Annotated in this window: 47 protein-coding genes and 2 pseudogenes; 25 read left to right on the top strand and 24 right to left on the bottom strand. The window is 70.9% G+C overall.

The window, feature by feature from the left end; all coding sequences use genetic code 11:
* A pseudogene (locus FV229_RS27295) lies at nucleotides 1-185 on the top strand (hypothetical protein); the annotation flags it as partial.
* A 51-nt stretch (nucleotides 186-236) separates the two neighbouring features.
* Here FV229_RS27295 and FV229_RS06480 read toward each other — a convergent pair.
* From FV229_RS06480 to FV229_RS06470, 3 genes are all read right to left on the bottom strand, one after another.
* Nucleotides 237-1517, bottom strand: coding sequence for an MFS transporter (locus FV229_RS06480; protein WP_147751171.1), 1281 nt, complete (start codon nucleotides 1515-1517; stop codon nucleotides 237-239).
* Nucleotides 1518-1841: 324 nt separating this feature from the next.
* Complete coding sequence (locus FV229_RS06475) at nucleotides 1842-2756, bottom strand: manganese catalase family protein (RefSeq protein WP_147751170.1); 915 nt, start codon at nucleotides 2754-2756, stop codon at nucleotides 1842-1844.
* A 217-nt stretch (nucleotides 2757-2973) separates the two neighbouring features.
* Nucleotides 2974-4254, bottom strand: a complete 1281-nt coding sequence (locus tag FV229_RS06470; RefSeq protein WP_147751169.1) for an O-acetylhomoserine aminocarboxypropyltransferase — start codon at nucleotides 4252-4254, stop codon at nucleotides 2974-2976.
* 406 nt (nucleotides 4255-4660) lie between these two features.
* Here FV229_RS06470 and FV229_RS06465 point away from each other — a divergent pair, with 406 nt between their 5' ends.
* The 9 genes from FV229_RS06465 to FV229_RS06425 all read left to right on the top strand — a co-directional run bounded on the left by FV229_RS06465 (nucleotide 4661) and on the right by FV229_RS06425 (nucleotide 13786).
* Nucleotides 4661-5197 (top strand): SiaB family protein kinase, encoded by a 537-nt coding sequence (locus tag FV229_RS06465; protein ID WP_246688077.1) that lies wholly within the window; start codon nucleotides 4661-4663, stop codon nucleotides 5195-5197.
* A gap of 13 nt (nucleotides 5198-5210) precedes the next feature.
* Nucleotides 5211-5600, top strand: a complete 390-nt coding sequence (locus FV229_RS06460; RefSeq protein ID WP_147751167.1) for a DUF1987 domain-containing protein — start codon at nucleotides 5211-5213, stop codon at nucleotides 5598-5600.
* Complete coding sequence (locus FV229_RS06455; RefSeq protein WP_147751166.1) at nucleotides 5597-6454, top strand: GGDEF domain-containing protein; 858 nt, start codon at nucleotides 5597-5599, stop codon at nucleotides 6452-6454. Before FV229_RS06460 ends, FV229_RS06455 begins: the two co-directional genes overlap by 4 nt.
* A complete protein-coding gene (locus FV229_RS06450) occupies nucleotides 6451-8121 on the top strand; it encodes a SpoIIE family protein phosphatase (RefSeq protein WP_147751165.1) in 1671 nt (556 codons plus the stop codon). The genes FV229_RS06455 and FV229_RS06450 overlap by 4 nt, the downstream gene beginning before the upstream one ends.
* 133 nt (nucleotides 8122-8254) lie before the next feature.
* Nucleotides 8255-9886 (top strand): AarF/UbiB family protein, encoded by a 1632-nt coding sequence (locus FV229_RS06445; protein ID WP_147751164.1) that lies wholly within the window; start codon nucleotides 8255-8257, stop codon nucleotides 9884-9886.
* 312 nt (nucleotides 9887-10198) lie between these two features.
* Complete coding sequence (locus FV229_RS06440) at nucleotides 10199-11386, top strand: HWE histidine kinase domain-containing protein (protein ID WP_147751163.1); 1188 nt, start codon at nucleotides 10199-10201, stop codon at nucleotides 11384-11386.
* A gap of 89 nt (nucleotides 11387-11475) precedes the next feature.
* The gene (locus tag FV229_RS06435) at nucleotides 11476-11802 is read left to right on the top strand and encodes a YnfA family protein (protein ID WP_147751162.1); all 327 of its coding nucleotides are present in this window, start codon (nucleotides 11476-11478) and stop codon (nucleotides 11800-11802) included.
* Between the two features lie 75 nt (nucleotides 11803-11877).
* Nucleotides 11878-12264 (top strand): response regulator, encoded by a 387-nt coding sequence (locus FV229_RS06430; protein ID WP_147751161.1) that lies wholly within the window; start codon nucleotides 11878-11880, stop codon nucleotides 12262-12264.
* 229 nt (nucleotides 12265-12493) lie between these two features.
* Nucleotides 12494-13786: an aminotransferase class I/II-fold pyridoxal phosphate-dependent enzyme gene (locus FV229_RS06425; protein ID WP_147751160.1), complete on the top strand. Its 1293-nt coding sequence runs from the start codon at nucleotides 12494-12496 to the stop codon at nucleotides 13784-13786.
* A 211-nt stretch (nucleotides 13787-13997) separates the two neighbouring features.
* Here the strand turns inward: FV229_RS06425 and FV229_RS06420 are convergent, their stop codons facing one another.
* The 3 genes from FV229_RS06420 to FV229_RS06410 form a co-directional block, all read right to left on the bottom strand.
* On the bottom strand, nucleotides 13998-14276 hold the full coding sequence (locus tag FV229_RS06420; protein ID WP_147727302.1) for a DUF2312 domain-containing protein: 279 nt from the start codon (nucleotides 14274-14276) through the stop codon (nucleotides 13998-14000).
* An 88-nt stretch (nucleotides 14277-14364) separates the two neighbouring features.
* Nucleotides 14365-14673, bottom strand: a complete 309-nt coding sequence (locus FV229_RS06415; protein WP_147751159.1) for a DUF1244 domain-containing protein — start codon at nucleotides 14671-14673, stop codon at nucleotides 14365-14367.
* Nucleotides 14674-14733: 60 nt separating this feature from the next.
* Nucleotides 14734-15501, bottom strand: coding sequence for an N-formylglutamate amidohydrolase (locus tag FV229_RS06410; RefSeq protein WP_147751158.1), 768 nt, complete (start codon nucleotides 15499-15501; stop codon nucleotides 14734-14736).
* Between the two features lie 211 nt (nucleotides 15502-15712).
* On the opposite strand from FV229_RS06410, the gene FV229_RS06405 reads away from it, so the two are divergent.
* The 4 genes from FV229_RS06405 to FV229_RS06390 all read left to right on the top strand — a co-directional run bounded on the left by FV229_RS06405 (nucleotide 15713) and on the right by FV229_RS06390 (nucleotide 19318).
* Nucleotides 15713-17020: a glycerate kinase gene (locus tag FV229_RS06405; RefSeq protein ID WP_147751157.1), complete on the top strand. Its 1308-nt coding sequence runs from the start codon at nucleotides 15713-15715 to the stop codon at nucleotides 17018-17020.
* 72 nt (nucleotides 17021-17092) lie between these two features.
* Nucleotides 17093-17482 carry a DUF1036 domain-containing protein gene (locus FV229_RS06400; RefSeq protein WP_147728959.1) on the top strand — a complete coding sequence of 130 codons (390 nt, stop codon included), beginning with the start codon at nucleotides 17093-17095 and terminating at the stop codon, nucleotides 17480-17482.
* A 137-nt stretch (nucleotides 17483-17619) separates the two neighbouring features.
* Nucleotides 17620-19056 carry a pyruvate kinase gene (gene pyk, locus FV229_RS06395; protein ID WP_147751156.1) on the top strand — a complete coding sequence of 479 codons (1437 nt, stop codon included), beginning with the start codon at nucleotides 17620-17622 and terminating at the stop codon, nucleotides 19054-19056.
* 70 nt (nucleotides 19057-19126) lie between these two features.
* The gene (locus FV229_RS06390; RefSeq protein ID WP_147751155.1) at nucleotides 19127-19318 is read left to right on the top strand and encodes a DUF1737 domain-containing protein; all 192 of its coding nucleotides are present in this window, start codon (nucleotides 19127-19129) and stop codon (nucleotides 19316-19318) included.
* A 36-nt stretch (nucleotides 19319-19354) separates the two neighbouring features.
* Here FV229_RS06390 and FV229_RS06385 read toward each other — a convergent pair whose 3' ends face one another.
* The 15 genes from FV229_RS06385 to FV229_RS06315 all read right to left on the bottom strand — a co-directional run bounded on the left by FV229_RS06385 (nucleotide 19355) and on the right by FV229_RS06315 (nucleotide 33106).
* A complete protein-coding gene (locus FV229_RS06385) occupies nucleotides 19355-20371 on the bottom strand; it encodes an alpha/beta fold hydrolase (protein ID WP_246688076.1) in 1017 nt (338 codons plus the stop codon).
* A complete protein-coding gene (locus FV229_RS06380; protein WP_147751154.1) occupies nucleotides 20368-20994 on the bottom strand; it encodes a hypothetical protein in 627 nt (208 codons plus the stop codon). Before FV229_RS06380 ends, FV229_RS06385 begins: the two co-directional genes overlap by 4 nt.
* 111 nt (nucleotides 20995-21105) lie before the next feature.
* A complete protein-coding gene (gene ykgO / locus FV229_RS06375; protein ID WP_003601867.1) occupies nucleotides 21106-21231 on the bottom strand; it encodes a type B 50S ribosomal protein L36 in 126 nt (41 codons plus the stop codon).
* A 551-nt stretch (nucleotides 21232-21782) separates the two neighbouring features.
* A complete protein-coding gene (gene pufC / locus FV229_RS06370) occupies nucleotides 21783-22913 on the bottom strand; it encodes a photosynthetic reaction center cytochrome PufC (protein ID WP_147751153.1) in 1131 nt (376 codons plus the stop codon).
* Nucleotides 22910-23890, bottom strand: coding sequence for a photosynthetic reaction center subunit M (gene pufM, locus FV229_RS06365; RefSeq protein WP_147751152.1), 981 nt, complete (start codon nucleotides 23888-23890; stop codon nucleotides 22910-22912). The genes pufC and pufM overlap by 4 nt, the downstream gene beginning before the upstream one ends.
* 96 nt (nucleotides 23891-23986) lie before the next feature.
* Nucleotides 23987-24811, bottom strand: coding sequence for a photosynthetic reaction center subunit L (pufL, locus tag FV229_RS06360; protein ID WP_147751151.1), 825 nt, complete (start codon nucleotides 24809-24811; stop codon nucleotides 23987-23989).
* Between the two features lie 156 nt (nucleotides 24812-24967).
* Nucleotides 24968-25150: a light-harvesting antenna LH1, alpha subunit gene (gene pufA, locus FV229_RS06355; protein WP_147730006.1), complete on the bottom strand. Its 183-nt coding sequence runs from the start codon at nucleotides 25148-25150 to the stop codon at nucleotides 24968-24970.
* Nucleotides 25151-25161: 11 nt separating this feature from the next.
* The gene (pufB, locus tag FV229_RS06350) at nucleotides 25162-25395 is read right to left on the bottom strand and encodes a light-harvesting antenna LH1, beta subunit (protein WP_147730005.1); all 234 of its coding nucleotides are present in this window, start codon (nucleotides 25393-25395) and stop codon (nucleotides 25162-25164) included.
* Between the two features lie 161 nt (nucleotides 25396-25556).
* Nucleotides 25557-25772, bottom strand: coding sequence for a hypothetical protein (locus tag FV229_RS06345; protein ID WP_147751150.1), 216 nt, complete (start codon nucleotides 25770-25772; stop codon nucleotides 25557-25559).
* 125 nt (nucleotides 25773-25897) lie between these two features.
* On the bottom strand, nucleotides 25898-27364 hold the full coding sequence (gene bchZ / locus FV229_RS06340) for a chlorophyllide a reductase subunit Z (RefSeq protein ID WP_147751149.1): 1467 nt from the start codon (nucleotides 27362-27364) through the stop codon (nucleotides 25898-25900).
* The gene (bchY, locus tag FV229_RS06335; protein WP_147751148.1) at nucleotides 27364-28950 is read right to left on the bottom strand and encodes a chlorophyllide a reductase subunit Y; all 1587 of its coding nucleotides are present in this window, start codon (nucleotides 28948-28950) and stop codon (nucleotides 27364-27366) included. The genes bchZ and bchY overlap by 1 nt, the downstream gene beginning before the upstream one ends.
* A gap of 5 nt (nucleotides 28951-28955) precedes the next feature.
* Nucleotides 28956-29942, bottom strand: coding sequence for a chlorophyllide a reductase iron protein subunit X (locus FV229_RS06330; protein WP_147751147.1), 987 nt, complete (start codon nucleotides 29940-29942; stop codon nucleotides 28956-28958).
* Nucleotides 29939-30874, bottom strand: coding sequence for a chlorophyll synthesis pathway protein BchC (gene bchC / locus FV229_RS06325; RefSeq protein WP_147751174.1), 936 nt, complete (start codon nucleotides 30872-30874; stop codon nucleotides 29939-29941). The genes FV229_RS06330 and bchC overlap by 4 nt, the downstream gene beginning before the upstream one ends.
* A gap of 86 nt (nucleotides 30875-30960) precedes the next feature.
* Nucleotides 30961-32097: an acetylserotonin O-methyltransferase gene (locus FV229_RS06320; RefSeq protein ID WP_246688075.1), complete on the bottom strand. Its 1137-nt coding sequence runs from the start codon at nucleotides 32095-32097 to the stop codon at nucleotides 30961-30963.
* A gap of 139 nt (nucleotides 32098-32236) precedes the next feature.
* Nucleotides 32237-33106, bottom strand: a complete 870-nt coding sequence (locus FV229_RS06315; protein WP_147751145.1) for a polyprenyl synthetase family protein — start codon at nucleotides 33104-33106, stop codon at nucleotides 32237-32239.
* A 105-nt stretch (nucleotides 33107-33211) separates the two neighbouring features.
* Here FV229_RS06315 and crtD point away from each other — a divergent pair, with 105 nt between their 5' ends.
* Together crtD and FV229_RS06305 are read left to right on the top strand one after the other, a co-directional pair.
* The gene (gene crtD, locus FV229_RS06310; protein ID WP_147751144.1) at nucleotides 33212-34750 is read left to right on the top strand and encodes a 1-hydroxycarotenoid 3,4-desaturase CrtD; all 1539 of its coding nucleotides are present in this window, start codon (nucleotides 33212-33214) and stop codon (nucleotides 34748-34750) included.
* Entirely contained in the window at nucleotides 34747-35604 is an 858-nt protein-coding gene (locus FV229_RS06305) for a carotenoid 1,2-hydratase (protein WP_147751173.1), read from the top strand. Before crtD ends, FV229_RS06305 begins: the two co-directional genes overlap by 4 nt.
* Nucleotides 35605-35666: 62 nt before the next feature.
* Here FV229_RS06305 and FV229_RS06300 read toward each other — a convergent pair whose 3' ends face one another.
* On the bottom strand, nucleotides 35667-37235 hold the full coding sequence (locus FV229_RS06300) for a GMC family oxidoreductase (RefSeq protein WP_147751143.1): 1569 nt from the start codon (nucleotides 37233-37235) through the stop codon (nucleotides 35667-35669).
* Between the two features lie 242 nt (nucleotides 37236-37477).
* Between FV229_RS06300 and FV229_RS06295 the strand changes: the two genes are divergently transcribed.
* The 5 genes from FV229_RS06295 (at nucleotide 37478) to FV229_RS06275 (ending at nucleotide 41410) form a co-directional block, all read left to right on the top strand.
* Complete coding sequence (locus tag FV229_RS06295) at nucleotides 37478-37951, top strand: DoxX family protein (RefSeq protein ID WP_238272523.1); 474 nt, start codon at nucleotides 37478-37480, stop codon at nucleotides 37949-37951.
* Nucleotides 37952-37989: 38 nt separating this feature from the next.
* Nucleotides 37990-38451 (top strand): cupin domain-containing protein, encoded by a 462-nt coding sequence (locus FV229_RS06290; protein WP_147751142.1) that lies wholly within the window; start codon nucleotides 37990-37992, stop codon nucleotides 38449-38451.
* 11 nt (nucleotides 38452-38462) lie between these two features.
* Nucleotides 38463-39365 (top strand): SMP-30/gluconolactonase/LRE family protein, encoded by a 903-nt coding sequence (locus FV229_RS06285; protein WP_147751141.1) that lies wholly within the window; start codon nucleotides 38463-38465, stop codon nucleotides 39363-39365.
* Nucleotides 39362-40300, top strand: coding sequence for a VOC family protein (locus FV229_RS06280; protein WP_147751140.1), 939 nt, complete (start codon nucleotides 39362-39364; stop codon nucleotides 40298-40300). The genes FV229_RS06285 and FV229_RS06280 overlap by 4 nt, the downstream gene beginning before the upstream one ends.
* Nucleotides 40301-40414: 114 nt before the next feature.
* Nucleotides 40415-41410, top strand: a complete 996-nt coding sequence (locus FV229_RS06275; RefSeq protein WP_147751139.1) for a catalase family peroxidase — start codon at nucleotides 40415-40417, stop codon at nucleotides 41408-41410.
* A gap of 21 nt (nucleotides 41411-41431) precedes the next feature.
* Here FV229_RS06275 and FV229_RS06270 read toward each other — a convergent pair whose 3' ends face one another.
* On the bottom strand, nucleotides 41432-41818 hold the full coding sequence (locus tag FV229_RS06270) for a type II toxin-antitoxin system VapC family toxin (RefSeq protein WP_147751138.1): 387 nt from the start codon (nucleotides 41816-41818) through the stop codon (nucleotides 41432-41434).
* Entirely contained in the window at nucleotides 41815-42048 is a 234-nt protein-coding gene (locus FV229_RS06265; RefSeq protein ID WP_147751137.1) for a type II toxin-antitoxin system Phd/YefM family antitoxin, read from the bottom strand. The genes FV229_RS06270 and FV229_RS06265 overlap by 4 nt, the downstream gene beginning before the upstream one ends.
* A gap of 171 nt (nucleotides 42049-42219) precedes the next feature.
* On the opposite strand from FV229_RS06265, the gene lgt reads away from it, so the two are divergent.
* The 4 genes and pseudogenes from lgt to FV229_RS06245 all read left to right on the top strand — a co-directional run.
* The gene (gene lgt / locus FV229_RS06260; RefSeq protein WP_147751136.1) at nucleotides 42220-43125 is read left to right on the top strand and encodes a prolipoprotein diacylglyceryl transferase; all 906 of its coding nucleotides are present in this window, start codon (nucleotides 42220-42222) and stop codon (nucleotides 43123-43125) included.
* Nucleotides 43122-44192, top strand: a complete 1071-nt coding sequence (locus FV229_RS06255) for an SAM-dependent methyltransferase (protein ID WP_147751135.1) — start codon at nucleotides 43122-43124, stop codon at nucleotides 44190-44192. Before lgt ends, FV229_RS06255 begins: the two co-directional genes overlap by 4 nt.
* A gap of 97 nt (nucleotides 44193-44289) precedes the next feature.
* Nucleotides 44290-45060, top strand: coding sequence for a peptidoglycan editing factor PgeF (gene pgeF, locus FV229_RS06250; RefSeq protein ID WP_147751134.1), 771 nt, complete (start codon nucleotides 44290-44292; stop codon nucleotides 45058-45060).
* Between the two features lie 260 nt (nucleotides 45061-45320).
* Nucleotides 45321-45509 (top strand): annotated as a pseudogene (locus tag FV229_RS06245) (porin family protein); the annotation flags it as partial.

Genomic DNA, 45509 nt, shown 5'->3' with positions numbered 1-45509 from the left:
TCGAGCCGCGCGTGCCGCCGAAGGCCGAGCCCGCGCCGCCGCCGAAGGCCGCTGAGCCTGCGCCGGCCAAGTCCGCGCCGGGCAAGTCCGCGCCGAGTAAGTCCGCCGCCAACCCGTTCTCGGTGGAGGAGATCGAGGCCGAGTTCGCGCGCCTGCTCGGCCGGCCGCTGGACAAGCGGAACTGACGCGCGGCGCGCTCCTAGGGGTGGCCCCGCCGAGGCAGGGCCATCCCTCAATTACACGCCCTTGCGCAGCGTCTCCGGCATCATCAGCACCGCGAGGAAGCTGATGATCGCCGTCACGGCGAGGTAGGCGCCGACCCAGGCGATCCCGCCCCAGTCGACCAGGCGCTGGGCGATGTAGGGGGCGCCCGACGCCCCGACGATGCCGGCGAGGTTGTAGGTCACCGAGGCGCCGGTGTAGCGCACGCGGGTCGGGAACAGCTCCGGCAGCAGGGCGCCCATCGGCCCGAAGATCCAGCCCATCGTGAACAGGCTCAGGCAGAGGAAGGCGAGCACGACCGCGCCCGAGCCGGAGCCGAGCATCGGCCCGAGCAGGCCGCCGAGGCTGAACGCCACCACCATGCCGACCATCAGCACCGGCCGGCGCCCGAAGCGGTCGGCGTTGGCGCCAGAGAGCGCGATGCCGAGCGCCATGAAGCAGACGGCGATGCACTCGAACAGCAGGAAGGCGGGCCGGGTGTAGCCGAGCGCCGCCGTGCCGTAGCCGAGGGCGAAGACGGTGGAGATGTAGAACACCGCGTAGACCGCCACCATCGCTAGGGTGCCGACGACGAGGGCGTGGCCGTGGCCGGTGACCATCGCGGCGAAGGGCACGCGCTCGGGCTTGGACTGCGCCAGCGCCGCCTTGAACGCCGGCGTCTCGCTGAGCTTGAGCCGCACGTAGAGGCCGACGCCGACCAGCGCGGCCGAGGCGAGGAACGGCAGCCGCCAGCCCCAGGCCTGGAAGCTTTCCGCGCTGAGGCCGAAGCTGAGCGCCAGGAAGCTGAGGTTGGCCAGGATGAAGCCGACCGGCGCGCCGAGCTGCGGGAAGATGCCGTACCAGGCGCGCTTTCCCGGCGGCGCGTTCTCCACCGCCAGCAGCGCCGCCCCGCCCCACTCGCCGCCGAAGCCGATGCCCTGGCCGCAGCGCAGCAGGCACAACAGGGCCGGCGCCCACCAGCCGGCGGTGGCGTAGGTCGGCAGGCAGCCGATCAGCACCGTCGAGACGCCCATGATCAGGAGCGAGGCCACCAGCGTCGCCTTGCGCCCGACCCGGTCGCCGAAATGTCCGAACAGCGCCGCGCCCACCGGTCGCGCCAGGAAGGCGATCGCGAAGGTCGCGAACGCGCTGAGCTGCTGCACGCCGGGCTCGCCGGGCGGGAAGAACACCGGACCGATCACCAGCGCGGTCGCGGTGGCGTAGATGTAGAAATCGAAGAACTCGATCGCCGTGCCGACGAAGCTCGCGGCGAGGACCCGGCGGGCCGAGAGGGGGGGCGGCGTGGTCTGAAGCATGGGGGTTCGCGTTCGCACAGGGTCGGAATGCGTCCCGGTTAGTGCACCGCGCGGCGTTTGCACAGCATCCGGCGTGTCGAAACCCGATGGATGCAGGGATCGAGGGGCAACAACGTCAAGATCTGTAATCCTGCTGCCGCGACCACTTCCGCCGCCTCGAACGCGATGTAGACGACGATGAAGTCAGCGACCCGGCGGAGGTGCCGGCATTCCGCTCCCCGCCACGCCATGCCAACGCTCGCCCTCCGACGGGACCGCCGGCGGAGCCCACGAAAAAGGCCGGCGCCCCCTTCGGAGCACCGGCCTCGTCGTCTTAAGCGAGGATCAGCGGCTCTTCTTGTAGAGCTTGCTCGCGATCTCGAAGATCTCCTCCGGGGCGTAATCGGGGGCGAAGGCGCCATAATTGCCGTCGAGCTCCGGGATCTTGCCGCCTTCGGGGTGGCCGTCGACGATCTCGAGCTGGCCGGGCGGATCGCCCGGCAGCGCGACCTCGTCGTTCGACCAGACGCCGGCGGCTTCCGCGTAGTCCTTCGGGCTGAAGGTGTAGAGCCGGCGGTGGCTGCCCTCCTGCAGGTACTTCTGGCACTCCGGCACGCGGCTGAGGTCGATGTTCGGCGTCGGCAGCATCTTCTCGATCTCGACGCCGGTGATCTTCTTCAGCGCCAGCGCGTAGGCGTGGGCGTGGACCGAGCCGCGCACCAGCAGGTAGCCGCAGACCTCGCGGCCGGTCGGGTCCTTCAGGGTCTCGTAGACGCGCAACTTGTGGATGCGGGCGCCGCATTCCAGGTGGAAGTTGTGCAGCAGGTCGATGATCAGGTTCCCGGTCGTCGTGACCATGTCCATGTTCCACGACGCGGCGTTCGCGTTCATCGGCATCGCGCCGCCGCCGTTCGACAGGAAGCTGCCGGCGAGCCGGATGTCCTGCATGTCGTGGAACGGCGCCTTGGAGATGTCGACGTTCTCGGTGTCGTCGCCGGGGCCGTTGTTCAGCATCGACACGCCGGTCGAGACCAGCTCGACGTGGCCGAGTTCCTCGGCGAAGATGCTCGACACCAGGCTATAGAACGGTCGCAGCTTGCTCTTGTTGCGGAAGTTGAAGCTCTGGAACATGTAGTTCCCCAGCGTCGACATCTCGCCGTACTTGCCGCCGAGCAGTTCCTGCAGGGCTGCCGCGGCGTTCGGATCGGGTCGCTTCGGCTGCGGGAGCTCGGCCTGCAGCTTGTCGATGCGCATGAACATGGGTGGGGATCCTTATCGCCGGAGAGCCGGGACGCCCTGGTGCTACCGACCAGCGCCGACCTTGTTCCTGGATAAGGCCCGATCGCCGCCGCACCCTCTCCCGCTCGGGTCCCCGGGCGGCAGGCACGAATCGGCGCCGCCCCGCACGGAGGCGGGGCGGGCCGGCGGTCCTTCGAACGGCGTTTTTTCGCGGGCCGCGTGCCCGCCTAAAGGACGGCTACGCGGTGAGCGCGCCGTCGAGGTCGTCGATCAGGTCGGCCGGGTCTTCGAGGCCGATCGAGAGGCGGACCACCTCCGGCCCGGCGCCGGCCGCGGTCTTCTGCGCGTCGGTGAGCTGGCGGTGCGTGGTCGAGGCCGGGTGGATCACCAGCGAACGCGTGTCGCCGATGTTGGCCACGTGGGAGAACAGTTGCAGGCCGCCCACGAGCTTGACGCCCGCGTCGTAGCCGCCCTTCAGGCCGATGGTGAAGACCGAGCCGAAGCCGTGCGGCGTGTAGCGCTTGGCGAGCTCATGGTAGCGGTCGGCCTCGAGCCCCGGATAGCTCACCCACGACACCGCCGGGTGGCTCGCCAGGTGCGTGGCCACGGCCAGCGCGTTGTCGCAATGGCGCTGCATTCTGAGCGGCAGGGTCTCGATGCCGTTGAGGATCAGGAAGGCGTTGAACGGCGACAGCGCCGGGCCGAGGTCGCGCAGGCCGAGCACCCGGATGGCGATGGCGAAGCCGAAGTTGCCGAAGGTCTCGGCCAGCACCATGCCGGCATATTCCGGCCGCGGCTCGCTCATCATCGGGTAGCGCGCGTCGCCAGCCCACGGGAAGCTGCCGCCGTCGACCACGAGGCCGCCGATCGAGTTGCCGTGGCCGCCCAGGAACTTCGTCGCCGAGTGCACGACGATGTCGGCGCCGTGCTCGAACGGGCGGATCAGGTACGGCGTCGCCATGGTGTTGTCGACGATGAGCGGGATGTTGTGCCGCTTGGCGATCTCCGACAGAGCAGCGATGTCGGTGATGACGCCGCCCGGGTTGGCGATGGACTCGCAGAAGATCGCCTTGGTGCGCGGCGTGATCGCGCGCTCGAACGAGGACGGGTCGTCGGTGTCGGCCCAGACCACGCTCCAGCCAAAGTTCTTATAGCTGTGGTTGAACTGGTTGATCGAGCCGCCGTAGAGCTTGTTGGCCGCAATGAATTCGTCGCCCGGCTGCATCAGCGCGTGCATGGTCAGGAACTCGGCCGCGTGGCCCGAGGACACGGCGACCGCCGCGGTGCCGCCTTCCAGCGCCGCGATGCGCTCCTCCAGCACGGCGTTCGTCGGGTTGGTGATGCGCGAGTAGATGTTGCCGAAGGCCTGGAGCCCGAACAGCGAGGCGGCGTGGTCGACGTCGTCGAACACGAAGCTCGTGGTCTGGTAGATCGGCGTCGCCCGCGCGCCCGTGGCCGCGTCGGGGCTCGCGCCAGCGTGGATCGCCAGGGTGTTGAAGCCGGGCAGCCGGTCGCTCATCGTGTTGCCTCCTAGGCCCGCGGGCCCGTCACCGCCGTGTACGCCCGCGCGGCGCGAGGGGGCAAGGTCTCGCCGCGCCCGTGCCCACGACCTGCCTGCCTCCGGGCTGAGCAAGGCGCCTCCGGGCTGAGCAAGGCGCCTCCGGTTTGGACGGCATGATGCCTTCACAAGAGGCAATAGATGCACAGTGATCGAGCATCTACGCAAAGGCTTGCTATGCATCAGCCGATAGCGTCAGGCTTCAGGCGGCGCAATATCTACAACGAGCGATTGTTGCCATAGTCGCATAATGAATACTTTAACTGGCTATTCACGATTTCTGCCCAAGGGTTTCGACGGCGGATCGTTGGCTCGTCGTGCGCGGTCCGCCTTCGACCGGGAGGATGCTTTGCTCGCGCAGGATTTCATGGCGTTCCACGACGCCGCCAAGCGCAACGGCGTGATCCTCTCCTTCGGGGGCGACCTGTCGGAGAACGTGTTGTTCTCGCTGGGCGAGGTGCTGAAGCTGCGCATGCGCCAGGAGGAGACCGACGCCTCGGTGGCCAAGCGCGTGTTCTCGATCTTCGTCGAGCAGGCGCAGAACGTGATCCGCTACTCCGCCGACCGGGTCGCGTCGGCGACCGAGGCCGAGCAGCCCCGCGTCAGCGGCGGCATCATCGTGGTCGGCTCGGAGGGCGGGCGCTTCTTCGTCGTCTGCGGCAACGAGGTCGCCCGGGGCGACGTGCCGCGCCTGCGCGAGCGCCTGGACCACATCGTCGGGCTTTCGGCCGACGAGCTGAAGCGCTTCTACCGCGACAAGCTCCGCCAGGCCCCCGACGAGGGCAGCCTGGGCGGCAGCATCGGCCTGATCGAGATCGCCCGGCGATCGAGCGCGCCCGTCGAGTACGATTTCCAGGAGATCGGCGATGACCGAAGCCTGTTCTGCCTCAAGGCGTACATCTGAGGACGCCGGCGCCATGACCCGCATACAGATCCCGCCGACGGACCGCTCGCCGGAGGTCGACTTCGACTTCGACGGCGGCCGCCTCGCCATGCGCGGCGAGTCCTACCCCGAGGACGCGGCCGCGTTCTTCGGCCCGCTGCTGCAATCCCTGCGCGGCTACCTCGAGACGCCGAGCTTGGAGCCGATCAGCTTCGACCTCTCGCTCGCCTACTTCAATTCGTCGAGCGCGAAGGCCTTGATGAACCTGTTCATGCCCCTGGAAGACGCGGCCGCCGAAGGGCGTCCGGTCACGATCCGCTGGCACTTCGCCGAGGGCGACGACACGATCGAGGAGGCCGGCGAGGACTTCGCCGCCGACTTCGACCACGCCCGCTTCGAAATGGTGAAGGACGTCGTCGCATGACCGGCGCGCGCAGCGCCTTCGCGGCGGCCCCGGTCCCGGCCGAGGACGCGTTCAGCCTCTTCGACAACGAGGAGGCGGTGATCGCGCGGGCGGACGCGATGCAGACCCGCCTGGCCGAGATGGCCAGCGGCGTGAAGGAGCTCGCCGGCGCCTATCGCCGCGGCACCCGCGAGCAGCGCCGCCTCGTCCGGCTCAGCGACCGGATGCAGCGCGACCTGCAGCAGGCCAACGCCCGCCTGGCGGAGCAGCAGCGCGACCTCCAGAGCCTCAACGAAGCCCTGTCGAGCGAGATCGACCATCGCCGGCGCCTCGAATCCGAGCTGCGGCGGCTGGCCGACACCGACGCCCTCACCGGCGCGATGACCCGCCGCTGCTTCCTCACCCTCGGCGAGCGCGCGTGGCGGGGGAGCCAGGATTCCGGCGGCACCGCCTGCGTGCTGATGCTCGACCTCGACCGCTTCAAGGCCATCAACGACCGCTACGGACATGCGGGGGGCGACGCCGCCCTCGTCGCCTTCGCCGAGGCCTGCCGCGCGAACCTGCGCGGGATCGACCTTTTCGGGCGCATGGGCGGCGAGGAGTTCGCCGTCGTGATGGTCGACACCGGCGAGGCGTTCGCGCGCGAGGTCGCCGAACGCCTGCGCCGCGCCGTGGCCGCCCTGACGGTCTCGGTCGAGCAGGGGGCGATCCCTGTGTCGGTCAGCGTCGGGCTCGCCGCCGGCCGGCCGGACGAGTCGCTGCAGACGGCGCTGATGCGCGCGGATGCGGCGCTCTACGCCGCCAAGGCGGCCGGGCGCGACTGCGTCCGCGGCACGGAGGCCGAGGACGGGACGGGGCGCGGAGAGTCACGATGAGCGACAGCGCCAGCCCCGCCGTCCCGCTTCGGCGCCGGTCCCTGCGCGGGTTGGGGCCGCTCAGCCGCGACGACCTCGCCGCCAACCTCGGCTTCGCGGACGTGGCCGCGGAAGAGGGCGTCGCCGACATCATGCGGCCGGGCGCCCTGCGCGGCGCCGCCCGCGGGCGCAACCTCGACAGCGTCGCCTACACCCTGTTCCTGCGCATCTACCCGGTGATCGCCGTGGTGGTGCTCCTGACCCAGGCGGCCATCGCCTGGGTGAACTACAACGACCAGTATCGGCTCTACACCGAGCGCGCCGAGGTGATGGCGACGCTGGTCGCCGCCAGCATCGCGCAGCCCGGCTGGAACCGCGATCCCGCCCGATCCCGCGCCGCCCTCGACGCACTGACCCGCGACCCCGCCTTCCGCTACGCCGCCCTGCACGACGCGTCGGGCCGGACCGTGGTCGCGGCCGGGCAGATGCCGCGCACGCGCCCGTGGGAGCTGGCGCACGTCTCCGCCGACCTCGTGCCCGCGGGCGGCACCCGGGCGGAGGGCAGCCTCACGGTCGTGCTCTCCACCGCGGCCCTCCGCGCCAGCGCCGAGAAGCAGGCGATGCTTTCGCTGGCGATCAGCCTGCTGCTGATGCTGACCTTCGTGGCGACGCTGCACAGGACGGTGCGGCGGCACGTGATCGCCCGCCTGAAGCGCCTGCTCGTCGCCATGCGCGAGGTCGAGCACAAGCGCTGGGCCACCGTCGCGATGGACGGCGAATTCCGCCCGCGCAACGAGATCGACGTGATCACCCAGGCTTTCAACAACATGGTGGAGGGCCTGCGGTCCGGCGACGAGGCCAAGCAGCTGCTGCGGGACCTCGCAGCCGCCCACGGCAAGCTCGAGCAGGCCAACCGCCTCGTGATCGAGAGCATCGGCTACGCCCGCCGCATCCAGTCCTCGGTCCTGCCCGACCACGCCGCCCTCGACCGGGCCGGCATCGAGGTCGCGGTCCTGTGGGAGCCGCTCCACCTCGTCGGCGGCGACTACTTCTGGCTCGAGGAGGTCGACGGGTTGAGCTTCGTCGTGGTCGCCGACTGCACCGGCCACGGCGTGCCCGGCGCCTTCCTCACGCTGATCGTGGCCACCGCTCTCGACCGCCTGCTGCACGAGCGCGGCCTGCGCTCGCCTGCCGCGATCCTGGCCGGCCTCGACACGATGGTGCGGGCGCAGCTGCGCCAGGACGGCCGCGGCTCGGAGTCGGACGACGGCCTCGATTGCGGCATCTGCGTCTGGGACCGGGATGCGCGCACCCTCCTGTTCGCGGGCGCCGGCCTGTCGCTCACCGTGATCCGCGACGGCGTCGCCGAGCGCATCCGCGGGGAGAAGCGCGGCCTCGGCTATCCCCGCACCGGGCGCGAGGTGCTGCCGGAGCGCGACGTCTCCGTGCCGGTCGCGGGCGCGACCTTCTACCTGATGACCGACGGCATCACCGACCAGATGGGGCGGCCCGATCCCGCGCGCCCCGCCCGCCTGATCGGCCAGAAGGCGGTGACCGGGCGGCTCGCCGCCCACGCCGCCCTCCCCCTGGCGCAGCAGGTCGCGGCCCTGGAGGCCGAGCTGGCGGCCTATCGCGGGCCGGAGGTCCGGCGCGACGACATGACCCTGATCGCCTTCCGGCCGCGCTGACAGGCAAGCTAACGGGACCGCGCCCGATCGCATCGCGGCGGGACCGACCTTAAAGCGGAGCCGACCCTAAAAAAGACCCGATGCTCGTGCTGTCCCGGCGGCTTCCCGCCTTCGCACGGATCGACCCGCCCTTATGCTGAAAACCGCCTTCGTTGCTGCGCGCGACCGTCAGCGGCTGTCGGAGATCGCCTCGATCCTGATCGGCTTCGGCGTCAACAAGGTCGTGGACCGGCTCGGGCTGCGCTACATCCCGATCCTTCCGCGCCGCAAGCCGAAGATCGACGTCACCCGCCTGTCCGAGCCCGAGCGCCTGCGCCGGGCGATCGAGGCTTTGGGGCCGACCTTCATCAAGTTCGGGCAGGTGCTCGCGAGCCGCCCCGACCTGCTCTCGCCGATGTGGACCGAGGAGCTGGCCAAGCTCCACAGCCAAGTCTCGCCGGTCTCGTGGGAGACGATCCGCCCGCAGCTCGAGGCCGACCTCGGGGCGCCGCCGCAGGAGATCTTCGCCGAGTTCGACACCGACGCGATCGCCTCGGCCTCGATCGCCCAGGTCTACCGGGCCAAGCTGCATTCGGGCGAGGACGTCATCGTCAAGGTGCTGCGCCCGGGCCTGCGCAAGATCATCGACGCGGACCTGCGCCTGATGGCGCACGGCGCCCGCATCGTCGAGACCGAGTGGCCGGACATGGCCCGCTACCAACCGGGCGAGCAGATGCGCCACCTCGCCGCCGGCCTGAACGGCGAGCTCGACCTCTTGAACGAGGCGCGCAACTGCGAGTTGCTCGCCTCGCTGTTCTCCGACCGCGACGACATCGTCTTCCCGAAGATCCACTGGGAATGGTGCTCCGAGCGGGTGCTGGTGCAGGAGTTCATCCACGGCATCCCCCCGAACGACGAGGCGCGGCTCGCCGCCGCCGGCGTCGACAAGAAGCTGCTCGCCCAGAAGGGCACCGACGCGTTCCTGAAGATGGCGCTGATCGAGGGCGTGTTCCACGCAGACCCGCACCCGGGCAACATGCTGGCGATGTCGGGCAACCGCATCGGCTTCATCGATTTCGGCATCATCGGCCGCCTGTCGCAGAAGCGGCGCAACCAGCTCCTCGTGCTGATCGGCGCGATGCTCAAACAGGACGCCGACGGGCTGATGGCGGTGCTGCTCGACTGGACGGGCTCGAGCAGTCCGGACCTGACCCGGCTCGAAGGCTCGGCGCAGTCCTTCGTCGAAAGCCATTCCTCGATTCCGCTCAACCTCGGCCTCGTGCTCACCGACTTCATGACCATGGCGCGCGAGAACGACCTCGCGATGCCGACCGACCTCGCGATCCTGTTCAAGGGTCTCGTCACCGCCGACGGCGTGATGCGCCACCTCGACCCGGACTTCGACCTGTTCGCCGCCGCCGGCCCGACCGTGCGCGCGAGCATGAAGTCGCAGTTCTCCCTCGGCGGCCTCAAGACCAAGGCCGAGGCGCTCGGCGTCGGCCTCTACGGCGCGGCCTCCGAGCTGCCGACCCTGATCCACCTGATGCTGGTGCGGCTCAAGCAGGGGCGCGTCACCGTGGAGATCGAGGTGAAAGGCCTCGACAAGGTCACCCGCGGCATCGAGCGGGCGGCCGCCCGCGTCGCGGTGGCGCTGGTCGTGGCCGCCTTCGCCACCCAGCTCGCCCCGCGCCTGATCGACCTCGGGACGCCGGTCTTCGTGACGATCGGCCTGATCGTCTTCACCCTCGGCGTCGGCTGGCTGGTCCTGCTCGGCCGGAAGAAGTGACGGCCGGACGATGCGAGGCACGTAAGTGCCGAGGCCTGTAACGTCCGGGCCTCGACCAGTCTCCGTCTTGGCCGAGCCGACGGCAGTACAACCCCATCTTGCGAGGCGGGAGCGGTATGCTAGCTTAACGCAGCCCACCGATTCGTGAGGATGCGGGTGGGGCGCGGCCAGAAGTGGGAGCATCCGCCGGCGGCGCTCCGATCTCGACACCTCGTCGCCCAAGCCTTCACGTTCCCTGGGCCGATCCACCCTCGCACGCCGCGCGGACGCGCCCGCCGGCGCCGCGCGACGGGCATCGGGGGAGCGAATGCGATGGACGCGGGCTACGATGTCTCGGCGTTCCAGGCCGTGGTCGGCGACCGGCGCCTCTCCGCCCTCGATGCGGAGAACCGGCGCTCGGGCGCGGCGACCCGGCAGGGCGGCGTGGACGCCACGGACGCTACGCTCCAAGAGCGCATCGACTTCGGTCTTCAAGAGCCCATCGTCGTGCCCGAGCGCCGCGTCGATGCGGACGGGTCCGACGCCAATCCGCGCCCTGCCGACCCCCTCGACCGGCACGTCCTCTGGACCACCACCGACGTCGTCATGGTGCTCGACCGCGACGGGCGCCTGCTCCGCGTGAGCGAGAACGGGTCCGCGCTCCTGGGGGCGTCGACCGCCGAATGCGTCGGCCGCCCCTGGATCGACGCCTGGTCCCTCCCCGAGAGCCGCGCCGGAATCCGAAACGCCCTCGATGCGGCGCGCGCCGGTCGGCCGTGCCGGGTCCAGGCGATGACGGGCGCCGACGCGCCGAGCTGGTGGGACGTGGCGGTGACGCCGGTCGCCGGCGCCGACGGCCGTCCCGAACGCATCCTGGCGGTGTCGCGCGACATCACCGACCTGAAGCGGAACGAGGCGCGCCAGACCCTGCACATGCAGGAACTCGCGCATCGGGTGAAGAACACCCTCGCCCTGGTCCAGGCGGTGGCGGCGCAGACCCTGCGCAACGCCGTCTCGCTGGAGCAGGCGGGGCAGGCCCTCGACGCCCGCCTCGTGGCCCTCGCCCACGCGCACGACGTGCTGGTGCAGGGGGCGTGGTCGAGCGCCTCGCTGTCGGGCCTCGTCGCGGGCGCGGTGGCCCTGCACGGCGACGGGGCGCCCGGGCGCTTCGCAGTGAGCGGCCCCGACGTGACCCTCGATGCCGGCCACGGCCTGACGCTGGCGCTGATGCTGCACGAGCTCGCGACCAACGCCGCCAAGTACGGCGCGCTCTCCACCGCCGCCGGCCAGGTGGCGATCTCGTGGGAGGTCGCCGGACCGGAGCCGGAGGCGCGCCTGCGCTTCCGCTGGGAGGAGATCGGCGGACCGCCCGTCGCGCCGCCGACGCGCTCCGGGTTCGGCACGCGCCTGATCGCCCGGAGCCTGAGCCACGATTTCGGCGGCGCGGTCTCCCTCGGCTTCCCGCCGACCGGTGCGGTGCTGACCCTGGAGGCGCCGCTCGCCTCGGTCGTCGCCGCCTGACCGCGAGCTGGGGCGCCGGAGCGGTCTTTCCGCCCCCAAAAGTCGCCGGCCCGCTTGGTGCTTTTCGTCGCGCGTGCGAGTGAGCGCGCGTGTCCACGCTCCTCCTCTACGTCGCGGCCGGCCTCTGCGAGATCGCCGGCTGCTTTGCCGCCTGGGCCTGGCTCCGGCTCGACCGATCGCCGCTCTGGCTGATTCCCGGCGCCGTGGCGCTCGGCCTGTTCGCGCTGCTCCTCACCCGCGTCGAGGCGGAGGGGGCCGGGCGCGCCTACGCCGCCTATGGCGGGGTCTACGTCGCGCTCTCCCTCGCCTGGCTCTGGCTGGTGGAGGGCCGCGTCCCGGACCGGTGGGATTGCGTCGGCGCGGGGATGTGCCTCGCCGGCGCGGGGCTGATCCTGTGGGGGCCGCGGGCCGCATGAGGCCGCGCCTTGACGGGGCGGACACCGGGGAATAGGCCCCGGGGCTGGTTTTCAAAGACAGTCTCCGCAGGCCTGATGACCGACAGCCCGACAGATCAACCCGTCGTTCTCCTGGTAGAAGACGACGGCCTTCTTCTGATGGAAGCCGCCGACACCCTCGCCGACGCGGGTTTCACGGTTCTCGAAGCGAGCCACGCGGACAAGGCCCTCAAGGTCCTGGAGAACCGGCACGACGTGCAGGTCCTGATGACCGACGTCGACATGCCGCAGGGCTCGATGGACGGCTTCGCCCTCGCCCGCCTCGTGGCCGACCGCTGGCCGACGATCCCGGTCCTCGTCGTGTCCGGCATGGGGACGCCCGGCCCCTACGACATGCCCGACGGCGCCCGCTTCATCCCGAAACCCTACGAGCCCAACACCCTGGTCCGGACCCTGCGCTCCTTCATCCACCGCGCCGCCTAGGGTCTTCCACCGAGCCCAGGGCAAGCGCTCGAAAGCGCCTGCCCTGTTCGTCTTCGGCCTCAATCGCCGGCGCCCGCCTCCGCGGGCTCGAGGCTTTCGCTCCGCGGGGCGCTCTTCGCGCCCTGAAGCCGCCGGACGCGGCTTCGAACGATCGCCTTCCGCCGGTCGCAGCGCGGTTGCCCTGCCCCCGGTCGGCCGTGATAGGGCGTGGGTCCGAGGACCGAGCCCGATGACAGACACGCCGAAGACCCCCCGCTTCGCCACGCAGGCGATCCATGCCGGCGCGAGCCCCGACCCGGCCACCGGCGCGCGGGCGCAGCCGATCTACTTCACCAACGGCTTCGTGTTCGATTCCACCGAGCAGGCCGCCGACATCTTCAACATGCGCCGCACCGGGTTCTCGTACTCGCGCGGCTCGAACCCCACCGTCGCCGCCCTGGAGCGGCGCGTGGCCGCGCTCGAAGGCGCCAAGGCCGCCGTCGCCGTGTCCTCGGGGCAGTCGGCGCTGCTCCTCGTGATGCTGACCCTGATGAAGAGCGGCGACGCCTACGTCGCCTCGCCGCGGCTGTTCGGCGGCTCGCTCGGGCTGATGCGCCGGCTCGACGGGCGCTACGACCTCAAGCCGCTCTTCGCCAAGGGTCTGACGCCGGCCGACTTCGAGGCGGCGATCACGCCGGAGACACGGGCGATCATCTGCGAATCGATCGTCAACCCGTGCGCCACGGTGATGGACGTCGAAGGCATCGCGGCGGTGGCCCGGCGCCACGGGCTGCCGCTCGTCGTCGACAACACGCTGGCCTCGCCGGCCCTGATCCGGCCGATCGAGCACGGCGCCGACATCGTCGTGCACTCGACCTCGAAGTTCCTCGGCGGCTCCGGCCAGACCATCGGCGGAGTGATCTGCGACGCCGGCCGGTTCGACTGGGCGAAGACCGACCACTACAACCTGATCACCGGGGAATGGCCCGACTACGACGGCCTCGTCATCACCGAGCGCTTCCCCGACAACCCCTTCGCCGTCGCCTGCCGCCTGTTCGGCCTGCGCGACCTCGGCCCCGGCCTCTCGCCGATGAACGCCTTCCTGACGCTCACCGGCATCGAGACCCTGCCGCTCCGGATGGCGCGCCACTGCGCCAACGCGCGCACGGTCGCCGCCTACCTCAAGGATCATCCGGCGGTGGCCTGGGTCAGCTATCCCGGCCTGCCCGGGCAACCCGGTGAGGCGCTGGCGCGGCGCTACGTGCCGCAGGGGCCGGGTTCGATCTTCACCTTCGCCCTGAAGGGCGGCGAGCCCGCGGCGCTCAAGTTCATCACCAGCCTGGAGCTGATCTCGCACCTGGTGAACATCGGCGAGATCAAGTCGCTGGCGATCCATCCCGCCACGACGACCCACCGCCAGCTGCCGAAGGACGAGAAGGAGGCGGCCTGCGTCGGCCCCGACACCGTCCGCCTGTCGATCGGCCTGGAAAACGTCGAGGACCTGGTCGCGGACATCGAGCAGGCCCTGGCCCAGGTCGGCTGAGAGCCGCGTCGCAAGCCCTCGAATCCCACCCCCACACCTCATCCTGAGGCGCTTTCGCGAAGCGGAAGCCTCGAAGGAGCCCTCCAGGGATCGCGCGACCGCTGGAGGGCTCCTTCGAGGCCGCTGAGGCGGCACCTCAGGATGAGGGTGGGTGGGACCGAGTGGAACGTCGGTGACCGCCGGTCAGGCTCGATCGATGTCGGATCGGCCCTCAGACCATGCCGAGCGCCTGCATGTAGAGCTCGAGGATCGCCTCCTCCTCCTGGCGCTCGCTGTGGTCCTTCTTGCGCATGCGCAGGATGGTGCGGACCGCCTTCACGTCGAAGCCGCGGCCCTTCAGCTCGGCCATCACTTCCTTGATGTCGCCGGCGATGCCGCTCTTCTCCTCTTCGAGGCGCTCGATGCGCTCGATGAACGCCCGCAGCTCGTCGGCGGCCACGCCCTCGGATGATGACACGTCGCCGGGGGTCGGCATGGCATGCGCGTTCATGGTTCTCTCCTGTCCTGCCCGGTTCGTAGGGGAGTAAACTTACCGGGAGCTTAGCCGGGACCGCCCGCGCCGCCCCGTCGCGGCACGGTCAGTGCGGCTCCGCCGCAGCCTTGGCGAAGGCGGCCTGCTGCTCGGGGTTGGCCTCGGTCTGGTACTTCGCCTTCCACTCGGGGAACGGCATGCCGTAGACGCGCTCGCGGGCCTCGTCCTTGGTCAGGCCGAGCCCTTCGGCGTCGGCAGCGTCCTTCATCCAGTTCGACAGGCAGTTCCTGCAGAAGCCGGCGAGGTTCATCATGTCGATGTTCTGGACGTCGGTGCGCGCCTGGAGATGCGCCACCAGGCGCCGGTAGACCGCCGCCTCCAACTCGGTCTGGGTCTTCGGATCGATCTCGGTCATCGGTCTCTCGCGCGCTGTCTCTCGCAACTCCGCCCGAGGTCGGGGCGGGCGGCGCGCGAGTCAAGCGCACGGCGTCATCAAGGGCCGCAGAAGCCCGGCGAAGCGCCGGGCCCACGCCTCCTGCCCGGCTTCCTCGGCGATGAGGTCCTGGCGGATCTCGACCAGCGCGTTGGCCAGCCCCCGCGCGGTGGCGTGGCGGTCGATGGTGTCGCCCGGCAGGCCGCCGCCGTAGGGCTCGTTGTCGCCCACCGTCAGGCCGGCCGGGTCTGCGCGCAGGCCGGCGATCAGCGGGGCGCTCAGGCGCTCGTCCCGGTCGTAGAGGATGCCGACCTCCCAGGGCCGGGCGACGCCGCGCCAGAACGGGGTGAAGCTGTGCATCGTCAGGATCGTCGGCGGCCCGGCGGCCTCCTGCGCCGCCGCCACGGCGGCGTCGATCGCCCGGTCGAACGGATCGTAGAAGCGGGCGATCCGCGCCTGCTTGCCGGCCTCGTCGATCCGGGCGTTGCCCGGCACCACCGCCCCGTCCGACAGGCGCATCACCAGCGTCGGGTCGGCGCGCCCGCGATTCGGGTCGATGATCAGCCGCGAAAAGTTCGTGAGGATCGCCGGGGCGCCGAGCAGCGCCGCGAGCCGCCGCGTCACGCCCGCCGCGCCGATGTCGTAGGCGATGTGGCGGCGGAACTCGCCCTCCGGCACCCCGAGCGCGATGTCGTCGGGCACGTGGTTCGAGGCGTGGTCGCAGACCAGGACCAGGCCGCAGGCGGGGTCGCCGGGGATCGTCTCGACGGGATGGGGCGGGTGTGTCTCGAGGCTGTGGGACAGGGGCACGGGTCCGGTTCGGTTCGCGGAGGCTGCGAGGCCTTGCCGTCGCAGCGAGCCTCGGGCAGAGCACGTATCAAGGATCGTGCGTTCACGGCAAGAAACAGGCACGGCAAGAAACAGGCCCGTCGCCCAAAAAGCCCGTCGCCCCTGCCCGCCCCCGCGGGTCGAGAAGGCGAGGACCGCACGAACGAGGAAACGACGCGCGAGAACCCGACCGATGACGCCTGAGATCGACCCCGCCACGCGCGCCCTGCGGACCCTGCTCGACGGCTTCCTGGCCGCGGCGATCAAGGCCGCCCACCCCGACACCTGCCTGCCCGCCCACCTGCCGCCGCCGACGCCCGGCCGGCTGATCATCCTCGGCGCCGGCAAGGCCGGGGGCAGCATGGCCGCGGTGGCGAGCCGGTTCTACCGCGAGCAGCACGGGCTCGGCGACGACCGCATCGTCGGGCTGGCCGTCGCCCGCCACGGCTACGGGCAGGACGCGCCCGGCATCCGCATGGTCGAGGCCGGTCATCCCGTGCCGGACGAGGCCGGCATCGCCGCGACCAGGGAGGCGCTGGCGCTCGCCACCGCCGCCGGCCCGGACGACGAGGTCCTGGTGCTGCTCTCGGGCGGCGGCTCGGCCAACTGGATCGCGCCGGCCGGCGACCTGACGCTCGCCGAGAAGCAGGCGATCACCCGCGCGATGCTGCGCTCCGGCGCGCCGATCGGCGAGATCAACACCGTGCGCAAGCACCTCTCGCGGATCAAGGGCGGCCGCCTCGCGGTGGCCGCGCGCAACGCGCGCTCGATCCTGACGCTGGCGATCTCCGACGTGCCGTTCGACGACCCCGCGGTGATCGCCTCGGGGCCGACCGTGCCCGACCCCTCGACGCTGGCCGAGTCCCGCGCCATCTGCGAGCGCCGCGGCATCCCCCTGCCCGAGACCGGGATTCGGCTCCTGAACGATCCCCTGAACGAGACCCCGAAGGCCGGCGACCCGGCCTTCGCCCGGGCCGAATACCGCATCGTCGCCCGGCCGATCGACGCGCTGGAGGCGGCGGCCGCCGCCGCCAAGGCCGCCGGCTACGAGCCGGTGATGCTCGGCGCCGACCTCGAGGGCGAGGCCCGCGAGGTCGCGGCCGAGCACGCCCGCATCGCCCGCGAGATCAAGGCGTCCGGCCGCAAGGTGGCGCTGATCTCCGGCGGCGAGCTCACCGTGACGATCCGCGGCGAGGGCCATGGCGGTCCGAACCAGGAATACGCGCTGGCGCTCGCCATCGCCCTCGACGGCGAGACCGGCATCGCCGGCATCGCCGCCGACACCGACGGCACCGACGGCGGCCGCGGCGAGGCGACGGACCCGGCCGGCGGCCTCGTCGATGCGACGACGCTGGCGCGCGCCCGCGCCGCGGGCCTCGATCCGGCCGCGATGCTGGCCGACAACGATTCCACCCGTTTCTTTGCCGAGATCGGCGACCTGGTTCAGCCCGGTCCGACCAAGACCAACGTCAACGATTGCCGCATCATCCTCGTCGGCTGATCTTTTGGAGGGTTTTCGTTGCGTCTTCTCCTTGCCGGCGCGGTCCTTGCCGGCGCGGTCCTGGGCGTCGCGATGCTCGGTGCCTCGCCGGCCCGCGCGGACCTGCGCCTGTGCAACCTCACCCCGAGCAAGGTCGGCATCGCGCTGGGCTACCGCGACCCGCAGGGCTGGGTGACGGAGGGCTGGTGGGACCTGACGCCGAAGGCGTGCGAGACCCTGCTGAAGGGCGCCCTCGCCGCCCGGTTCTACTACGTCTTCGCCGTCGACTACACGCGCGGCGGCGAGTGGAGCGGGCGCTCGCTGATGTGCACCCGGGACAGCGAGTTCACGATCCGCGGCGTCGAGGACTGCCTCGCCCGCGGCTACGACCGCAACGGCTTCTTCGAGGTCGACACCGGCGAGCAGAAGAGCTGGACGATCCAGCTCTCCGATCCGAACCAGCCGGCCGCGCCGCAGCCCTGAGCCGTCCCTCCCCGCCTTGACGGGGCAGCACGACCGGTGCTTCTGGCCCCATGCCCGTCGTCACGACTTCATGATGCTCCGCCAAGGGGCACGCGCAAGGGGCACGCGACGGCGGCGATGTGCCCCCAGGAGGCCCGATGAAACGCTCACGCCGCACGAAGATCGTCGCCACCCTCGGGCCGGCCTCCGACACCCCGGAGATGATCGCGAAGCTCTTCCGGGCCGGCGTCGACGTGTTCCGCCTGAACATGAGCCACCTGCCGCGCGAAAAGCTGCCCGAGAAGGTCGAGGCGATCCGCGCGGTCGAGCGCGAGTTCAAGCGGCCGATCGGCATCCTCGTCGACCTCCAGGGGCCGAAGCTCCGGCTTGGCGCCTTCGCCGAGGGGTTCGCGATGATCGAGAACGGCGCGAGCTTCGTCCTCGACGGCGACCCGACGCCGGGCGACGTCCACCGCTGCTACCTGCCCCACCCCGAGATCCTGTCCGCCCTGGAGCCGGGCCACTCGGTCATCATCGACGACGGCAAGCTGCGCCTCACCGTCACCGAGGTGAGCGAGGCCCGCGCGGTCACCCGCGTCGAGGTCGGCGGCCGCATCTCGAACCGCAAGGGCGTCTCGCTGCCCCACACCGTCATCCCGCTGCCGGCGATGACCGACAAGGATCGCGGCGATCTCGAGGCCGGCCTCAACGTCGGCGCCGACTGGATCGCGGTGTCCTTCGTGCAGCGGCCCGAGGACGTGGCCGAGGTCAAGAAGGTCTGCGCCGGCCGCGCCCTGGTGATGGCCAAGATCGAGAAGCCGCAGGCGCTGACCCGCCTCGACGAGATCATGGAGATCTCCGACGGCGTGATGGTGGCCCGCGGCGACCTCGGCGTCGAGATGCCGCTTGAGCAGGTGCCCGGCGTGCAGAAGCGCATCACCCGCAGCGCACGGCGGCTGGGCAAGCCCGTGGTCGTCGCCACCCAGATGCTCGAATCGATGATCACGGCCCCCGTGCCCACCCGCGCCGAGGTCTCGGACGTGGCGACCGCGGTCTACGAGGGCGCGGATGCGGTGATGCTCTCGGCCGAGAGCGCGTCCGGCGCGTTCCCGCTCGAAGCCATCGCCATGATGAGCCGCATCGCCGAGGAGGTCGAGCGCGACGCGCTGTACTGGTCGATCATCCGCGCGCAGAACTCGACGCCGGACCACACCGCCGCCGACGCCATCGCGGCCGCCGCCCACCAGATGGTGGACGCCCTCGACCTCGAGGCGATCATGGCCTGGACCCATTCGGGCTCGACGGCGCTCCGCCTCTCGCGCGAGCGCCCGAACGCCACGGTGATCGCGCTGACCCCCAAGCGCGAGACCGCGCGCCGCCTGGCCATCGCCTGGGGCACGCACCCGATCGTCACCAACGACGCCAGCGACGTGGACGACATGGCCTTCCGAGCCGCGAAGTTCGCCGTGCGCGAGCGCTTCGCCGAGGTCGGCGACCGCATCATCGTGGTCGCTGGCGTGCCGTTCGGGACGCCGGGCGCGACGAACCTCGTGCGCATCGCCTTCATCACCCGCGAGCACGCCGCGAAGGCGTGATCGACCGCTCCGTCCCGTTCTTCGGCGGGACGGAGCCACCGCTCGGGTGGCAATCGTAACGAGGCTTCCGATGACGTCGCAGCCGCCCGACGGCCTCCCGGCCTATCGCCTGCTGACCGGCAAGGACGACGCGGCGTTCTGCCGTCGCGTCTCGGACGCCCTCGCCCTCGGCTACGTCCTGTACGGATCGCCGGCGGCGACCTTCAACGGCATCCACGTCGTCGTGGCCCAAGCCGTCGTCTGGCCTTCCGCGTCGCGCTGACGGTCGATGCGCCCGCCGTCCGGTCCGCGCGGCGCCTCAGGGTGCGACCGGGGCGGCCTCCGGCGCCGCGACCCGCTCGGCCAGCTTCGACACCGCGTCGGCCAGCGCCTGCGTCGCCACCCACGGCACCATGTGGCCGATTCCCGGCAGCACCACGAGGTCGGCGCCGGGGATCGCCCGGCTCAGCGGGTCGGCTTGCGTCGTGTTCCCGACGGCATTGTCGGCGTCGCCGGTGACGATCGTCGTCGGCACGCGCAGCGTTCCGTAGCGCGGCGCCTGCGCGGCGAGGGCGGCGGGAAGCGCGACCAGGTCCTGCACGCTGGCGAGCAAGGTATCCGGGCGCAGGACCAGGGCGGCGCGACTGCGCTCGACGTAGCCCTCCGCCACCGGCTGCGGCTGGAAGACGTTGCGCGCCGCCGGCTCGAGGAAGCGCAGGCCGAGCGGCGGGCCGAGCGTCCGGCTCAGCAGCCACGCCACCGGCGGCTGCAGCGCGAGGCGCCAGTACCACGGCGGCGTCCGCGCCTCGCGGAACGGCAGCGCCACCGGCGCGACCAGCACCAGCCCGGAGACGCGCTCGGGATGGTCGAGGGCGAGGCTCAGCGCCAGGGCGCCGGCCCAGGAATGGCCGAGCACGATCGCCGGGCCGATCTCCATCCGCGCCAGCGCCTCGGCGATGGCGGCGCCCTGGACCGCCGGGGTGGCGGCGGCCTCGCCGGAGAGCCGATCGCTCCAGCCGAAGCCCGGCCGGTCGAAGGCGACGACGCGAAAACCCTGTGCGGCGAGCGTCCGCCCGACGCCCTCCATCGGGTCGGAGGCGTTGGCCGAGGCCCCGTGCAGGAGGACGACCGTGGCGCGGGCCCCGGTCTCGGGGCCGGCCTGAATCGTGGCGAGGCGGCCGCCGCGAACCGCGACGAACGGCCCCTCCGGCGGATGCTGCGCCGAGATGCGGGCGGTGATGATCAGGGTCGCCATCGCGCCCGCGCCGAGCACGGCGCCGACGAGGGCGGCCACGAGGCCGAACAGGCCCGCGAGCACGAGGAGCACGGCCTTCACAGGTCGCGACCGTCCACCTCGGGCGAAAGACGCTCCATCGCGTCCTTGAGCTTCGGCATGCGGGGATAGATCGCGAGCGCGCCGCGGTAGGCGTTCATCGCCCGCACCTTGTCGTCCATCGACAGGTAGATCCGTCCGAGCGCCGCCCAGGCTTCGAAGTGGCGCGGCTCCAGGATCAGGGCGCGCTGCAGGTCGGCGATCGCCGTGCTCTTGTCCGTGAGCAGCCAGAACACCGTCGCGCGCCGGTTCCAGCCCTCGGACCAGGCCGGCTCGATCGCGGTGACGCGATCCATCAGCTCGGCGGCCAGCGCGAAATCCTGCGTGGTCATCGCCTGGCGGGCGCGGTCGGTGAGGAGGTCGACGGTGGCGCTGCCGGACCGGTCGAGGCGCCGCTCGATCAAGGTCGCGACGCCCTTGGCCTCGACGTCGTCCCCGGCGTCGCGAAGACGCTCGTAGAGCTCGCTCAGGCCGGCGGCAGGCTGGCTGGTGGAGGGCTTGCGGTCCTGCGCCTTGGGCTCGGTGGGCGGCGGCTCGCGTTCCGGCGTGCGGGACGGCGCCGCGGCGGCGGCCGTCGCGACGGTGGCGAGCAGGGCGAACAGGAAAGGTCGAGCGATGGGCGTCATGGGAAAAGCTTGGTCCCCCCGCCCGCCGCCGTCAACGCGCGGGATGCCGCGCGGCGGGCGGCGCCTGCGCCGCCCGGTCCGGGCCTCCGTCGCGGACGGAGGCGGCGGGCCTCAGCCCTGGCGGGCCTTGAAGCGCTTCTGGGTCTTGTTGATCACGTAGACCCGGCCCTTGCGACGCACGAGCTGGTTGTCGCGGTGACGGCCACGGAGCGACTTGAGGGAGTTGCGAATCTTCATCGGTCTTGCACGCGGCGCGGGTCGGACCGGCCGTCCATCGAAAGGGTGTCGGGATCGCACGCCCTGGCGGGCGCACGGCGATGGCGGCGGACGCATCGCGGAAGGAGCGGCCCCATATCAGGATTCGCCCGTGCGAGGCAAGGCGTTCCGCGGCCGACCCAGGGCTCCCGATGAAGTTGAACGCAGAACTTATGGCACGGGTGGTGATCCCGTGCCGTCATTCCGGGGCCGCGCAGCGGAACCCGGAATCCAGGACCGCCGTCGGTGCCGGGCATGGCGCTGTCGGCGGCTCTGGATCCCGGGCTCGCCTGCGGCGCCCCGGAATGACGATGTGGGTTTCGCGATCTGGGAGCGCCCGGTTCGAAATCCGATCCTGAGCGGTCGAGCCCCGCGTTCTCGCTCGCTTCGACGCCGCCGACCACCGGAAGGCTGCGCGCAAGCCGGCCCGGAGAGGGTCCCGAGCGTTCCGAACGAAAACGGCCGCCGGACCCGTGTTCGGCGGCCGTCCTGGGATCGCGAGGTTCGACCGGGGCTCCCCCTGGCCGCGAGTGTCAGGGCTTCGGCGCGGGCGCCGGCATCGCCGGGTCCGGTGCCGCGGCGGGCGCCGTCGCGGGCTGGACGGGCACGCCGGCGGGCATGTCCGCGGAGGCGACCGGCCCGGCGAGCTCCGGGTAGGCCTCAACCACGTGGGCGCCGTTGAGCGGCTTGTTGGCGCCGTTGTGGCAGGTGGCGCAGTTCATCTTCGGCACGTCGCCCATCGGGCCGTGACGGTTCGGCGGCAGGGTCGAGGACAGCGGCAGCATGTAGTCCTCGTTGAGGTCGCGGACCATGCGGATGCCGTGCCAGGCGGCGACCCGGTTCGGCGTGCTCGTGCTCCAATCCGCCACCGAGCGGGTGTTGTGGCAGTAGGTGCAGTTCACGCCGAGCGACTGCGCCATGCTGATCATGATCGCGAAGGTCTTCTCCGCGTCCTGGATCGGCTTGCCCTTGGTCTCGGGCAGCGCCGAGGTCGCGTTGACCCGGATCGCGTCCTCGGGGGTGTTCTTGTGGGCGTAGAAGGCGGCGTAGACGCCGTAGGGCAGCGAGGTCAGGCCGACCTGGGGGCTGGCGACGTTCTGCCCGTTGTTGCGCGGGATGACGCCGTGGCCGGCGTTGGGGCCGGGGTTCTCGAACCAGATGTTCTTCGGCACCGGCTGGCCGCGGTGGCAGGTGTAGCAGGTGACGCCGGCCTCGTGGACGTGGTTCTCCTTCCAGGTCGAGTTGATGTGCTGGACCATCTGCAGCATCCGCCGGGCGACGCGCTTCTGGTACAGGCTGTCGTCGGCCATGTTCTCGGTGTTGTGGCAGTAGGTGCAGCCCTGCTCGGGGGCGACCCACTCGGTCATCGAGGCCATCAGGCGGTTGAAGTTGTCGGCGGAAAGGTCGCCGAGAACCTTGACGTTCTCGTAGACCGCCGAAGCCTTCTCGCCCCCGGGCTCGGCCGGGTCGGCCGGCGCGGGCGCCTGGTTGGCCTCGATCTTGGCGGCCTTGTTCGCCTTGGTCTCGATGACGTCCATCGCAGTGCCGCGAAACCCGGTCTGCTGTTGCGCCATCGGCGGGCGGGTCCAGCCGGCGGTGCCGAGCATGGCGATCGTGAGGAACAGCGCGGCGACCGCGCCGGCGACGGCGAGCAGGGTTCTCATGGGTGCACCGAGGGGGCGACGCTGGAGGGATCGACGATCGGGCCGTAGACCTGGGGGTAGGACGGGGCGACCCCGTGCTTGACCGCCCAGAGGTACCAGTTGTCGACGACGGTGCCGGTGAGGAGGATGCCGATGCCGCCCGTCAGCGTCGTCAGCACGGCGAACCACCAGGCCCAGCGGTGGACCGATTCCATCGTGGCGTTGAAGCCCATGGTCCAGCGCCAGAACAGGGCGGCGCGCTCGGTGGCGGTGCCGCGGTCGACGATCTGGTCGATTTCGCGCTCGCCGCCGTAGCGGCTCACCGCCAGGATCGTGCCGCCGTGCATCGCGAACAACAGCGTCGACCCATACAAGAAGACGATCGAAAGCATGTGGAAGGGGTTGTAGAACAGGTTGCCGTAGCGCAGCGAAAACGCCGCCGTCCAATCGAGGTGCGGGAAGATGCCGAAGGGCACCGCCTCGCTCCACGAGCCCATCATGATCGGGCGGATGAAGCCGAGCACGAGATAGAGCCAGATCGCCGAGGCGAAGGCCCAGGGCACGTGCTTGCCGAGGCCGAGCGCCGCGGCGCGGCGGTAGAGCCTAACCCACCACAGCAGGATCGAGGCGGTGAGGAAGAAGCCGGCGATCAGCCACCAGCCGCCTTCGTTGAGCGGCGGCAGGATGCGCAGGCCGTATTGCGGTCGTGGCGGCTCCAGCGCCAGCCAGGGCAGCTGGCGCACGAACTGGATCGGGTCCCAGTTCACCGAAGCCCACATGTTGAGGCCGATGATCTCGAAGGCGATCAGCCCGCAGGCGAAGGACAGCGCACCGAGGTAGCCGATGTAGATCGGGCCGACCTGCGCGTTTCCGATCAGCCCCATGAGGTAGCTGTGGAACGGCGTGCCCCAGCGGGCGTCGACCGCGACCGGCACGCCGTGCTCCGGTTCGATCGGCCGGACCTGCACCTGCGTGATGATGTTCTGGTAGTACGCCATTGCCTCGGCCCTTTCCGGGAGCGTTCTTCAAGCGACGTGTCGGCCGTCACCGTCCCCGTGCCGGCCGCGCGGGGCGCAGCCGGGTCTCGCGTTCGTTCAGCGCCACACCGGCAGGTTCAGCCACCAGCCCCACCATTCCGGCCAGCCCTGGGTCCAGAACGGGCCGCTGATCACGATGCAGACGGCGCTCCAGAAGCCGGCCGACAGCGCCAGGAACAGGCCCAGGCGGTGGATGCCCAGCGTGCCGATCGAGTAGCCGATCGTGTCGCGGAAGAAGGTGTCCTCGTGCTCGGGGCTCTTCACGGTCTCGCCCTTGGCGGGGTTCGTGGCCGAGAGGATCAGGCCGCCGTGCATGGCGAGCGCCAGCGTCGTGGTGAAGAAGAAGGTCACCGCGAGCATGTGCGCCGGATTGTAGTGGAAGTGCAGGTACTGGTACCCGGTGTTCGAAACCCAATCGAGGTGGCTGAGAATCCCGTAGGGGAAGCCGTAACCCCAGGCGCCCATCAGGAACGGGCGGACCACCACCAGCACGACGTAGGCGAAGATCGCCATCGAGAAGGCGAAGGGCACGTGGTAGCCCATGCCGAGCTTGCGGCAGATCTCGACCTCGCGCAGCGCCCAGGACGAGAACGACCCGATCGCGCAGAAGGTGATGATCTGCCAGAGGCCGCCCTCCTTGAGCGGCGCCAGCGCGAGCCCGTACTTGATGTCGGGCGGCGCGATGTTGATCTGCCAGATGTTCCAGGTCGGTCCCAGCGCGGCGCCGTAGACGACCAGCGCCGTGCCCAGCAGGGTGAAGAACAGGCCCGTGACGCCGAAGAAGCCGACGTAGAACGGCCCGACCCAGAAATCGAACAGGTCGCCGCCGACGAGGGTGCCGCCGCGGACGCGGTACTTCTTCTCGAAACTCAGCATCGCCATGGCGAAATGCCTCCGGATGGGTCTGCGGCCGTCGGGCGGCGGTCGGCGTCGGGCGCAGCGGGCGGGAGGATCGATCCTCCGGCCCGCCGCGGTCGTTGCGAGGCGTCCCGCGGGACGGCCTTCCGGGCACGCCCGGCCGGCCGCCGCGGGGCCGGGTCACGCCGGGGTCGGCGCGACGATCTGGAGGGAGGCCGCCTTGGAATCCTTGGCGCCCTCCAGCCAGTTGAACCGGCTGGTGCTGAGCAGGATGAAGTGGATCAGCAACGCGAGCACGAAGAGGAAGGTGAACAGAGCCACCAGCGTGCGGCGGGGATCGAACAGGAGCCAGACCTTGTGCATGGTGTCCTCCCTTACGAGATCATCGAGACGAGGCCGTGGACCGCTTGGGCCCCGCCCTCGAGCATGGCGTAGCCCTTCGGCCCGGGCAGCCAGGGGCGCCACATCCAGACCAGGATGTGCGCGACCACGGCGATCGCGGTGAAGATGATGAAGCTCGTCAGGAAGATCGCGTGGAACTCCTTGGCTTCAGGTTCCGTCAGCCCCGAGAGGCTGCTCGGACGTTCGAGCGTTCCGGGATTGGCCATGGTTGAAGTACCTCCGTTTGGCTGACCGCGCGGCAGCGTCGCGCGGGGGGGAGCGCCGTGGCGGCGTTGAGGTGCCACGACCGGACTTCCACCCGTTGCCCGGACGGAAGCGTCTCGAAGGGCCGGGCTGCGCGGTGCGCGTCCGGCTCGGCCCGAAAGCGTCAGCCCATGAAGGCGTAGGGGATGGCCGAGACCGCCATGGCCCTGGCCTCGCCGAAGACCGAGCGGCGCTGAGCCGGGCGCCCGGCCTCGCGCGCCGGCATCACGCGCTGGGCGACCGCGGCGGCGAGGAAGAACGGGTAGGTCGCACCGAGGATGATCTTGAACTGGACCTCCTCCTGATGGAGCCGGGACGTCGCATCGATCGATCGGGCCATGGATGTCCTCCTGGACGCTTGGGCCGGCGCGGTGCGCGGGCTCGGCGGGGTGCGGGCGGATTCGTCCGGCCGGGGCCGGGGCGAAGGGGTGAGGGCGGTAAGGCCGGGCAGGCTCGCGGCGGCGCTCATGCGGCCACCCCGAGCTTGAGGGCGCCGTGGGCGGTCTCGACGTGCGCGGACCCGACGCGGGCGGCGCCGTCGCGGCGTGCGTCGCGCTCGGCGGCGTCGCGCAGGCGCTTGGCCATCGAGATCCGGACCAGGACCGGCTGGCTCTCGACATGCGCGTCGAGGGCTGCGCGCGCCGCCTCGTCCCACGGCAGCTCGCGGTGCATCCGCGCCGGCGTCGCCTCGACCGCATCCATGTCGCGGGCGAGCGGCAGGATGTGGAAGAGCATGTCGAACAGCGCGTTGCAGACTTCCTGCACGAGGTAGGTCGCGCCCGAGTAGCCCATGAACGGGGTGCCGGTGTGCCGCCTGATGATCGCGCCGGGGAACGAGGCCGGCACGAAGACCGCGCGGCAGCCACTTTCGGCCGCGTACATCCGCTCGTTGAACGAGCCGAACAGTACCAGCGGCGGGGTCTTCGCGATGGCCTCGCGGACCGCTTCGTTGTCGGGCTTGGCGCCGGGCTTCCGCGCGAAGGCGAAGGTGCAGGGCAGCCCCATCTCGTCTTCGAGGAAGTGGCGCACGCCGCGCGAATAGGTTTCGGTCGCGACGATGCCGAAGCTCGCGGTGCCGAAGAAGTCCTGCGTCACCGAGCGCCAAAGGTCCCAGACCGGCTTGATCGTGGTGTGCTTCTCGCGCTCGATGAACGGCTCGGGGTCGAGGCCGAGGATCTCGCCGAGCGAGCGCAGGAACTTGGTGGTCGAGAGCACGCCGATCGGGGCCTGTAGGTAGGGCCGCTCCAGGTCCTCGCAGAGCAGGCGCCCGAACTCGCGGTAGAGGCAGACGTTGGCGTCGGCGTTGACGAGCTTGGGCACGTCGGCGAGATGCGAGCCGAGGGGGAAGACCAGGTTGATCTCGGCGCCGATGCCCTCGACCACCCGGCGGATCTCGGCGAGATCCGAGGGCATGTTGAAGGTGCCGTAGGCCGGCCCGATCAGGTTGACCCGCGGGCGCTCGCCGTCCTTGCGGGCGGGGCGCGCCGGAATGCCCTTCTTCGCGAAGCGCTTGGCGCCGTATTCTTGCCAGAGCCAGCGCATCGCCCGGTCTGCGGTCTGCCACTGGTCCTCGTCGATGGTGCGCGGCAGGAAGCGCTGGATGTTGGTGCCCTCCGGCGTCACCCCGCCGCCGATCATCTCGGAGATCGAGCCGGTGACGACGACGCTGGGCTGGCCCGGATCGAGCACCGCGTGCGCCCGCTTCATCGCGCCCTCGGTGCCGTGGCGGCCGAGTTCCTCCTCGCCCAAGCCCGTGACGACGATCGGCAGCTCGTGCGGGGGCAGCGCGTCGGTGTAGTGCAGGACGGAGGTGACCGGCAGGTTCTCGCAGCCGACGGGGCCGTCGATGATGACCTGCAGGCCCTTGATCGCCGTGAAGACGTAGACGGCACCCCAGTATCCGCCGGCGCGGTCGTGATCGAGGACGAGCATCAGGCCATCTCCCCAATCGGGTCGTGGTCGTGCTTTTTCGGCGCGGGCGCCCGCGATACGCTCTTGCGGAGCTGCGGCACGTCCTCCCAGACGCCGGCGGCGTGGCCGGTGCCGACGCCCTCGAAGAAGTCCCGCATCGCGTCGAAGCGGCCCTTGTTGCCCAGCGCGGCGTTGATCACCGTGGCGAGCGAGCCGGCGCCGGCGACGCCCATCAGCGGCCGGGCCGAGATCAGGTTGGTGAAGTACAGGGACGGCGTCCCGGCCTCCTTGGCCTTCTGAACCACCGGGGTCGTGCCGATGGCGAGGTCCGGCCGGTATTCGCGCATCGCGGCGAGGTCGTCCTCTAGCGAGGCGCGGAACCTGACCTGGATGCCACGGGCCTCGAGCCAGTCGCGGTCGGCCTCGGCCCAGGGGGTTCTCGGGCAGGCGGTGCCGACGTAGCGGAGATCCGCGCCGCTCTCGACCAGCAGACGCCCGACGAGAAGCTCCGAGCCCTCGTAGCCGGAGAGCGTGATCCGGCCCTTGATCGGGGCCGCCGCGAGCACGGTGCGGATCGGCGGCAGCAGGCGATTCTTGGCGGCCTCGACCAGGCTCCGCGGCACGGCGCAGGCCTCGCCGATCCGATCGAGCCAGTCACTGGTGCCGTCGACGCCCACCGGCGCCGAGCCGACGATCGGCCGGCCGGCGGCCTCGAACTCGCGGATGCTCGCGGTGTAGAACGGGTGGATCGCCGCCACCGCCGCGCCGTCGAGCGCCGCATAGAGCTCGCGCCACTCGCGTGTCGGGACCACGGGGCCGGCGGCGAGCCCCAGCGGCTCCAGCATCGCGCCGATCACCACCGGGTCGGCCGGGAACATCTCGCCCAAAAGCGCCACCGTCGGGCGCTCGGAGCGGCCGGCGCGCGGCGCCTGGACCGGTCCCTGCTCGGCCTCGGTGCGGGCGAATTTCAGCATCGCGCCGGCGAGCACGTCCTTGGCCTCGGCGTGCGTCGGAACCCCGAAGCCCGGCACGTCGATGCCGATGATGCGGACGCCGTCGATCTCCTTCGGTAGCAGGCGCAGCGGCACGCCGGAGGCGGTGGGCACGCAGAGGTTGATCACCACGACGGCGTCGTAGTCGGCGGGCTTGGCCGTGAGGAACACCGCCTCGCGGATGTCCTCGAACAGCTTGCCGGTGACCAGCGTCTCGGAGTTAAACGGCACGTAGCCGACCGAGCGCTTGGCGCCGTAGAAATGCGAGGTGAAGGTCAGCCCGTAGACGCAGCAGGCCGAGCCGGAGAGGATCGTCGCGGTGCGCCGCATGCGCAGGCCGACCCGGAGCGAGCCGAAGGCCGGGCACATGCTCTGGGGCTGGTCGTGGGGCCCGACCGGATAATCTGTCTTGAGCTGCTCCAGCGTTTCCGACATGCCGGCGGCCTCGGCGGCCGCCCGCATCACGTCCTTGCCGGAATGGCAGCCGAGCCCGTCGCCCTTGGTCGCAGCGACATCGATCGGAGCGGCGGGGACCGGCGCCTGGAGGGCTTCCAGGGCGGAGGCCGGGACCTCCCGGCGGGCGCGAAGCGCTGCGATGTCAAGGGTGACGGCCATGCGGCTCAGACCTCGTCGTAGACGACTTCGAGGGACGGCTTGGTCACGTGGGCGACGCCGCACATGTCCTCGAAGGTCGCCGGCACCAGCACCACGTCGCGGCCGGTGTGCTCGCTCGAGAACAGGCCGAGGAGGCCGTCCTGCGAGAGCGGCGTCGGGTGGTTGGGCTTGGCGTCGGCGACGTTCTGGGCCAGATCCGAGAACAGCGAGCCCCAGCGCCCGTCGGGCCGGCCGATGATCTCGTAGTTCGCGCTCTTCTTGCGGATGTCGTCGTCGGCTGGGATCGACGCCAGCACCGGGATGCCGACCGCGTCGGCGAAGGCCTGGGCCTCGCCGGTACCGTCGTCCTTGTTGATGACGAGGCCGCCGACGCCGACGTTGCCGCCGAGCTTGCGGAAGTATTCGACCGCCGAGCAGACGTTGTTGGCGACGTAGAGCGACTGCAGGTCGTTCGAGCCGACGACGATGACCTTCTGGCACATGTCGCGGGCGATCGGGAGGCCGAAGCCGCCGCAGACCACGTCGCCGAGGAAGTCGAGCAGGACGAAGTCGAATCCCCATTCGTGGAAGCCGAGCTTCTCTAGGAGCTCAAAACCGTGGATGATGCCGCGGCCGCCGCAGCCGCGTCCGACCTCGGGGCCGCCGAGCTCCATCGCGTAGACGCCGTCGCGCTTGAAGCAGACGTCGCCGATGGCGACCGCCTCGCCGGCGAGCTTCTTCTTGGTCGAGGTCTCGATGATGGTCGGGCAGGCCCGGCCGCCGAACAGCAGCGAGGTGGTGTCGCTCTTCGGGTCGCAGCCGATGAGCAGGACCTTCTTGCCCTGCTGGGCCATCATGTAGCTGAGGTTGGCCAGGGTGAACGACTTGCCGATGCCGCCCTTGCCGTAGATCGCGATGATCTGCGTCTCCTTCTTCGCCGGCGCGGTCACCACCGGATCCGGCTCGATCGCCGCCTCCGCGCGCAATGCGGCGTTGGTCAGGTGCATGTTCATGCGTTCCTCCAGTCGAGGACCATCTTCAGGCACTCGGGATCGCCGAAGGCCGTGCGATAGGCCTGCTCCGCCTCCGACGCGGGGCGCCGATGGGTGATCAGGCCGTCGAGCGAGAGGGCGCCGCGGGCGATGAGCGCGCCCACCGCTGCGAGGTCGTGCGGCCGGAATTCGGCGGCGACCCGGATCCGGGCCTCGCGCAGGAAGGCCGGCGGGAACGCGAAGGAGAGCGGTGCCTCGTAGAAGCCGGCAAGCACGATCTCGCCGCCGGGGCTAAGCCGCCCGATCAGCGTGTCGAGCAGGCTCGCATCGCCGCTGACGTCGGTGATCGTGGCGTAGTCGCGGCGCTCGTCCTGGTCGGGGTGGACGACCGGGTAGCCGAACGCGCCCCGCGACCGCACTGGATTGGTCTCCCACACGGTCGGCACCGCGCCGGACAGGGCGACGAGCCGGGCGAGCAGACGCCCGAGCACCCCGTGGCCGACGATCAGGGTGCGCTCGCCCGGGGCGCTCGCGGCCATTGCGTGGTAGGCGGTGGCGGCCAGCGCCAGCAGGATCGCCTTCTCTCCGAGGCTCGCCTCGACCGGCACCAGCTTCTCGGCCGGGACGATCAGGTGGGAGGCGGCGCCGCCGAACAGGCCGCGCACCGTGCCGAAGCAGCGCGCGCCCGGCACGAAGACCGCCTGCCCGACGCTGAGGCCGGAGCCTTCGGGTGCCATCTCGACGATCCCGACCGACTCGTAACCGGGCACCAGCGGGTAGCCCATGCCGGGGAAGCTCGGCATCCGTCCGGTCCAGAGCAGGCGCTCGGTGCCGGTGGAGATCCCGCTCCAGGTGACCGCGACCACCGCGTCGCCCTCTGCGGCCGGGGTCAGCGGAAGGCGATCGAGCGCCAACACCTCCGGTCTTTCGAGAACGACGGCGAGCGCGTCCATGTGCGGTGCCTCTTCCATCCCTGTCCGACTCTCCCAGTCGGCCGATCAGTCATCCTAGAATGACAACACAAAGCGTCAAGTCAAATTTACACTTTTGCCGATTTGCGGGCCACGATCAGGCGTGTCAGCAGGGGACGGCGAGTCTTCACACTTCGGATTTCGGCGAAGCCCGCGGCGCGAAGCATCGCCGACAACTCCTCGGCGGTGCGGGCGCGGCCGCTGCCCATCGCCAGCAGGTAGAAGCCGAAATACGCGTCGCTGATGGGCTCGGCCCCCGGTGTCCCAGCCAGCGGCTCGGCCACCAAAAGCGTGCCGCCGGACGGCAGCGCGTCGTGGGCCGCGCGCAGCAGCACCGCGACGCGGGCGTCGTCGTGGTCGTGGACGATCCGCACCAGCGAGATCGCGTCGGCGCCCCGCGGCAGGGGATCGGAGAAGAAGCTGCCGCCGCGGCAGGCGACCGTGAGGCCGGCGGCCCCGAGCCGCGCCTCTGCCCGCGCGGCGACGGCCGGCAGATCGAACAGCATCAGGCGCAAGCCGGGGTGGCGGGCGGCGGCGGCCGTGACGAAGGCGCCCTCCCCGCCGCCGACATCCATCAGGCAGGCGTGCGAGGCGAGCGAATAGGCGTCCAACACGTCCTCGGCGATGAGCGCCTGCGAGGCCGCCATCAGACGGCTGTAGCCGGCCACCGCGTCAGCCTCCGCGGCGTCGGGCTCGGCGGCCATCGCGTAAGGCCAGTAGCCGGAAAGACGCGTCGGCCCCGTCTCGCCGCGCAGCAGCGCCACCGGGTCGGCGAGGTCGGCGTAGAGCATGGCATGATGCTCAATCATCGCCGCCACCGAGGGGTTGCCGATCAGCGCCGCCCCGAGGTCGGCCAGCGCCCAGCGCGCGTCGGGCAGGCGGGCGATCAGGTCGAGGGAGGCGGCGGCCTTCAACAGACGCTCCGCCCGCTCCGGCGTGAGGCGGAAGCGCTCGGCCAGGACCGCGGTCGGGAGCGGGCCGGGTCGCAGCGTGTGGAACAGGTCGAGGCGGACGCAGGCGAACAGCACCTGCGAGTAGGTGAACCCGGCGCACAGGTCGAACAGCGCCCGCGTGTTCCGCTGCGCGATGCGCCGCGTCAGGGGAAACCCAGCGGCCCAGCGCTGGAACGCCGGGCTCGCCACCCGGGCGATGCGGAACGCGCGAAAGCGCTCGCGAAGGGTGGGGCGCGGGCCGCGTGCGTGCACTCTCCCAGGGGGAGAGGGCTGGAGTGAGGAGCGTGCGTCGTCCGGAAAGGTCACGCCCCTCACACTGTCCCTCTCCCCTTGGACGAGGGGGCCCGCGACCGGACCGGCATCCACCTCCGACAGCATGGAAAACCCCGCCTCAGGCGAATTCGTGGGCGAGGCTCGCGGGCAGGAATAGCCGGGTCTGTGCGGCGATCTCGGCGCGGAGCGCGTCGGCGCCGGGGCAAGTCGGGATCACCTCGATCGCCTCGGCCGAGAGGCGCTTCAGGCGATCGAGCGCGCCGCCGCGGCCGAGGAGCAGGGCGGCGTTCGGGCGCCCGAGGGTGGCGTCGCGGCCGGCCGGCTTGCCGATCTCCTCCTGGCGGCAGGCGACGTCGCGCAGGTCGTCGGCGACCTGATAGGCCTCGCCGAGGCATTCCCCGAGAAGCCGCCAGGGCAGCGGCGTGGCGCCCGCGGCGGCCGCGCCCGCCACGGTGGCGGCGGCGAACAAGGCGCCGGTCTTGGCCTGCTGGTAGTTCGACAGCGCGACCTCGGCCTCCGACTCCCAGGCCTGCCCCGCGACGATGCCGGCCGGCGAGCCGACGGCGCGGGCGACGAGCCCGACCAGCGCGGCCAGCCGCTGCGGGCGCTTGGCTGCACCGCGGGCCAGCGTCTCGAACGCCAGCACGATCAGCGCGTCGCCGGTGAGCACCGCCAGCGGCTCGCCGAAGGCGACGTGGACGGCGGGCTTCTTCCGACGCGTCTCGGCGTCGTCGAAGCAGGGCAGGTCGTCGTGGACGAGGGACGCGCAGTGCAGCAGCTCGATCGCGGCGGCTGCGGCTTCGGCCCCCTGCGGGTCGTCGTCGCCGCAGGCGGCGGCCACCGCGAGGCAGAGCCGCGGTCGGATGCGGTGGCCCCCTGGGAACACCGCATAGCGGATCGCCTCCGCGAGCCGCGGTGGTGCGCCCGGCGCTTCCGCGTAGGCGACGGCGATGTCCAGGGTCCGTTCGATGCGCTGGCCTGCGTCCACCGTGACCTCCCGTGTCAATTTGCGTTGACTTTCTCAAGTGTCATCTATGATTGACACTTGCGGCTCCGGAGATCAATGCCGGATCGTCAAAGCCGCGGAGGAACGATGGCGATCGAGCGGGTCGTGGTGATCGGGGGCGGCATCGGCGGGCTCGTCGCCGCTTTGCGGCTCGCCTGCGCCGGATGCGACGTGACGCTGCTCGAGGCGGCCGACGCGCCCGGCGGCAAGATGCGCAGCGTCGCCGTCGGCGGGACCCGGATCGAGGCCGGGCCCACCGTCTTCACCATGCGCTGGATCCTCGACGAGATCTTCGCGGAAGCCGGCGCGGAGCTCGGCAGCCGCGTCGCGCTCGCGCCCGCGCGCACCCTCGCCCGCCACGCCTGGAGCGCGACCGAGCGCCTCGACCTGTTCGCCGACATCGACGCCTCCGCCGACGCCATCGCCGACTTCGCCGGGCCGCGCGAGGCCGACGGCTATCGCCGTTTCTGCGCGCGCAGCGAGCAGGTCTTCCGCACCCTCGACGCGCCGTTCATCCGCGGCGCCCGGCCGGGTCCGGTGGACCTCGCCCGCCGCGCCGGCCTGTCGGGCCTGGGCGACCTCTGGCGGATCCAGCCCTTCGCCACCTTGTGGGGCGCGCTCGGCGACTATTTTCGCGACCCGCGGCTGCGGCAGCTGTTTGCCCGCTACGCGACCTATTGCGGCTCCTCGCCGTATCAGGCGCCGGCCACGCTGATGCTCGTCGCCCATGTCGAGCAGGCGGGCGTTTGGTCGATCGCGGGAGGCTTGAGCCGGCTCGCCGCCGCGATCGCCGAGCTCGCGTCCGAGCGCGGCGCGACCCTCCGCACCGGCGCCCGGGTCGAGCGCATCCTGGTCTCGGGGGGCGCCGTCTCGGGCGTCATGCTCGTCGGCGGCGAACGGATCGCCGCCGACGCCGTGGTGATGAACGGCGACGTCTCGGCTCTGGCCGCGGGGCTGCTCGGGCCGGAGGCGGTCGGCGCCGCCGACCCGGTGCCCCCGGCCGAGCGCTCGCTCTCGGCGGTGACCTTCTGCCTGAACGCCCGCACCGCGGGCTTCCCGCTGGCGCACCACACCGTATTCTTCTCGAACGACTACCGGGGGGAGTTCGACGCGATCCGCCGCGGGCGGCTGCCGGCGGACCCGACCACCTACGTCTGCGCGCAGGACAGGGTCGGCGACGCGGCGCCGGACGGGCCGGAGCGCCTGCTCTGCCTCGTCAACGCGCCGTCCGTGGGCGAGCGGCCCTTCACGAAACCGGAGATCGACGCATGCGAGACGACGATGCGGGCACGGCTGGCGGCGTGCGGCCTGACGATCGCGGCGGCCGAGACGGCGACCACCACGCCGGCCGGCTTCGCGACGCTGTTCCCGGCGACGGGGGGCGCGCTCTACGGCCGGGCCTCGCACGGCTGGAGCGCGACGTTCAAGCGGATGGGCGCACGGACGCGGCTCCCGGGCCTGTACTTGGCGGGGGGCAGCGTGCACCCGGGGCCGGGGGTGCCGATGGCGGCGCAGTCGGGGCGGATCGCGGCGGACACGCTGCTGGCGGACAGGCGGGCGGCGCGCCCCGTTTCGACACGCCGGTCGCCCGCGACGGCTACGTCTGGTGGTACGTCGACGCCCTGAGCGCGGACGGCAGCCAGGGGCTGACCATCATCGCCTTCATCGGCAGCGTGTTCTCGCCGTACTACGCCTGGGACGCCACGCGGAACCCGTTCGAGCACTGCGCCGTCAACGTCGTCCTCTACGGCGCGCGCGAGAACCGCTTCTGCATGACCGAGCGCGGCAGCAAGTCCCTGTCGCGCGACGCGAACAGCATCCGCATCGGGCCGAGCGGCATGGCCTGGGACGGCACGGCGCTGACCATCACCCTCGACGAGACCACGGCGCCGATCCCCTCCCGGGTGCGCGGCACGGTCAAGCTCTATCCCGCCGGGATCACGCCTGGCCCCTTCACCCTCGACGCGCACGGCGCGCATCGCTGGTGGCCGATGGCGCCGTCCTCGCCCGTCGAGGTCGCCCTCGATGCGCCCGCGATGCGCTGGTCCGGCACCGCCTACTTCGACACCAACCACGGCGACACGCCGCTGGCCGACGCCTTCACGAGCTGGACCTGGTGCCGGGCCGACCTCAGCGACGGCGCGGCAATCCTCTACGACGTCCGCCGCCGCGATGGCTCGGGCCAGAACCTCTCGCTCCGCTTCGACCGCGACGGCACCCGCCGCGACATCCGCCCGCCACTCGCCGCCGCCCTGCCCGCGACGCGGTTCTGGCGCGTGCCGCGGGAGACCCGCAGCGACGACGGGCGGGCCGAGGTGGTGCGGACCTTCGAAGACACGCCGTTCTATTCCCGTTCGCTGCTCTCGGCGCGCCTTGCTGGCGAGGCGGTGCGCCCTGTCCACGAGAGCCTGTCGCTCGACCGATTCCGCAACCCGCTGGTGCGGCTGATGCTGCCGTTCCGGATGCCACGCCGGGCGTGACGGCTTGGTGCCGTCGGTTTAGCGCCGCGCCCGCCGCGCCGGAGCGGTTTGAGAGTAGCGGGTCACCCCAGCCGCTCGGCGATGTGGTCGGCGACGCGCAGCGCGTTGGCGATGATCGTCAACGTCGGGTTCACCGCGCCGATCGACGGGAAGAAGCTCGCGTCGGTGACGTAGAGGTTGTCGAGCTCGTGCGCCTTGCAATTCAGGTCGAGCACCGACGCCTTCGGGTCTGTGCCGAAGCGCAGCGTGCCGGCCTGGTGCGCGGTACCGCTTAAGGGGATGTCCTTGCCGAGGTAGAGCGAGCGCTCGAACAGGTAGGTGTAGAGGCCGCCGGGCCGGAGCAGGTCCTCGAGCTTGCCGCGCAGGCGGTCGTGCGCCTTGCGGTTGGTCTCGCGCACGTCGAGGACGACCCGGCCGTCATGGCCGAGCATCACCCGGTTGTCGGGGTGCGGCAGGTCCTCGCTCTGCAGCCAGAAATCCATGGAGTGGCGAGCCACCATGTCGAAGGGGGCGTCGGGCAGGAAGCCGGTCCATTTCGGGAACTCTTCGCCGCGGATCTGTTCCGGATGCGTCTTGGCGCACATCTGGATCAGCCCCATCGGGAACTCCCAGTCCTTCGACTCGAAGTAGAAGTCCGAGACCGCGAGCGTCTTCTGGAAGACGGTGTCGTTGACCTCCTTCGAGAGCGCCATCAGCACCGACATGGTGTGGCGCATGTAGTTGCGCCCGACCTGGTCCGACCCGTTGGCGAGCCCGTTCGGATGGGCCGAATTGGCCGAGCGCAGCAGCAGCAGCGCCGAGGAGAGCGCGCCGCAGGCGACCACGACCACGTCCGCCGAGTAGCGCTCCGCCCTCCCCTCGCGGGTGACGTTGACCGCGCTCACCGTGCGGCCGGACGGGTCGGTCTCGAGCGTCGAGACGTAGGCGTTGACGAGCAGGGTGACGTTGTCGTGCCGGGCCAGCGTCGGGTCGACGGTCATCACCTGCGCGTCGGCCTTGCCGTTGAGCAGGCACGGGAACCCGTCGAAGGCGTCGCAGCGGATGCAGATGCTCGTCGGGGTCGGCTTGCCGTCGCGCTCGTCGAGCTTGATCCCGAGGGGCAAGTGGAACGGGTTGAGGCCGAGCTTGCCCCAATCGTCCGAGAGCTTCTGGATGCGCGGCTCGTGGCTGACGGGGGGGTGGTCGTAGGGGGCGCTCGACCACGGCTCGTTCGGGTCCTCGCCGCGCTGGCCGTGCACCGCGAACAGCGCCTCGGCCTGCGCGTAGTACGGTTCGAATTCTGCGTAGGAGACCGGCCAGGCCGGCGAGAGGCCGTCCACGTGGCGGACCTCGCCGAAGTCGCGCTCGCGCATCCGGAACAGGGCCGCGCCGTAGACCTTCGAGTTGCCGCCGACATAGTAGTGCAGCGCCGGGCTGAAGGTGCGCCCGTCGCCGCCGTACCAGGTCTCCTTCGCCTGGTAGGCGCCGTCGACGAAGACGGTCTTGGACGACCAGTTGTCCTGCGAGCGCGGAAGGTAGTCGCCGCGCTCCAGCAGCAGGATGCGCTTGCCGGTCTTCGCCAGCCGCGACGTCAGGGAGCCGCCGCCGGGGCCCGAGCCGATCACGATGACGTCGTAATGGTCTTCTCGCATCGGTCGGCCTCGCACTGCGGTATGCTCGAGAGAACGCGTTCGCCGGCCAACGGCACAAGGCAGGCGGCGTTCCGGGTCGGCCGGTCACGGCATCGTGCGCGCTGCGATGCAGCAAACGGGCCCGCCTCGCGCATCCGGCCGGGCAACTGCGGCGGGCGAGCGGCGTTGGCCCCACGAAACCCGATGCCGCCCTTCCCGTGTCCCTGCTTGGATCCCTCAATGCCCGTCACCCCAGGCGCCCGATGACGTGGTTCGATCTCGTGGCTTTGCCGCTGCTGGCGAAGGTCTGCCTCGTCTTCATGTTTCCGCTCAGCGCCTACGACAAGGTCGCGCACTGGGACGAGGCGATGGGGCAGGCACGCTCAGGCCCCCTGCCCTTCCCGGCGCTGCTGCTCGTGCTCGGCATCCTCGTCGAGGCGGTGACGCCGGTGCTGATCGTCGTCGGCGTTTTCGACCGCGCGGCGGCCTTCGTGCTCGCCGGCTTCTGTGCGGTCACCGCGCTGATGTACCACCCGTTCTGGCGCTTCCCGGGCTTCTGGTCGAAGGACGGCGAGGGCCGCGCCCATGTCTGGGACTTCTTCAAGAACTTCGGACTCGTGGGCGGGCTTCTACTGGTGGTGGTCGGCGGCGCCTATGCGCCGGCCTCGCAGGTGGTCGCCCACCCGCTCTCGAGCGGTCCGCAGGCCGCCCCGGCCGTGTCCGCCGCCGACCGTTGACGACCCGCGCGCTTGTACCCTCCGATAGGGAAACCGACATGGCCGATCAACAGAACGGCGGTCCGCCGCCCACGATGCCCTACTGGCACGTCTACACCGACGCCGAGGGTGTCAGCCGGCAGGAGCGCTTCGCGCTTTCGGACTTCACGTTCGAAGGCATCGAGCCGCAGACCGCGCCGCAATGGAACGACAAGCAGGAGCCGTCGAAGGCCAACGTCACCTTCACGGTGCTGCCGGTCGGCTGGGTCGGGCAGTGGCACGAGAACCCGCGGCCGCAATGGATCGCGATCCTGTCGGGTCGCTGGTTCGTCGAGACCATGGACGGCACCCGCGTCGAGATGGGGCCGGGCGAGCTGATGATGGGCGAGGACCAGAACACCAGGGCGCGCGACGGACGGAAGGGCCACCTTTCCGGCACGGTCGGGACCGAGCCGTGCACGATGATCGTCACCGGCCTCGACGTGACGCCGACCGTGAACCAGCCCGGACGCTTCAAGTAGGTTTGGCGGCGATGGATGGTTTCGAGGTCACGCAGCCGCGGTTCAAGGCCTTCGTGCTGCCGAACGCGCCGCTGGAGACGCTCGCCGAAGGCTTCCGCTGGTGCGAGGGGCCGGTCTGGTTCGGCGACCGCGACGAGCTGCTGTTCTCGGACCTGCCCAACGACCGGGTGATGCGCTGGAGCGAATCCGGCGGCGTGTCGGTGTACCGTTCGGGCACCGGCTTCGAGAACGGGCACGCCCGCGACCGCGAGGGGCGCCTGCTCTCGTGCTCGCACCGCGACCGCCGGATCACCCGCACCGAACACGACGGCACGATCTCCGTCTTGGTCGAGCGCTATCGGGGGCGCCGGCTGAACTCGCCGAACGACATCGTCTGCAAGTCCGACGGGACGATCTGGTTCAGCGACCCGCCCTACGGCATCCAGACCGACTACGAGGGCGGCAAGCAGGAGGCGGAGCTTCCCGCCGCACTCTACCGCTTCGACCCGCGCGACGGCTCGCTCGACGTGGTCGCCGACGACTTCGACGGGCCGAACGGCCTCGCCTTCTCGCCCGACGAGACCAGGCTCTACGTCGCCGAGAGCGGGCTGCAATTCGCCGACGACCCGAAGCGGTTCATCCGCGTCTTCGACGTCGCGCAGGACGGGTCGCTCTCGGGCGGCGGACTCTTCCATACCGTCGAGCCGGGCTTCGCCGACGGCTTCCGCTTCGACGAGGACGGCTTCCTCTGGTCGAGCGCCGGCGACGGCGTGCATTGCATCGATCCGCACGGCGAGCGTGTCGGCAAGATCCTGGTGCCGGCGACGGTCTCGAACCTCGCCTTCGGCGGGCGCAACCGCAGCCGCCTGTTCCTCTGCGCCTCGCACACGCTGTATGCGATCTACACCAACCGGCGCGGGGCGCGCCTCCTGTGAGCGCGGGCATCCGAGGGATCACCGGCTTTGAGCGCACCGTTGCGGACCTTGCGCGGACGGAAGCGTTCTACCGCGACGGGCTCGGGTTTGCGCAGGTCGGGTCGATCGAGCCGCTGCCGGCGGCAATCGCCGACGCTTACGGCTCAGACGGCGCCGTGGCCGCGCGCCTGACGATGCGGCTCGGCGCACAGTTCGTGGCGTTCCTGGCCTTCGACCCGCCGGGTGCGCCTTACCCGGATGTGCCGCTCGCGAACGATCCGGTGTTCCAGCATCTCGCGATCCCCGTGCGTGCGATGGAGGCCGCCCACGCGCAACTCCTGCGACTGTCGCCGCAGTCCATCAGCCACGGCGGGCCGCAGGCGCTGCCCGAGAGTTCGGGCGGCGTCACCGCCTACAAGTTCCGCGACCCCGACGGGCATCCCCTCGAACTGATCGCCTTCCCCGGCGGCCCGGCCGCGGAGCGATGGCGGACGGCGCCGGGCCTGTTCCTCGGCATCGACCATTCGGCGATCACCGTGACGAACCTCGATCGCGCGTTGGGCTTCTATGCCGACCTGCTCGGGTTACGCGTGGCCGGGCGCGGGCTGAACGCGGGCGAGACCCAGGCGCGCCTCGACGGTGTTCCCGATCCCGTCGTCGATGTCGTCGGCCTCGAACCGCCGGTCTGCGTCACGCCGCACCTGGAACTCCTGCATTACCGTCGGCCCGACACGAAGCGGCCGACGCCGGCCCCCTACGGCCCGCGCGACCCGGCGACGACGCGGCTCGTGTTCGAAGCCGACGACGTCACCGCCACCACGGAAGCGATCCGGCGGGCGGGCTACCGGGTCCGCCTGTCGGCCGACGGCCGCAGTGCCTACGCCGAGGGTCCGGACGGGCACGGGCTCCGGGTCGTCGGCAGCGCGGGCGGCGCGGGCGGCGCGTCGGACCGGTAACCACCCTCGTCCGTTGTGCGCAATCGGGTTCTTCACTGCAACTGCAGATCGTGGCATGTGCCGTGCTCCGCCGGCCCTGTCCCAGGTGGCGGCCGCCTCGGCCCGGAGACCCGCATGACCCGTTTCCCGCTCCTCCGCCACGTCGTAATCGGCGGCGTCGTGCTCGCCGGCTTGGCCGTCGCACCGACATCCGCCGAAGAGGCCACCACCGCCGAGCAGACCGTCGACGCGATGAACAAACTGTGGGGGCAGCATCCCGGCATGCGGGCGAACCACGCCAAGGGCACGGTCGTCGAGGGCAGCTTTACCCCGAGCACAGAGGCGGCCAGGCTCAGCAAGGCCTCGGTCTTCGCCGGCCCCGCTGTTCCGGTCACCGGGCGGTTCTCGGACGCGACCGGCATCCCGACCATCCCCGACGGCTCGGCCGACGCCAACCCGCACGGGCTCTCGCTGAAGTTCAAGCTGGCCGACGGCAGCGAGATGGACGTCGTCACCAACAGCCTGAAATACTTCCCGGTCGCCACCGGCGAGGAGTTCCGCGACCTGCTCGTCGCGATCGCCAAGAGCGGGAAGGATGCCGGGACGCCGACGCCGGCCGAGGCCTTCGTTGCGAGCCATCCGGCCGCCGGCAAGGCCGGCGCCACCGCCAGGACGCCGACGAGCCTGGCGCGTCAGACCTACAACGGCGTCAACGCCTTCGTCCTCGTCGACGCGGCCGGCAAGCGGCAGGCCTTCCGCTACCGTATCGTGCCGGTGGAGGGCGAGGAGCTGCTCGCGGCCGAGGAGGGCGCCAAGCAGGCGCCGGACTACCTGATGTCCGAGATCCGCACGCGGCTCGGCACGGCGCCGGTCGCCTACAAGGTGCTAGCCCAGCTCGCCGAGGCCGGCGACCGGACCGACGACGCGACCAAGCCCTGGCCCGAGGAGCGCCGGTTGGTCGACATGGGCACCCTGACGCTGACCAAGCCCGTCGCCGACAGCGCGAGCGCTGAGAAGGCGCTGCTGTATCTTCCGAACGCCCTCACCGACGGAGTCGAGGTGTCGGACGACCCGTTGATCGACGCGCGGGTCCAGGCCTACGCGGTCTCATTCGGGCGGCGCTCGCAGTAGAGGCTCGGCGCATCGCCCGTTTCACCAGATGCGGGTGACGCGGCCGTCGAAGACGGCATCGGCCGAGACCAGCGGCATCGCGTGGATCAAAGCCGTTGCCGCCAGGAGACGGTCGAACGGATCGCGAAGCGGCCAATCCATGCTGCCGGCCATCAGGCAGATATCACTGGTCAGCGACGCAGATCTTCCGCCCTGCCTCAGTAGGAGGTCAACGAGGCTGTCGGCGAAGGGGGCCATGTCTGGCCATTTGCCGAGGCGGACCTTCTGACCGATCTCGAAGAACGTGATCGGACTCACATAGACGGTCGTAGCGGCAGATATGCTCTGCCGTGCCACCTGCGATAGGCGACGATCGTTCGTCAGCGACCAAGCCCAGGTATGCGTGTCCAGAAGGAGACTTGCGCTCAACGCTCACCCTCCCACAGGGCGAGTTCCTCGGTGTTCATTGGTTCGAAGAAATCGGGACCCGAACCTGCGACCTGACCTTCCAAGAGCCCGATCTTGAAGGTGGTCTTCGGGATGGCGACCAGTTGTACGACGGGCTCGCTTCCGCGGGCGATGATGACCTCCTCGCCACGCAAAGCCGCCTCGATCAGCTTGGACAGCTGAGTCTTCGCTGCGTGAACGGTGACCTGCATGGCGAACTCTCATCGCGAAACGTCGCGATCTTAGCTAACTCGACTAACCTTTCAAGGCGCATGGACGTCGCCCGTCTGATATCGAGTCGCGAGCCGAACCCAGGACCGACACCCCGGGCTTGACGCCCCCGGCCCCCGCGTCCAATGCCGCCGTTTCCACGGGAGGCCCCGATGCTTTTCGCCCTGCCCTTTCCGGCCATCGACCCGGTCGCCGTCGCGATCGGGCCGATCACCATCAAGTGGTACGCCCTGGCCTACATCGCCGGGCTGATCGGCGGGTGGTTCTATGCGCGCCGCCTCGTGATGGCCGAGCGCTACTGGGGCGTGGTGCGCCGTCCGACCACCGTGGACATCGACGACATGATCGTCTGGGTGGCGCTCGGCGTCGTCCTCGGCGGGCGGATCGGCTACGTGCTGTTCTACAATCTGCCGATGTACCTCGACGATCCGATGGAGATCCTGGCGATCCGCAATGGCGGCATGTCGTTCCACGGCGGCTTCCTCGGGGCGGTGCTGGCGATGCTGCTGTTCGCGCGCTCGCGCAAGCTCGGCGGCTACACGCCGCTCGACCTCGCCGCCGTGGTGGTGCCGATCGGGCTGTTTTTCGGCCGCATCGCCAACTTCGTGAATGGCGAGCTGTGGGGCCGGGTCGCGCCCGACTTCGCCTACGCCGTCGTCTTCCCCACCGGCGGCCCGCTGCCGCGCCACCCGAGCCAGCTCTACGAGGCCGCGACCGAGGGGTTGCTGCTGTTCATTGTGATGGCGCTGGCGGTGAACCGCTTCGGCTTCCGGAAGCCGGGCCTTCTCGGCGGCATCTTCGTCCTCGGCTACGCCGTCGCGCGGACCGTGTGCGAGCTGTTCCGCGAGCCGGACCGCCAACTCGGCTACCTGTTCGGCGACCATCTCGGGCCGCTGGGCGGCGGCGTGACCATGGGCATGCTGCTCTGCGTCCCGATGGCCCTCGTCGGGCTCGTCTTCATCGGGCTCGCCGCCCGCGGCGTGACGCGACCACGACACCCGGCCGAGGCCGCCCCGGTTCCCGTGGCGCCGGCACCGGACGGTTCGGTGCGGCCTTGAGCGCTACGCCGCTCGGCGCCGAGATCGCCACGCTAGTCCGCGAGACCGGCCCGATCGGGATCGACCGCTACATGGCGCTTTGCCTCGGGCATCCGGTGCACGGGTACTACTACACCCGCGACCCCTTGGGCCCGCGCGGCGACTTCACCACCGCCCCCGAGATCAGCCAGATGTTCGGCGAGCTGATCGGGATCTGGATCGCCTCGGTCTGGGCTGCGATGGGGGCGCCGGCCCCGCTGCGCCTGGTCGAGCTCGGCCCCGGCCGCGGCACACTGATGGCCGACGCGCTGCGGGCGCTGCGCACCGTGGCGCCGACGGCCGCGATCGACCTCCATCTCGTCGAGACCAGCCCGGTCTTGCAGACGGCGCAGGCGGCGGCGCTCGCGGCCGCCGCGCCGACCTGGCATGCCGACGTCGCCGCGGTGCCGCACGGCCCGGCCATCGTGGTCGCCAACGAGTTCTTCGACTGCCTGCCCGTGCGCCAGTTCGTGCGCACCGCCCGCGGGTGGTGCGAGCGGCTGGTCGGCGTCTCGGACGGTGCGCTCGCCTTCGGGCTCGCACCGGACCCGAACCCCGCGATCGGCGCCGTCGCAGTTGAGGGCGCCGTGATGACCCTGCCCGCGCTCGCGCTCGACCTGACCCGTGCCCTGGCGCGACGCGTCCGCGACCAGGGCGGTGCCGTTCTGGTGATCGATTACGGTCATGCCCAGCCGGGCTTCGGCGACACGCTGCAGGCGGTGGCGGCGCATCGCTTCGTCGGGCCGCTCGATGCGCCGGGCGAGGCCGACCTCACGGTCCACGTCGACTTCCCGGCGCTGGCACGCGCGGCCTCGGAGGCGGGCGCCGCGATCCACGGCCCGATCGACCAGCGCGACTTCCTCGACTCCCTAGGCCTGCCCGCCCGCGCGGCGCGGTTGACGGCGCGGGCGACGCCGGCCCAGGCCGAGGCGATCACGGCGGCGGCGCGACGCCTCACCGATCCGGCCCCCGGCGGCATGGGGAGCCTGTTCAAGGCGATGGCGATCACCCATCCCGCGCTCGCTCCGCCGGGCTTCGCGCCGGGCTGAAGCGGCGGGCGAGCCATCGTCAGCCTCGCCGCCTTCGGTTATCGACGGGGCCGACGTGATCCCGCATCGCGGGTGCCAACCCTCGCTAGGAGCCGCCATGTTCGTCGAAGCGCCGGAACTCAGCTCGCATTCGGGCATCCGCCACGCGTTCTTCACCCGGCAGGGCGGCGTCTCCGAGGGCCTCTACGCTTCCTTCAACGGCGGGCTCGGCTCGCAGGACAGGCCCGAGGCCGTCGCCGAGAACCGGGCGCGGATGTGCGCGCAGCTCGGGCTGCCCGCCGACCGGATGGCGAGCCTCTACCAGGTGCATTCCGCTGAGGCCGTCGTGGTCGCGGCGCCGTTCCCCGTGGATGAGCGCCCGAAGGCGGACGCCATGGTGACGCGGGTTCCCGGCCTCGCGCTCGGGATCGCGACGGCCGATTGCGGCCCGATCCTGTTCGCCGATCCCGAGAACGGCGTCGTCGGCGCCGCCCATGCGGGCTGGAAGGGCGCGCTGACCGGCGTGGTCGAGGCGACGGTCGCGGCCATGGAAGGGCTCGGCGCCCGGCGCGGCGCGATCGTCGCCGTCCTCGGCCCGACGATTTCGCAGGCCGCCTACGAGGTCGGCGCCGACTTCATGGCGCGCTTCCGCGACGAGGCGCCGGGGTCCGACCGGTTCTTTTCGGACGGTTCGCGCCCCGGCCACGCGCAATTCGACCTGTCCGGGTTCGTGCGCATGCGTCTGGAGCAGGCGGAGATCGGCGAAGCCGCGATCCTCGGCCTGTGCACCTACGCCGACGCCGAGCGCTTCTACAGCTATCGTCGAACCACCCACCGCGGAGAAGCGGATTACGGGCGGCTGATCTCCGCCATCGCCCTGACTCCATGAAGCCGGTTCCCGGGATGCGACAATCTGTCCAACGCTGAGACAGGAAAAAAGCGTGGCAGCAAGTGAACCTTGACCATTCGAGGGTGTTTATCGCTTCAGGTACCAAGGGATAACGGTGGGACGCCACAAAGGGGCCGTCTTCAGGACGGTCGGCGTTACCGCGATGCAACAGCATCCTTGGAGCCGTTGACTTAAAGACGGGCAATCGGTGCCGGACGGGGCAAAAGTCCGGCGGCACCAGATGGAATGAGGACCAGACCATGAAATCCATGCTTCGGGGCGTCACCGCCCTCGCCGGCATCGCGCTCGCCGGCTCCGCCTTCGCTGCCGACCTTCCGCGTCGCGCACCGCCGCCGGTGTTCACGCCCGTTCCGGTGTTCACCTGGACCGGCGCCTACTTCGGTATCAACGCCGGCTACGGCTTCGATGCCAGCGAGCGCCGCGGCGCC

Origin of the sequence: Methylobacterium sp. WL120, assembly GCF_008039465.1 — a bacterium.
Taxonomy (GTDB): Bacteria; Pseudomonadota; Alphaproteobacteria; order Rhizobiales; family Beijerinckiaceae; genus Methylobacterium; species Methylobacterium cerastii.
This window is presented reverse-complemented; position numbering and strand designations above follow the sequence as displayed.

What these genes read in the sequence shown, in the direction of transcription:
- FV229_RS06480 (WP_147751171.1), bottom strand. Translation starts at nt 1,517, where the DNA reads ATGCTTCAGACCACGCCGCCCCCCCTCTCGGCCCGCCGGGTCCTCGCC.
- FV229_RS06475 (WP_147751170.1), bottom strand. Translation starts at nt 2,756, where the DNA reads ATGTTCATGCGCATCGACAAGCTGCAGGCCGAGCTCCCGCAGCCGAAG.
- FV229_RS06470 (WP_147751169.1), bottom strand. Translation starts at nt 4,254, where the DNA reads ATGAGCGACCGGCTGCCCGGCTTCAACACCCTGGCGATCCACGCTGGC.
- FV229_RS06465 (WP_246688077.1), top strand. Translation starts at nt 4,661, where the DNA reads ATGGCGTTCCACGACGCCGCCAAGCGCAACGGCGTGATCCTCTCCTTC.
- FV229_RS06460 (WP_147751167.1), top strand. Translation starts at nt 5,211, where the DNA reads ATGACCCGCATACAGATCCCGCCGACGGACCGCTCGCCGGAGGTCGAC.
- FV229_RS06455 (WP_147751166.1), top strand. Translation starts at nt 5,597, where the DNA reads ATGACCGGCGCGCGCAGCGCCTTCGCGGCGGCCCCGGTCCCGGCCGAG.
- FV229_RS06450 (WP_147751165.1), top strand. Translation starts at nt 6,451, where the DNA reads ATGAGCGACAGCGCCAGCCCCGCCGTCCCGCTTCGGCGCCGGTCCCTG.
- FV229_RS06445 (WP_147751164.1), top strand. Translation starts at nt 8,255, where the DNA reads ATGCTGAAAACCGCCTTCGTTGCTGCGCGCGACCGTCAGCGGCTGTCG.
- FV229_RS06440 (WP_147751163.1), top strand. Translation starts at nt 10,199, where the DNA reads ATGGACGCGGGCTACGATGTCTCGGCGTTCCAGGCCGTGGTCGGCGAC.
- FV229_RS06430 (WP_147751161.1), top strand. Translation starts at nt 11,878, where the DNA reads ATGACCGACAGCCCGACAGATCAACCCGTCGTTCTCCTGGTAGAAGAC.
- FV229_RS06425 (WP_147751160.1), top strand. Translation starts at nt 12,494, where the DNA reads ATGACAGACACGCCGAAGACCCCCCGCTTCGCCACGCAGGCGATCCAT.
- FV229_RS06420 (WP_147727302.1), bottom strand. Translation starts at nt 14,276, where the DNA reads ATGAACGCGCATGCCATGCCGACCCCCGGCGACGTGTCATCATCCGAG.
- FV229_RS06415 (WP_147751159.1), bottom strand. Translation starts at nt 14,673, where the DNA reads ATGACCGAGATCGATCCGAAGACCCAGACCGAGTTGGAGGCGGCGGTC.
- FV229_RS06405 (WP_147751157.1), top strand. Translation starts at nt 15,713, where the DNA reads ATGACGCCTGAGATCGACCCCGCCACGCGCGCCCTGCGGACCCTGCTC.
- FV229_RS06400 (WP_147728959.1), top strand. Translation starts at nt 17,093, where the DNA reads ATGCTCGGTGCCTCGCCGGCCCGCGCGGACCTGCGCCTGTGCAACCTC.
- pyk (WP_147751156.1), top strand. Translation starts at nt 17,620, where the DNA reads ATGAAACGCTCACGCCGCACGAAGATCGTCGCCACCCTCGGGCCGGCC.
- FV229_RS06390 (WP_147751155.1), top strand. Translation starts at nt 19,127, where the DNA reads ATGACGTCGCAGCCGCCCGACGGCCTCCCGGCCTATCGCCTGCTGACC.
- FV229_RS06380 (WP_147751154.1), bottom strand. Translation starts at nt 20,994, where the DNA reads ATGACGCCCATCGCTCGACCTTTCCTGTTCGCCCTGCTCGCCACCGTC.
- ykgO (WP_003601867.1), bottom strand. Translation starts at nt 21,231, where the DNA reads ATGAAGATTCGCAACTCCCTCAAGTCGCTCCGTGGCCGTCACCGCGAC.
- pufC (WP_147751153.1), bottom strand. Translation starts at nt 22,913, where the DNA reads ATGAGAACCCTGCTCGCCGTCGCCGGCGCGGTCGCCGCGCTGTTCCTC.
- pufM (WP_147751152.1), bottom strand. Translation starts at nt 23,890, where the DNA reads ATGGCGTACTACCAGAACATCATCACGCAGGTGCAGGTCCGGCCGATC.
- pufL (WP_147751151.1), bottom strand. Translation starts at nt 24,811, where the DNA reads ATGGCGATGCTGAGTTTCGAGAAGAAGTACCGCGTCCGCGGCGGCACC.
- pufA (WP_147730006.1), bottom strand. Translation starts at nt 25,150, where the DNA reads ATGCACAAGGTCTGGCTCCTGTTCGATCCCCGCCGCACGCTGGTGGCT.
- pufB (WP_147730005.1), bottom strand. Translation starts at nt 25,395, where the DNA reads ATGGCCAATCCCGGAACGCTCGAACGTCCGAGCAGCCTCTCGGGGCTG.
- FV229_RS06345 (WP_147751150.1), bottom strand. Translation starts at nt 25,772, where the DNA reads ATGGCCCGATCGATCGATGCGACGTCCCGGCTCCATCAGGAGGAGGTC.
- bchZ (WP_147751149.1), bottom strand. Translation starts at nt 27,364, where the DNA reads ATGCTCGTCCTCGATCACGACCGCGCCGGCGGATACTGGGGTGCCGTC.
- bchY (WP_147751148.1), bottom strand. Translation starts at nt 28,950, where the DNA reads ATGGCCGTCACCCTTGACATCGCAGCGCTTCGCGCCCGCCGGGAGGTC.
- FV229_RS06330 (WP_147751147.1), bottom strand. Translation starts at nt 29,942, where the DNA reads ATGAACATGCACCTGACCAACGCCGCATTGCGCGCGGAGGCGGCGATC.
- bchC (WP_147751174.1), bottom strand. Translation starts at nt 30,874, where the DNA reads ATGGACGCGCTCGCCGTCGTTCTCGAAAGACCGGAGGTGTTGGCGCTC.
- crtD (WP_147751144.1), top strand. Translation starts at nt 33,212, where the DNA reads ATGGCGATCGAGCGGGTCGTGGTGATCGGGGGCGGCATCGGCGGGCTC.
- FV229_RS06300 (WP_147751143.1), bottom strand. Translation starts at nt 37,235, where the DNA reads ATGCGAGAAGACCATTACGACGTCATCGTGATCGGCTCGGGCCCCGGC.
- FV229_RS06295 (WP_238272523.1), top strand. Translation starts at nt 37,478, where the DNA reads ATGACGTGGTTCGATCTCGTGGCTTTGCCGCTGCTGGCGAAGGTCTGC.
- FV229_RS06290 (WP_147751142.1), top strand. Translation starts at nt 37,990, where the DNA reads ATGGCCGATCAACAGAACGGCGGTCCGCCGCCCACGATGCCCTACTGG.
- FV229_RS06285 (WP_147751141.1), top strand. Translation starts at nt 38,463, where the DNA reads ATGGATGGTTTCGAGGTCACGCAGCCGCGGTTCAAGGCCTTCGTGCTG.
- FV229_RS06275 (WP_147751139.1), top strand. Translation starts at nt 40,415, where the DNA reads ATGACCCGTTTCCCGCTCCTCCGCCACGTCGTAATCGGCGGCGTCGTG.
- FV229_RS06265 (WP_147751137.1), bottom strand. Translation starts at nt 42,048, where the DNA reads ATGCAGGTCACCGTTCACGCAGCGAAGACTCAGCTGTCCAAGCTGATC.
- lgt (WP_147751136.1), top strand. Translation starts at nt 42,220, where the DNA reads ATGCTTTTCGCCCTGCCCTTTCCGGCCATCGACCCGGTCGCCGTCGCG.
- pgeF (WP_147751134.1), top strand. Translation starts at nt 44,290, where the DNA reads ATGTTCGTCGAAGCGCCGGAACTCAGCTCGCATTCGGGCATCCGCCAC.